Genomic DNA, 56,440 nt, shown 5'->3' on the forward strand with positions numbered 1-56,440 from the left:
ATCGAGCGCTGGCACCAGACGCTGAAGAACCGGATCCTGCTCGAGAACCACTATCTGCCCGGCGCGCTCGAGGCCGCCATCGGCGACTTCATCGATCACTACAACCACCGCCGCGTCCACGAGAGCCTCGGTAACGTCACGCCTGCCGATGCCTACTTCGGCAGGGCGCCGGCCATCCTCGAGGAGAGAAGGAGGATCAAGGACGAAACCATCCGGCAGCGCCGCTTGCTCAACCAGCAGCCCGCAGCCTAACGTCAACCCAATCGAGCCAGACCCTCCAAAGCGTCATGGCCTCCGAAGTCCCGAAATATCTGACGACGGACACTCACGGCTTTCTTCGAGGAACGGCGCGGGCGGCTTTACGGCTTCCGCTTCCGCGACCGGGCGGACTTCAAATCCTGTGCGCCCGGCGCCGCGCCTGGGCCTGAGGACCAGGCAATCGGCACCGGCGACGGGGCGCGGGCGAGCTTCGACCTCGTCAAGACCTACGGGGCGGCGCATCTGCCCTGGACGCGGCGGGTGCACAAGCCGGTGGAGGGCTCCGTGCGCCTCGCCGTCGATGGCGTGGAGCAGGAAGAAGGCGTCGATTTCTTCGCCGACCATGTCGCCGGGCAAGTCACCTTCGTGCCGGGGCGCGAGCCGGCGGCCGGGGCGGGCGTGACGGCCGGCTTTGTCTTCGACGTGCCGGTGCGCTTCGACACCGACAAGCTCGACATCGACCTTGCCGCCTTCGAGGCGGGCGAGGCGCCGAACGTGCCGATCGTGGAGATCCGGCTATGAAGGACTTCTCGCCAGAACTCGCCGACCATCTTGCCGGCCCCATCACCACGCTTTGCGCCTGCTGGAAGATCACCCGCGGCGACGGCGCGGCGCTCGGCTTCACCGACCACGACCGCGAGATCGCCTTCGGCGGGCTCGCCTATCGGCCGCAGGACGGGCTCAGCGCCACGGGCGCCGTCGCAAATGCCGGGATGGAGGTCGGCGGGCTGGAGGTCGCCGGGGCGCTCACCTCCGAGCGGCTTGCCGAGGCCGACCTTGCCGCAGGGCTCTACGACAATGCCCGCGTGGAGATGTGGCTGGTCAATTGGGAAAGCCCCCAGGAACGGCATTTGATGCGCATCGCCGAGATCGGCGAGGTGAAGCGCGAGGGCGAAGCCTTCACGGCCGAATTGCGCAGCCTCTCCCACCGGCTCGACCAACCGCAAGGGCGGCTCTTCTCGCATCTCTGCGACGCCGATCTCGGCGATGCGCGCTGCGGCGTCGCCGTCGCCGGGATGACGCGCGCGGCGAACGTGACGGCGACGGACGGCGCCTCCTTCGTGGAGACGGACGGCCTCGCCGACCCCGCTGGCACCTTCTCGCGCGGGCTTCTCACCTTCACCTCCGGCGACAATGCCGGGCGCAAGATGGAGGTGACGCGGCACGCCCTCGCAGAGGCCGGTACGGGCAGGGCGCGGCTTTCCCTGTGGCAGGCGATGGAGAAGGACATCGCCGTCGGCGACGCCTTCACCGTCGCGCCGGGCTGCGACAAGCGCTTTGCCACCTGCCAGGGCACCTTCGGCAATGCCGCCAATTTCCGCGGTTTCCCGCATATGCCGGGCAACGACTTCGCCTGGGCGACGGCTTTTGGCGGCGGCGGGACGAGCGGCGGCGGCACGGCGCCGAACGCGTGATGGCGCGCCGTTCCGACATCCTCGCCGCGGCGCGCGGCTGGCTCGGCACGCCCTACCGCCACCAGGCCTGCTGCAAGGGCGTCGGCTGCGACTGCCTCGGCCTCGTGCGCGGCGTTTACGCGGAGGTGACGGGAAGGATGCCGGAGGCGCCGCCGCCCTATACGCCGGACTGGGCCGAGGCACACTGTGCCGAGACGCTGGCGGAGGCGGGGCGCCGGCATCTTACCGAGATCGCGCCGGGTCTGGCGGAGCCCGGCGACATCCTCCTGTTTCGCTGGCGGCGCGGCCTGCCGGCCAAGCATGCAGGCATCCTGAGCCAGCCGGGATGGATGATCCACGCCCATGAAGGGGCGGCGGTGGCGGAAGTGCCGCTCGGCATCTGGGCGCGAAAGATCGCCTACGCCTTCGCTTTTCCGGAGGACAACGGGTAATGGCAACGCTTCTTCTGGGCGCGGCCGGGGCGGCTTTCGGCTCGCTCTTCGGCGGCGTCGGCCTCATCGCCGGACGTGCCGCCGGGGCGCTCGCCGGCTACGCCCTCGACCAGGCGCTGTTTTCGACAAGTCGCAAGGTGGAAGGCCCGCGCCTTTCCGACCTCACCGTGCAGGGCTCCACGGAGGGCGCGCCGATACCGCGCGTCTACGGAAAGGTGCGGCTCGCCGGCCAGGTGATCTGGGCGACCGATTTCGAGGAGGTGGTCACCACGACGCGCAGCGGCGGCAAGGGCGGGCCGAAGGTGACGCGCACCGACTACAGCTACTACGCCAATTTCGCGGTCGGCATCTGCGAGGGCGAGATCGCGCGCATCGCCCGCATCTGGGCGGACGGCAAGCCGCTCGATCAAAGCGGTGTCAATCTGCGGGTTCATCGCGGCACGGAAAGCCAGGCGCCGGACCCGCTGATTGTGGCGCGGACGGGCGCGGCGCCCGCCTATCGCGGCCTTGCCTATGTCGTCCTGGAACGCCTGCCGCTCGCGGATTTCGGCAATCGCCTTCCCCAGCTCTCCTTCGAGGTCATCCGCCCGGTCGGCTCCATCGAGGCGCATTTGCGCGCCGTCACCGTCATTCCGAGCGCCGGCGAGTTCACCTACGATACGGCGCCGCGGCTGAAGGTGATGGGGCCGGGCAGCTATGAAGGCGAGAACGTGCATGCGGCGCGCGAGACGGCCGACTGGGACGTTGCCATCGACGAATTGGCGGCGCTCTGCCCCAGGCTTGAATGGGTGACGCTGGTCGTCGCCTGGTTCGGTACGGATCTGCGCGCCGGAGCCTGCGAGATCAGGCCGATGGTCGACGACAAGACCAAGGTGGTGAGCGGCGGCGCCTGGTCCGTCGCCGGGCTGACGCGCGGCACCGCCGAGGAGGTCTCGCGCATCGGGGGCAGGCCCGCCTATGGCGGCACGCCGAACGATGCGGCGGTGGTGGCGGCCATCAAGGACCTCAAGGCTCGCGGCTTCAAGGTGGCGCTGCTGCCCTTCATCCTGATGGATATTCCCGCCGGCAACGGCCTCACCGACCCCTATACGGGCGGGGCGGGCCAGCCGCCCTATCCCTGGCGCGGCCGCATCACCGGGGCGCGGGCGCCAGGCGTGCCAGGCTCGCCGGACAAGACCGCAGCGGCGGCGAGCGAAATCGCCAGCTTCCTCGGCAGCGCCGATACCGGCGATTTCGGCCTTGCGGGAGAGACGGTGAGCTATGCCGGCCCGGACGAATGGCGCTACCGCCGCTTCATCCTGCACCATGCCTTCCTCGCCAAGGCGGCGGGCGGGGTCGATGCCTTCACCATCGGCTCCGAAATGGTCGGGCTGACGCAGCTACGCTCCTCGGCGAGCGTCTATCCCTTCGTCGGCGGCCTGCGCACGCTGCTTGGCGAATGCCGCGCCGTTCTCGGCGGCGGCACGGACATCTCCTACGCCGCCGACTGGTCGGAATATTTCGGCCATCAGCCGCAGGACGGGACGGGCGACGTCTTCTTCCATCTCGACCCTCTCTGGGCGGAGGCCGATTTCGTCGGCATCGACATGTACTGGCCGCTCGCCGATTGGCGCGGCGAGAAGGGCCATGCCGACGAGGTGCCGGGCCGCTCGCTCTACAATCTCAATCATCTGAGGGCGAACCTTGCCGGCGGCGAGGGCTTCGACTGGTACTACGCTTCGCCCGCCGAACGGCGCAGCCAGACGCGCTCCGCCATCACCGACGGGGCGGCGGGCAAGCCCTGGGTCTTCCGCTTCAAGGATATCGAGAGCTGGTGGCGGAACTATCATTACGACCGGCCGGGCGGGGCGGAGGCGGCAAGCCCGACGCCATGGGTGCCGGAGGCAAAGCCGATCTGGCTGACGGAATTCGGCTGCCCGGCCGTCGACAAAGGCGCCAACCAGCCGAACGTCTTCTTTGACCCAAAATCCTCCGAATCGGCGCTGCCGCATTTCTCCACCGGCGAGCGCGACGATCTGATGGCGCGCCGCTATATCGAGGCGGTGCTGACGGCCTACGACCCGGCGCATCCCGATTATGCCGGCTTCAACCGGCCGGCGGCGGTGCCCGGCGGCTACATGGTCGACCCGGCGCATCTCAACGCCTGGACCTGGGACGCCAGGCCCTATCCCTGGTTTCCGGCCCTGGAACACGTCTGGGGCGACGGGCCGAACTGGCGGCTCGGCCATTGGCTGAACGGCAGGCTGGGGGCGCTCGACCTTGCCCATCTCATCAAGGGGGTGCTGGAGGACCACGGCTTCGCCGATTACCGCATCGAGGATGTGCACGGGCTCGTCGAAGGCTTTCTCGTCGGCGAGCGGCTTTCGGCCCGCGATACGCTCGAAGCGCTCCTTGCCGCCTACGGCGTCGACGCGGCCGATGCCGGAGACGCCATCCGCTTTCGCGGCCGCGAGCGCCCGGCCGATGCGGTGATCGCGACGGGCGAGCTCATCGACGAGGCGGAGGCGCCGCTGATGAGCCTGACGCGGGCGCAAGAGAGCGAGCTTGCCTCCGAGGTCGCCATCCGCACGCTCTCGCCCGACAACGATTACCGCATGGCAACGGCGGCGCAGCGCCGCCTCGCCGGGAAGAGCCGGCGCATCCTCACGCTCGACCTTGCCGTCGTCGCCGGCGACGGCGATGCAGAGAAGCTGGCGGAGAACCTTCTCGCCGATATCTGGGAGGGGCGCGAGACGGCGGGCTTCTCGCTGCCGCCGAGCCGGGCGGCTCTGGAGGCGGGCGATGCGGTGGAGCTTGCCGCGGGAAGCCGGACGCGCACGCTCCTCATTCAGCGCATCGCCGACCGGGAGGCGCGTGAGATCGGCGCAAGGCGGGTGGCGCTCGGGCGGCGCGGCACCAGCGCGGCGGCGCCGCGCGAGCAGGGCATCGTTGCCGAGCCGGCCTATGGACCGCCGCTCGTCCGGGTCATGGAGCTGCCGCCGCCCAGCGATGGCAGCGAGGCGGAGAAGACGCGGCTTGCCGCCTTCGCCGAGCCCTGGCCGGGGGCGCTCGCCGTCTATCTGGCGGAGGCGGGCAGCGGCTACCGGCCGCTGTCGACGATGAGCCGGCGGGCGGTGATGGGCGAGCTTGCCGCGTCGCTCGGCGCCGGGCCGGAAGGCGTCTTCGACCTTGGCAACCTTGTCGAGGTGGAGCTTTACGCCGGCGAGCTCTTCTCGCTGCCGGAGACCGACGTTCTCGCCGGCGGCAACCTTGCCGCGGTGATGGCCGAGAACGGCGATTGGGAGGTGCTGCAATTTGCCGAGGCGGAGCTTGTCGGCGACAAACGCTATCGCCTCAGAAAGCTCCTGCGCGCCCAGGGCGGCAGCGAGGCGGCGATGCGGGCCGGCGCCTCGGCCGGCAGCGCCTTCGTGCTCCTGGACAGGGCGGTCTATCCGCTGCCGCTCGGCCTCGACGCTCTGGGGCGGGCGCATCTTTTGCGCATCGGCCCGGTTTCCGACGAGCACGCGGCGGCAAGCTTCGCTGAGATTTCCCTCACGCCCGCCGGGCGCGGGCTGAAGCCCTTCGCGCCGGTGCATCTCAGCGCCCGGCGCGTGGCGGGAAGCGGCAATATCGCCATTACCTTCATCCGGCGCACGCGCTTTGCCGGCGATAGCTGGGAGCTTGCCGAAGTGCCGCTCAACGAGGCGGTCGAAGCCTATCGGCTGGACATCCTGCAAGGCGGGATGCCGGTCCGCAGCGTCGATCTGACCTCGCCGGCCTTCACCTATCAGGCGGGCGAGGAGATCGCCGATTTCGGCGCTCCGCAGACGGAGATCGCGCTTCGTTTGGCGCAGCTTTCCGCCGTCGCCGGGCCTGGCTTCGCCGCCGAGGCGGTGATCGGCCTCTGAAGGCCGGACCCGCATCCAGCCAATCGAAACGGTCAAGGAGCGCCGTCATGATCGCGGTGGAGGAATTGCGCGCCATCGTGGGAAAGGCGGCGCGCGCCGATATTCTCAAGGGCCTTGCCGAAGGGCTTGCCGCCTATGGGGCGCAGTTCGGGCTTCACCGGCCGGAGGCGCTCGCCCAGTTTCTCGCCCAGATCGCCCATGAGAGCGGGCGCTTCCGGCATCTGGAGGAGGTCTGGGGGCCGAGCGCGGCGCAACGGCGCTACGATACCCGCACCGATCTCGGCAATACGGCGGCCCCCGACGGCGACGGCTATCTTTATCGCGGGCGCGGCCTCATCCAACTGACGGGGGCGGGCAATGCCCGCGCCTTCTCCGCCTGGGCAGGCAAGCGCTTTGCCGGCGCGCCGGATTTTCTCGCCGAGCCGCAAAAGCTCGCCGCGTTTCCCTGGGCGCTGCTTTCCGCGCTGTTCTTCTGGGAGGCGAACGGGCTCGGCCGGTTCGCCGTCAAGGGCGACCTTACGGCGATCACAAGCGCCGTCAATGGCGGGCTCAACGGGCTTTCCGAACGGCGGCATCTTTACGTGCGCGCGGCGCTGACCCTCCTCGGCTACCGGCTGGAGAGAGGCGTTCTCGCCCGCTTCCAGAAAGAGCGCGGCCTTGTTGCCGACGACATCGCCGGGCCGGCGACCCGCGCCGCCCTGCATGCCGCGCTTTCAGAACTGCCGGTGCTTAAGCCCGGCGCGGCCGGGGAAGAGGCGGCGAAAGAGGTTCGGCGCATCGTCGGCCTTCCCGCCGAACTCGTCCTCGTCCTGGCCCTTGCCCTCGCCGCGCTCGCCGCGGCGATGTTTCTGCCCGAAGGAGGTTTGCCATGAGAACCGTCAGCCAACCCGACGCCATCCCCACCAACAAGCTTTCCGCCGCCACGCTCACGGCCGCGATCGCGGCGGTGCTCGAAATCGTGGTGACGCGGTATTTTCCGCATTACGCCGACCCCACCATCTGGGCGCCGCTCGGCCCGGTGCTGGCCTTCGTGGTGGGCTACTTCGTCAAGGACCGGCCGAATGTGTGAGAGGGACCAAGCTTCCCGAAAAGCCGCCCCTCGCCGAAAAGATCATCGACCAAATGGACCGCGAAGATGCGCGAGCGAACGCCAGCTATCGGTTCGGCGTCGTGGCCATCGCTCATCCTCATTGCCATGGCTCTCGCCCGGCTGCTCGGCTCGGCGAGGGATTGCGCCGGCCCGCGAGTAATTCGGCGCCTTGTCGTCTTCTCACTTCTCATTCCCTTGCCTGCTGCCTTCTCTCCTGCCATTCAGCCGGCATTCAGCCCGTTGTGCTAGAAGGGCCGCCATGCAACGCGCCGGCCGATTCCTCGCCCTGCTTCTCGCCCTCTCGCCGCTTCTCATCGGCGAGGCGGCGGCGGCGTGCCTGGGCTCCGGCGAGGCGCGCCAGGCGGTGAGCTCGAGCCGGGCGATGCCACTCTCCGCGGCGCTCGCGCGCGCCGGCATTGCCGGCGAGGTCGTCAGCGTGCAGCTCTGCGAGGAGGGCGGGCGCTACGTCTACCGCGCCGCCGTGCTCGGGCCGGACGGGCGCGTCAACCAGGTCAGCGTGCCGGCGAATTAACCTCACAGGAAAGGACAAGGGCGCCATGCGGGTGCTGGTGGTGGAGGACGACGAGGATCTGAACCGGCAGATGGTGGCCGCGCTCAGCGAGCAGGGCTATGCGGTCGACACCGCGCTCGACGGCGAGGAGGGGCACTTCCTCGGCGAGAGCGAACCCTACGACGCCGTCATCCTCGATATCGGCCTGCCGCAGATGGACGGGCTGTCGGTGCTGGAAGCCTGGCGGCGGGAGGGGCGCACCATGCCGGTGCTCATCCTGACGGCGCGCGACCGCTGGTCCGACAAGGTGCAGGGCATCGACGCCGGCGCCGACGATTACGTCGCCAAGCCCTTCCATATGGAGGAGGTGCTGGCGCGCATCCGGGCCCTGGTTCGCCGCGCCGCCGGCCATGCCTCCAACGAGCTCGTCGCAGGCCCGGTGCGGCTCGACCTCAGGGCCAGCCGGGTGACGGTGGCCGGGAACCCGGTCAAGCTCACCTCGCACGAATACAAGGTGCTGGAATACCTCATGCACCACCGTGGCAAGACGATCTCGCGCACGGAGCTCACCGAGCATCTCTACGATCAGGATTTCGACCGCGATTCCAACACCATCGAGGTCTTCGTCGGGCGCCTGAGGAAGAAGCTCGGCACCGACATCATCGAGACGGTCCGCGGGCTCGGCTACCGCATCGACCCCGCGCCCGAGGCTTGAGGGCGGCGATGCAGAAAGCGAGCCCGGCCACGACGCCGGCTTCTCCTTCCCCTCCCGCCAGACGGGCCGGCTCGCTCAGCCTGCGCCTTGCCGTCTTCGCCGCAGCCGGCAGCGCGCTCGCCCTCCTTCTTGCCGGCATCCTCTTCGTCTCCCTCTTCCGCGACAGCGTGCAGCGCAATTTCGACGCCCGCCTCATCGCCATCCACAAGGCGCTGGTCGGCACCGTCGTCGCTTCCGGCGACACGCCCGCGGAGACCGAAATTGCGCTCGGCGAGCCGCGCTTCTCCCTGCCGCAATCAGGCTGGTACTGGCAGATCCGCGCCATGGAGAGCGGCGAGACGGTGACCGCCTCGCCCTCGCTCTTCGGCGACCGGCTCGCCGTCGGCGATCTGCCCGATGCGAGCGGGCGGCCGCGGGTGCTGACCTTCACCGGTCCCGGCGGACGCGACCTCAGAGCCGTGGAGCGGCAGATCACCCGCGCCGACGGTACCCGGCTCGCGGTGCTCGTCGCCGGCGACGCCAGAGCGGTTTTTCGCGACATCTCCCGTTTTGCCACCATCGTCGTCGTGACGCTCGGCCTCTTCGGCGTGCTTCTCGCCGTCGGGACGGCCTGGCTGGTGCGCTTCGGGCTGAGGCCGCTGCGCGACATGCGCGCCGCGCTGCAGGCGGTCAGGAACGGCGAGCGCACCAGCCTCGGCGGCGCCTGGCCTGACGAGATCGCGCCGCTGGCGGAGGATCTGGACGCGCTGATTGCCTCCAATCGCGAGATCGTGGAGCGCGGAAGACGCCATGTCGGCAATCTCGCCCATGCGCTGAAGACGCCGCTCGCCGTCCTGAAGAACGAGGCGGCGATGGAAGACGGCCCATTGGCGGAGCGGGTGAAGGGCCAGGTCGGGCTGATGCAGGGCCAGATCAGTCATCATCTCGACCGGGCGCGGATCGCCGCGCAGACCAACGTCATCGGCGCGCTGACGCCGGTGGCGCCGGTGGCCGAGGCGCTGGCGCGGGTGATGCAGAAGGTGCATGGGGCCGGGCGCGATCTTTTGATCACCACCGAGTGTCCGCCGGACTTGACCTTCCGGGGGGAGAAGCAGGACCTTGAGGAGATGATCGGCAATCTCCTGGACAATGCCTGCAAATGGGCCAAGGGGCGCGTCTCGCTGACAGTGCAGGCGGCGACCGGGCCGCAGACGCGGCGGGCAAGGCTCGTCATCGCCGATGACGGGCCGGGGCTTTCGCAAGAGGAACGCCGCCAGGTGCTCGCCCGCGGCGCCAGGCTCGACGAGACCAAGCCCGGCTCCGGCCTCGGTCTTTCCATCGTGGAGGAACTCGCCCGGATCTATGGCGGCGCCCTGACGCTGGAGCGCTCGCCATGGGGCGGGCTGGCCGCCGTGCTCGACCTGCCGGTGACGGGGCGAGGCGGATGACCCAATTTTCGCCATCCTGCTCTGAAAGGCATCCGGTCGCGTTCACGTCGGGGGCTGCCCCCGCAAGGGGCTCTTGGGGAAGGGAAGTATCTATGAAAGTCAAAGCGGCGGGTGCTCTTGTCGGCGCCCTCATTCTTGCCGGATGCCAGTCGCAGCCGGGCGCCATGGGCGGACGCGAGGTGATCGGCACGGCCGGCGGAGCGCTCGCGGGTGGCATCATCGGCAGCCAGTTCGGCTCCGGCTCGGGCCAGGTGGCGGCAACCGCCATCGGCGCACTCGCCGGCGGCCTCATCGGCAACCGCGTCGGCGCCAGCCTCGACGAGCAGGCTCGCCAACAGGCGCTTGCGGCAGAGTATCGCGCGCTGGAATACGGCCAGCCGGGCCGCCCCGTGGAATGGCGGGCAACCTCGGGCAACTACTACGGCGAGATCGTGCCGGGCCAAGTCTATCAGGTGAATTCCGTTGACTGCCGCGATTATGCCCATACGATCTATATTGACGGTACGCCGCAGGTGGCGCGCGGCACGGCCTGTCGTCAGGCCGACGGTACCTGGCGCCCGGTGAGCTGAGGCTTTGACCGGTTGCGGGGCGCATGCCGTGGAACGAATATCGGGGGGATAGCCTGCGGGGCGCGTCGTTTCGGCGCGGCAGGCAGGCTCGCACATTGCCGACAGGCTTTGGGACCCATACATCTCCCCGTGGGTTAAGGGCTTGAAGGCGCATGCTTCTCTGGTTGGCAATTGCAGTACTCACCGCCGTGGCGATCCTGGCGGTACTCGTTCCGTTGTCCCGGGAGGCCAAGACGGTCGCTCCCGGTGCCGCCGAGGATGCGGCCGTCTATCGCCGTCAACTCACCGAGCTTGAACGCGAGCGCGAGGCCGGCCGCATCGGCAAGGAAGAGGCGGAGGCGGCGCGCGCGGAAATCGCACGCCGGCTGCTGGCCGCGGAGCGGGAGGCGGAGCCCGCGGCCGACCGCAAGGGCGGGCTGTGGCGCCGCCGCGCCACCGCGATCGTGGCGCTCACCGGCATCCCCGCCGTCGCGCTTGCGTTTTATATGGCGCAGGGCTCGCCCGGCATGCCCGATCAGCCCTTGCAGGCGCGGCTCGGCACGCCGAGCGGGGAGAACATCTCGCTGCTGGTCGCGCGCACGGAAGAATATCTTTCCCGCAACCCCGATGACGGCCAAGGCTGGGAAATCCTCGCCCCGGTCTATATGCGTCTCGGCCGGCCGCGGGACGCGGCCCGCGCCTATGAGAACGCCATCCGGGTCTTGGGCTCCAGCACCGAACGCCAGACCAATCTCGGCGACGCGCTGGTGATGGCGGCCGGCGGGGTCGTCACGGAGGAGGCGCGCGGCGCCTTCCAGGCGGCCATCGAGGCGGCGAAAGCGAGCGAGGAGGGTGCGCCGGAGGCGCGTTTCTATCTGGCGCTCGCCAAGCAACAGGAAGGCGACGTGGCCGCCGCCGTGAAGGAACTGCGGGAGCTGCTGGAAGGCGCGCCCGCCGACGCGCCGTGGCGCGAGGCCGTGCAGGAGACGATTGCCCGGTTGGCGGGAGCCCAGAACGAGGCGGCGGCGGCGCTGTTCCAGAGCCCGGAGCCGCAGGTCGGCCCGGTGGCGCGCAGCTTGCCGGAGACGCATCCTGAGGTCGGCTCCCCCGCCCCCGCCCCCGCCCCCGCCGCCGGCGGCCCGAGCGAGGAGGAAGTCGCCGCGGCCGCGGAAATGGCGCCTGAAGATCGCATGGCGATGATCGAAGGCATGGTGGAGAATCTGGCGAGCCGGCTTGAGGAACAGCCGGACGACGCTGAAGGCTGGCTGAAGCTGGTGCGCTCCTATGCGGTGCTGGGGCGCAAGCAGGACGCGGTGGAGGCGGTTCGCTCGGCGCTGTCGTCGGTCTCCGATCAGGGCGGACGCCGCGAAATCGCTCAACTTGCCACCGATCTTGGTCTGCCGGGGATGGAGGAACTTTCGCAATGACACGCAAACAGCGTCGCCTGTCGCTGATCGGCGGAGCCGGCCTGGTTCTGGCGTTCGCCTTCGGCCTCGTCACCTACGCCCTCAACGACCAGATCGTCTTCTTCTACGCTCCGAGCGACGTGAAGGAGAAGGGCGTGGAGCCCGGCTCGCGCATCCGCCTCGGCGGGCTGGTGGAGGAAGGCTCCCTGAAGCGCGAAAGAGACGGCGCCGTGTTCTTCTCCATCACCGATACGGCCAATGTCGTGCCGGTCCAGTATACGGGCATCCTGCCGGACCTCTTCCGCGAGGGGCAGGGCGTCGTCGCGGAGGGACGCTTCGATGCGAGCGGCGCCTTCACCGCCGACAACGTGCTTGCCAAGCATGACGAGAACTACATGCCGCCGGAGGTCGCCGACGCGCTGAAGAAGCAGGGCGTGTGGCAGCACGGCGAGGAGAGCAGTCTGCAGGAAGGCATGGTCCAGTGAGCGGCTTCTTCTCCATCGCCGAACTCGGCCATTACGCTCTCGTCCTTGCGCTCGCCCTCTCCCTCATCCAGTCGACCGTGCCTTTGTGGGGCGCGGCGGCACGCGATTCGCGCCTCATCCGCGTCGGCTCGGCGACCTCCATCACCACGCTCTTCTTCGTCGGCCTGTCCTTCGCGGCGCTCGTCTACGCCTATGTGATCTCCGACTTCTCGGTGGAGAATGTGTGGGCGAATTCGCATTCGGCCAAGCCGATGCTCTACAAAGTGACCGGGGTTTGGGGGAACCACGAAGGCTCCATGCTCCTATGGGTCCTGATCCTCGCCCTTTTCGGCGGCCTCGTCGCCATGTTCGGCGGCAATCTGCCGGAGACGCTGAAAGCGCGCGTCCTGGCCGTGCAGGCCTGGGTCGCCTCCGCCTTCCTGCTGTTCATCCTTTTCACGTCCAACCCGTTCATCCGGCTGGATCCGACGCCGGGGGAGGGCCAGGACCTCAACCCGATCCTGCAGGATATCGGTCTGGCCGTGCATCCGCCGCTCCTCTATCTCGGCTATGTCGGCTTCTCCATCGCCTTCTCCTTCGCCGTCGCGGCGCTGATAGAGGGCCGGGTCGACGCCGCCTGGGCGCGTTGGGTGCGGCCGTGGACGCTGACGGCCTGGCTGTTCCTGACGCTCGGCATCTCCATGGGCTCCTACTGGGCCTATTACGAGCTCGGCTGGGGCGGCTGGTGGTTCTGGGACCCGGTGGAGAACGCCTCCTTCATGCCCTGGTTGTCGGGCACGGCGCTTCTGCATTCGGCCATCGTCATGGAAAAGCGCGGCGCGCTGAAAATCTGGACGGTGCTCCTGGCCATCCTCACCTTCTCCCTGTCGCTGCTCGGCACCTTCCTGGTGCGCTCCGGCGTGCTGACGTCGGTCCACGCCTTCGCCACCGATCCGACGCGCGGCGTTTTCATCCTGATGATCCTGGTCCTGTTCATCGGCGGCTCGCTGGCGCTCTTCGCCTGGCGGGCGCCGAGCCTGAAACAGGGCGGGCTGTTCGCGCCGATCAGCCGCGAAGGGGCGCTGTTGTTCAACAACCTCTTCCTGGTGGCGGCGACGGCGACGGTGTTCGTCGGCACGCTCTATCCGCTGGCGCTGGAGGCGGTGACGGAGGAGAAGATCACCGTCGGCGCGCCCTTCTACAATCTCACCTTCGTGCCGCTGATGATCCCTCTCCTTCTGGCGGTGCCCTACGGGCCGATGCTGGCCTGGAAGCGCGGCGACCTCATCGGCGCTTCGCAGCGGCTGGGCGTGGCGATGGGCGTCACGCTTCTGGCGGTGGTGGTGACGCTGGTCTTCACCGGCACGGAAGGCGTCCTGCCGGCGCTCGGCATCGGCCTCGGCATCTGGCTGATCGTCGGCGCGCTCAACGAGCTCGCCGACCGCTCCGGCCTGACGCGCGGCGCCGGGCGGCACGCCCTGTCGCGCTTCATGGGGCTGCCGCGCAGCGCCTTCGCCACGGCGATCGCCCATGCCGGCCTCGGCGTGACGGTGATCGGCATCGTCTCCACAACCTCCTACCAGATCGAGACGATCCGCTCTCTGGAGACGGGAGAATCGCTGCAGGCGGGCGCCTATACCATCACCTATCAGGATTTCATCCCGCAGACCGGGCCGAATTACCGCGAGGACGTCTTCCGCCTCCAAGTATCCAAGGATGGCGAGGATCTGATGACCGTGGCGCCGACCAAGCGCTTCTACGACGCCAGACAGATGGCGACCACGGAGGCGGCGATTGAGACCTTCTGGTTCTCGCAGCTCTACCTGTCGATCGGCGAGCCGCAAGAGGATGGCGGGGTGACGGTGCGTGCCTATTACAAGCCGCTGGTGACGCTGATCTGGATCGGCTCGCTGTTCATGGCGGCGGGCGGCCTTGTCTCGCTCACCGACCGGCGCTTCCGGGTCGGCGCGGCCAAGCCGGCCAAGGTACGCTTGGCGAAGAAACCCCGCACGGCGGAGGCAGGGGCATGAAGCGGCTGTGGATCCCCTTCCTTCTGGCGCTCGGGCTTGTCGCCTTCGCGCCGGCCGGTCAGCTCGCCGGCGTGTCCACCCCGGCGCATGCCGTGGAGCCGGACGAGATGCTCGACGACCCGAAGCTTGAGGCGCGGGCGCGCGAGATCTCGGCGGGGCTGCGCTGCCTTGTCTGCCAGAACCAGTCGATCGACGATTCCAACGCCGAGCTCGCCAAGGATCTGCGCGTTCTGGTGCGCGAGAGGCTGGTGGAGGGCGACAGCAACGCGGAGGTGCGGCAATATCTCGTCGACCGCTACGGCGAGTTCGTGCTCTTGCGCCCGGTCCTCGATGCGGAAAACCTGCTTCTTTGGGTGACGCCGGTGCTGGCGCTCCTCGTCGGCGCCTTCATCGTGCGGCGGCGTTTCCGCCAGAACGCGAGCGCAACGGAGCCGCGGCTTTCGCCCGAAGAGGAAGCAGAGCTTGCAAGCGTTCTGAAGAAAGACCCGGCCGAATAGACAGTTTTTCCGAGCAGTCGGACAAAATTACCAACATTTAATTCCCAAGCCACTGCGCGGTAAGCTGACGCTACCTATTTGTTGGGATGCAGCAGGAAGCTCCCCGTTGCCCCCTATGCGCCTGCTGCGACCTCCAGTCCGCTCCGCGACCCCCCGCGGGGCGGACTTAAGCGAATGCCTGGAGAGAGAGAACAGCATGACGAATAGTAGTAACGGTCGTACCAGGACCAAGAGGTTCCGCAATGCGCTCCTTGCGAGCGCCCTCACCCTGGGAGCCGTCGGCGCGGCAGCCTCTGGCGCCATCCTCAGCGACACCAAGCCCGTCCTTGCCCAGCAAGTGGAAGTGGAGGTGCAAGGCCCGCGCGATTTCACCCAGCTGGTGCAGCGGGTGAAGCCGGCCGTCGTCTCGGTGCGCGTCAAGTCGAAGGTCGATCCGGTCGATTTCCGCGGTCACGGCTTCGACATGCCGAACCTGCCGGACGACAATCCCCTCAACGAATTCTTCAAGCGCTTCGGTCCGCGCTTCGACGATGACGGCGACCGCCCGCGGCGCAGCCCGCATCCGCGCTTCGGCATGAGCCAGGGCTCCGGCTTCTTCATCTCCGAGGACGGCTACATCGTCACCAACGACCATGTCGTCGACGACGCCTCGGAAGTGACCGTGGTGATGGAAGGCGGCAAGGAACTGACCGCCAAAGTCGTGGGCGTCGACGACCGTACGGATCTTGCCCTGCTTAAGGTGGAGGGCGACGGCTACACCTATGTGCCGCTCGCCAACGAGAAACCGCTGATCGGCCAGTGGGTGGTCGCGGTCGGAAATCCCTTCGGCCTCGGCGGCACGGTGACGGCCGGCATCGTCTCGGCCGACGGCCGCGACATCGGCGCCGGCCCCTATGACGATTTCATCCAGATCGACGCGCCGGTGAACCGCGGCAATTCCGGCGGCCCGACCTTCAACATGAAGGGCGAGGTCGTGGGCGTGAACACGGCGATCTTCTCGCCGTCGGGCGGCAATATCGGCATCGCCTTCGCCATCCCCGCCACGGTGGTCTCCGATGTCGTCGCCGAACTGCGCGAGGACGGCACGGTGACCCGCGGCTGGCTCGGCGTGCAGATCCAGCCGGTGACGGAGGACATCGCCGAGGGCCTTGGCATCTCTTCCACGGAGGGCGCCCTCGTCGCCGATCCGCAGGAAGGCGGCCCGGCGAGGGCCGCCGGCATCAAGGCCGGCGACATCATCACCGAGGTCGACGGCAATGCCGTGGACGGCCCGCGCCAGCTCGCGCGCATGATCGCCGCCTACGATCCGGATACGGAAGTGGAGCTGACGGTCCTGCGGGGCGGTGAGGAAGAGAAGCTTACCGTCACGCTCGGCAAGCTCGGCAAGCAGGTGGCTTCCCTCGACAACCAGGGCGGCGAGGATGCCGACGCAACGAGCCTTGCCGGGCTCGGCCTGTCGGTGGAGCCGAACCAGGGCGGCGAGGGCGTCGTCGTGGTCGATGTCAAGCCGGGAAGCGCCGCCGACCAGAAGGGCATCGCCGCAGGCGATGTCATCCTCTCCGCCGGCGGCGAAGAGGTGCGCAGCGGCGGCGAACTGGAAGACCGGATCGCCAAGGTCAAGGGCGCCGGCCGCAAGGCCGTGCTGATGCAGGTGGAGCGTAACGGCAATCCGCGCTTCGTCGCCGTGCCGACCGACCGCAGCTAAGCTCGCAGCGGGGCCGCCAACGCGAAAGATGCGGCCGCCCCGCCTTCAGTATCGGCGCCCGGCCGGTTAAAGTCGCCCCCACCGCCGGCGTCGAGGAGCGGCGGATCGCCCCGCGGTCCGCCGCTTTGCGTTTGAAGAAGGCCTCGGCAAGGGGCGGGGGCAGGTGAAGGATGTTCGTATGCGTATCCTGGTGATCGAGGACGATCAGGAGACAGCCGCCTATCTCGTCAAGGCGCTGAAAGAGGCCGGCCATATCGCCGATCTTGCCCGCGACGGCGAGGCGGGCTTCGCCATGGCGTCGTCGGAGAGCTACGACGTTCTCGTCGTCGACCGCATGCTGCCCAAGCGCGACGGGCTGTCGGTGATCTCGGAGCTGCGGGGCAACGGCGATCGCACACCGGTTCTCATCCTTTCCGCCCTCGGCCAGGTGGACGACCGGGTGAAGGGATTGCGCTCGGGCGGCGACGATTATCTGGCCAAGCCCTATGCCTTCTCCGAGCTTCTGGCCCGCATCGAGGTGCTGGCGCGGCGCAATACGCCGGCGGAGGCCGATACGCGCTACCGCGTCGGCGATTTGGAACTCGACCGGCTGTCGCGCCACGTCTCCCGCGACGGCGAAACCATCTTCCTGCAGCCGCGCGAATTCCGCCTTCTGGAATATCTGATGAAGAACGCCGGCACGGTGGTGACGCGCACCATGCTCCTGGAGAATGTCTGGGACTACCATTTCGACCCCCAGACCAACGTCATCGACGTGCATATCTCGCGGCTGCGGGGCAAGATCGACAAGAATTTCGACCGGCAGCTCCTCCATACGGTGCGCGGGGCGGGATACGTCATTCGCGACGATGCCTAAATCAGGCGCGAGGCCGGCACGTCTCAGGCTGCTACGCACAACCGCCTTCAAGCTGGCGGCGGTGTATCTCGCCGTCTTCGCCGTTTTCGCCGCCTTCCTCATCTTCTACATCGCTAAGAACACCACGCAGCTCATCACCGCGCAGGTCGCGGAGGCAGTCGACGAGGAAGTCAAGGATCTGGCGCGCCATTTCGATGTCGGCGGCATCGGCCGGCTGGCGCGGGTCATCGACCGGCGCAGCCGCCAGCCGGGGGCGAGCCTTTACGTCGTCGTCACGCCCGCTGGCGACATCCTCGTCGGCAATGTCGCCGCCGTGCCGCCGGAAGTGCTGGAAAGCCAGAGTTCGGCGTTGAGGCCCATTCCCTATAGCCGGCTCGATGAAGAGGGTGAGGCCGGCGAGCATGTGGCGCTGGCGCGGGTCTTCGCCATGCCGGGCGGCTTCCGCCTGCTGGTCGGGCGCGATATCGGCGAGCGCCAGCACTTCGTCGCCGTCATCCGCCAGGCGCTGTTCCTCACCGTCGGGCTGATGGTGGTGCTCGGCCTGGCGAGCTGGATCTTCGTCTCGCGCCGCGTCCTGAAGCGGATCGACTCCATCTCCGCGACGAGCCGCCAGATCATGAGCGGCGACCTTTCGGGACGGCTGGAAGTCACCGGAACGGCCGACGAATTCGACCGGCTGGCCGTCAGCCTCAACGCCATGCTGGCGCGCATCGAAGCGCTGATGGCGGGGCTGAAACAAGTCTCCGACAACATCGCCCACGACCTGAAGACGCCGCTGACGCGCATGCGCAGCCGTGTGGAGCAGGCGCTGGCGCGGGCGGAGGATGTGGAGCAATGCAAGGACACGCTGGCGGCGACGCTGGAGGACGCCGACCAGCTTATCCGGACCTTCGACGCGCTGTTGATGATCGCGCGCACGGAAGCCGGCTCTTCCGGGCTCGCCTTCGCCAAGACGGATGCGGCGGCCATCGTCGCCGACATGGTGGAGCTCTACGAGCCGGTGGCGGAGGAGGCCGGCGTGACGCTCGCCGCCGAGCCGCAAGAGGGACCGGTCGCCTTCATCGGCAACCGCGAGCTCGTCAGCCAGGCCATCGCCAATCTGGTCGACAACGCCATCAAGCATGCCAGCGAGGTGGAGGAGCCGCGCGTGACGATCAGCCTCTGCCGCGTCGAGGGCGCGCTGGAAGTGGCCGTCAGCGATAACGGGCCGGGCATTCCCGAAGCCGACCGCGCCCGTGTCGTGGAGCGCTTCGTGCGCCTCGACGAGAGCCGCAGCCGGCCCGGCTTCGGCCTCGGCCTGTCGCTGGTGGCGGCCGTCGCCAAGCTGCATGAGGGGCATTTGCGGTTGGAAGACGCCGCGCCGGGCCTTAGAGCTGTGCTGGTTTTACCGGAGCAGGAAGAGCCCGAGAATGAGCCAGACGCCGCTCAGGGAAAGACTGACGCCGCTGCCGCGCTCGCCTGAGGGCGAAAAGGCGCTGGAGCAGCTTGCGCATGCCGCCCGGCGTCAGGGGAAGGAGACGGAGCTGGAGGCGCTTCTCGCCGAGGAGGCGGTGAAGGACTTCCTCGCCGCCGCGCTCGGCGACTGCCCCTATCTCCTGGACCTCGCCGCCAAGGATATCGACCGTCTTGCCGCCATCCTCGCCGAGGCGCCGGAAGCGACCGTCGCGAAGGCGATCGCGGCGCTGAAGGCGCTGGAGGATCCTGACGAGAAGAGCCTGATGGGGGATCTGCGCCGCGCCAAGCAGAAGGTGGCGCTGACGCTGGGGCTCGCCGATCTTGCCGGCGCCATCGACCTGGAAGGCGTGGTGCGTCCGCTTTCCGATTTCGCCGATGCGGCGCTCGATGCGACGCTCTCCCATCTCCTCTGCGAGGCGCGGCGCCAGGGCAAATGGCAGGGGGGCGGACCGGAAGTGTGCGGCCTTACCATCCTCGCCATGGGCAAGCACGGGGCGCGCGAGCTCAACTATTCCTCCGACATCGACCTCATCGTGCTCTTCGACCCGGAGCGGCCGGGGCTTGCCGAGGGCGTGGAAGCGCAGCCCTTCTGGGTGCGCGTCGTGCGCCGCATCGTGCATATCCTGCAAGAGCGCACGGCGGACGGCTACGTCTTTCGCGTCGATCTCAGGCTGCGCCCCGATCCGGGCGCCACGCCGGTCGCCATCTCCGTGCCCGGGGCGCTCTCCTACTATGAGAGCATGGGGCAGAACTGGGAGCGGGCGGCGCTCATCAAGGCGCGGCCGGCGGCGGGCGAGAAGGCCTGCGGGCGCGCCTTCCTCGACGAGCTCGCCCCCTATATCTGGCGCAAATATCTCGATTTCGCGGCCATCGCCGACATCCATTCCATCAAACGGCAGGTGCATGCCCATCGCGGCCACGCCAAGGTGCGCGCGGCCGGGCACGACCTGAAGCGCGGGCGCGGCGGCATTCGCGACATCGAGCTTTTCGCCCAGACGCAGCAGCTCATCGGCGGCGGGCGCGACGCCGATCTGCGCTGCCTCAGGACCCGCGACACCCTCAAGGAGCTGGCGGAGAAGAACTGGATCGAGGCATCGGAGGCGGCGACCCTGGACGCCGCCTATGTGTTTCTGCGCCAGATCGAGCACCGGCTGCAGATGGTGCGCGACGAGCAGACCCACACCATGCCGCAGGAGGCGGAGGGCGTTGCCCGCATTGCGCGTCTTGCCGGCTACGACAGCCCCGGCGCCTTCGAGGCGGAGCTTTTGAAGCATCTTCACGCCGTGGCGGAGAGCTATCAGGCGCTTTTTGAGGAAGCGCCCTCGCTTTCCGACGAACTCGGCAATCTCGTCTTCACCGGCGGCGAGGATGATCCGGAGACGCTGAAGACGCTCTCCGGCCTCGGCTACAAACAGCCGGAGAACGTCACGGAGGCGATCCGCGCCTGGCATTTCGGCCGCTATCAGGCGACCCGCTCCACCAAAGCGCGCGAGCGGCTGACGGAGTTCACCCCGGCGCTTCTGGCGGCGCTGGCGGAGACGAGCGACCCCGACCACGCCTTCCGCGCCTTCGATTCGCTGGTGCGCAAGCTGCCGGCGGGCGTGCCGCTGTTCTCGCTTCTCGCCGCCAATCCGACGCTTCTGGAGCTCATCGCCCTCATCCTCGGCGCTTCGCCGCTGCTGGCCGATACGGTGGCGGAGCGCCCGCATGTCATCGACCTTCTGACGGAGCCGGACCTTCTCGCCGAGCCGCTCAGCCGGGAGGGCCTGGCCGAGCAGCTCGCCGCCAGCTTCCGCGACGCCAAGGGCTACGAGGACAAGCTCGACCGGGCGCGGGCGTTTGCGCGCGAGATGCGCTTTCTCATCGCCGTCAAGGTGCTCGCCGGAGCGATGGACGCCGCTTCCACCGGCGGCGCCTATGCCGATCTCGCCGAGGTGGTGATTAAGGGCCTGTTTGCCGCGGTGCTGGAGGAATTCGCCCGCCGCCATGGCAAGGTGCCGGGCGGAGAGGTGGCGCTCTTAGCGCTCGGCCGGCTTGGCAGCCGGGAGATGACGGCGACCTCCGATCTCGATCTCATCGTCGTCTACGACTATCCGGAGGAAAGCGGCGAATCGGACGGCGAGCGGCCGCTCGCGCCGAGCCAGTATTACACCAGGCTGACGCAGCGCTTCGTCACGGCGCTTTCGGCGCCGACGGCGGAAGGGGCCGCCTATGAGGTGGATTTGCGCCTCAGGCCGTCCGGCCGCGCGGGCCCGCTCGCCACGCGGCTCTCCGCCTTCTCCCGCTATCAGCGCGAGGAGGCCTGGACCTGGGAGCATATGGCGCTGTGCCGGGCCAGACCGATCCTCGGCGATGCGGCGCTCGCCAACGAGGTCGCGGCGGTCGTCAAAGAGGTGCTGTCGCGCAGGCGTGAGGACGGCAAGCTGAAAGCCGATATCGTCTCCATGTACGAGCGGCTGCAGGCGGAGAAGGGCGGCACGGATCCGTGGCAGCTGAAGACGGTGCGGGGCGGGCTCATCGATCTGGAGTTCCTTGCCCAATATCTCGTGCTTTGCGGCGCCGTGGCGCCGGAGCCGGCGCCGCCGGCGCGCATCTTCGCGGCCGCCAAGGCGGCGGGGATGGCGGGTGAGTGGGACAGCTTGATCGGCTCCGCGCGGCTGCAGGCGGCGCTCTTGCAGGGGATACGCCTCATCGGCCTGGAGGCGGCGCGCGCACCCGCGGAGACGGCGGAGGGCACCAGGCGGCTGCTGCTCAAGCTGGCCGGCGCGGCGCTGGGCGAGGAGGGCGAGAGGACCTTCTCCTCCTTCCCGGCCTTGGTGGAGCGCCTGACGAAGACGCAGGAGGAGACGCACCGCCTCTTCGCCGCCATGCTGGAGGCGGCCGGACCCGCACCCGGCAAGGAGGAAGCTGCCGGCGCTGCCGGAGCCGCCGCCGGCCCTTTCAACGGGAAATGAGCCTATCCATGAGCCAAAAGACCGCCGGGGCGTGTCTGTGCGGAACCGTCCGATTTGAAATCGACGGCGCGTTCGAGAGCTTCTTCCTGTGCCATTGCCGGCGCTGTCGCAAGGATACCGGCTCGGCGCATGCGGCCAATCTGTTCTCCACGGTGGCGAGGATCACCTGGCTGTCGGGGCGCGAGAGCATCAAGAGCTACCGCGTTCCAGCGAGCCGCCACGAAAAGAGCTTCTGCGAAAGATGCGGGTCCGCGCTTCCGCGCGTGCAAGCGGGGGGCGCCTCGCTGGTGGTGCCGGCAGGAAGCCTCGATGGCCCGGTCGGCATCCGACCGAGCGCGCATATCTGCTTCGCGGAGCGGGCGGAATGGGATGAGCGCCTGGAAGACATTTCCAGGATCGACGGGCTTCCGGACTGATCGGGTCGGCCCTATCGGCGAGCGCAAGATGAAACGGGCCGGCGCATCGGCATTGCGGCAGGAGCTGCAACGGCCGCGGATGCAGATTGCGCGCCGAAGACGGTTTGCCGAAGCGGCCTCGTCGTATTAAGTCCTCCATATCTATTGGGACGGCGACGCCCGGGGGCAATCCGCCGACGAGCCGACAACGCGATGACAGGCGGTCGCCCGCGATTGCCGAGGGGAGAGCACGCCTCGTGGCATTTCAGAACGCCATCCTCTTCCTCGCCGAGCTCGCCATCTATTTCGTCGTCATGGCCGGTCTGTTCCGCCTCCGGCATCAACTCGGCATCGGCATCTTTTTCTGCGCCCTCGGCGCGATGCATTTCCTGGAAACCTATCTGGCGGCGATCCTCTACATTCCCTTCATCCTGGAGACGGCGATCTCTCCAGGCTCCACCATCCTTTTCACCGGCAAGCTGGTGATGCTGCTCCTCGTCTATATCCGCGAGGATGCCCAGACGGTGCGCCAGCCGATCTACGGGCTGCTCATCGGCAACGCGCTCACCGTGACGCTGGTGTTCCTGTTGCGCAGCCACGAAGTGGCGCCGACGGCGGGCCGCACTCCCGATTTCACCTTCATGAACGAGATGGGCTGGCTGATGGTCTGGGGCACGGTGCTGCTCTTCGTCGACAGCATCCTGCTCATTCTGCTCTACGAGCGGCTGGGGCGCTGGCTGCGCCGCTTTCAGGCGCTGCGCCTGTCGCTCAGCGCGGCGGCGGTCCTCACCCTGGACCAAATCGGTTTCTGGCTGGCGCTGCATCTCCTCGTCGGGGCGCCGGCAAGCGTGCTCGTTGGCGGCTGGATCGCCAAGATGATCACCGCCTGCATCTACGGCGTCCTGGTGTGGGCATATCTGCGCTATGTGGAAAGCAGCCCGGTCCTGGTGCCGCGGCCGCAGCGCATCGCCGACATCTTCGATCTTCTGACCTACCGCGAGCGCTACGAGCATCTTCTGGAAACGGTGGGGCGCGACAAGCTCACCGGCGCCTACGACCGTAGCCGACTGCCGCTGGAGGAAAAGCGCAGCGCCGAGATGTTTCGACGCCAACGCATCTCGTTCTCCGTTCTCGTCGTCGATATCGACCGCTTCAAGCCGATCAACGACGAGTTCGGCCATGCCGCCGGCGACCGGGTGCTGCGCGACATCGCCGCCGGGATGCAAGCCTCGCTGCGCAAGGAGGACCGGTTGATCCGCTACGGCGGCGACGAATTCGTCATCTGCTGCAACGGCCTCGATGCGCGCAAGGTGGAGGCGCTGTCGAAGCGGATCGAGGCCCGCATCGCCGGGCTCAGTCATGAAGGGATCGACCGGCGCGTCACCGTCAGCATCGGTTGCGCGACGGCGCCCGACGACGGGACGAGCTTCGACGATCTGTTCTCGCGCGCCGATCGCCGGCTCTACGCGGTGAAGAAATTGCGGCATGCGGGCGAGACGGCGCGCGGAGCTGGAAAGAGCGGCGGCGAGGGCCAGGAGACGACGCCCGCCTGAGGCTTCCGGTGCGGATCCTCGCTTGCCTCAGAGCCTATCCGCCTCGCGATCACGCCGTTCCGACGCCGCAGGCGGCAAGGCCAGGCGGCAGTCTGAACATCACATCCATGCGAGTGGGAAAAGGTGCCGGGCGGCGGGGGGATGCCGCCCGGCGTGCTGCGGCCTACCAGATCGCTGGGAGGCCGCGGTGGGAACCGGCGATGATGTTGGCGGTGTAGAAGGGGTTCGCCCCCGCTCGTGTTCCATGGCCGGCCGCTGCGATATCGGCACAGGTTTCAAGCACCGCCGCCGTCTCGGGCGTCTCGGCCCTGGCAAATCCCGCTATCGCGGCCAAGGTGAGGCCGCTTGCCGTCAGTAGCTTCACGAACATCTATGTCTCCAGCTGAGTTCAAGGTTCAGTGGGAAGAGCGAAGACCGCGCCTTGCGGCGCGACCCTCAATGATAGGTGCGCGCCGGCGCCTCCAAAAGGCCGCGCAGCACCTCGCACGGAACCGGCATCAGCCGCTGTCCGCGCGCATCCAGAACGGAGGCGAAGCTGAGCGCCGCCTCCAGAGGCTCCTTGCGGTCGGCGAAGCCGCAGAAACGCTCAAGGCAGTAGTCGAGGCAGGCGCCGTCGCGGTTCTGGCAGGCGGCGATCATGGAGACCGCCAGGCATTCGTCGCGGCCGATATGCGGACAGCCGGAGGCGAAGCAACGGATGGGATCGATGCGCCAGTGGAAGACGGCACGCACCCAATGGGCGAGCTGGGAGACGGCATCGCGCGCCTCGTCCTCGCCAAGCCGCTCGGCAAAGAGGTTCCAGGCCTCGTTCCAGCGTTCGATCTCGCCCTCCTGGTAGCCGCCGACCCAGAGGCGAAAGCCGTTGACGACGAGGCTCTCGGCGGGGCGGATGAGATACCCGCAGGCACCCGCGAAAGGGCAGGCGCAGCCGGTCATGCGCGATCCTCAAGCACGAGGCGCACAATGCCGGCGTGGCGACACAGCGGAAAGAGGGGAGCGCTTTGGAGCGAGACGGCAGGCGCACAGACGCCGCACCGGCTCGCCGCGGCGGGCAAGCAAATCTCAGACATGACGTCCTCCAATCGAAAGGGTTCAAGGCCCTGACATCAAAGGATGATGCGGCGCATGCCGCAGCGATGCGGAGCGAAGCAAAAGGCTCCGCCGGCGTCAAATACTATCTTCTGGAGCTATTCCAAGAAGACCCGGCGTCGCAGCCTGCGGCGCGGGCCAGGGCGGCAAGCAGCCAGCGGTGTTAAGATTTCGTTAAGATTAACGGACGTGGTTAATTGGCATGGTTAAGTCCTTCTTAAGCAATCAAGTCTATTTCTCGTGGCGTTGAACGGCCAATCCGCTTTCCGTGTGCCGCAAACGAGATGAGGACGATTATGCTGACCCGTGCGATGATGGCGCTTGCTGCCGGCGTCACGGCCTTCACCGCGGCCCCGGCGGTCCATGCCGCAGACCTTCTTCCGCCGCTCGTGCAGCCCGAGCCGGTGCCGGTGCCCCCGGTCTTCGGCGGCTGGTATCTTCGCGGCGATATCGGCATCACCAATCAGGGTGTGGACGACCTCAACAACGCCGTCGTCCAGACGGCGGCCTCCTGGGAATGGGTGAACGAGCCGAACTTCGACAGCGGCGGGCTCGCCGGCCTCGGCTTCGGCTACCAGTTCAACCAATGGGCCCGCGTCGACATCACCGGCGAGTATCGCGGCAAGACCAGCTTCCACGCCTTCGACCGCTACGACACCAACGGCAATGGCTATCTGCCGGGCGACACCGACAACGGCACCAACCAGTATTCGGGCATGAAGTCGGAATGGCTGTTCCTGGCGAACGCCTATTTCGACCTCGGCTCCTGGAACGGCTTCTCGCCCTATGCCGGTGCCGGTATCGGCGTGTCGCGCAACACCATCCACGGCATCACCGATATCAACGACCGCACGGGCGGTGGCGGCTATGGCGAGGAGAACAGCGAATGGCAACTCGCCTGGGCGCTGCATGCGGGCCTTGCCTATCAGATGACGCCGAACCTCGCCATCGACCTTGGCTACCGCTATGTCAGTCTCGGCGATGCCAGTTCCAAGGACATCCGCGACTTCAACGGCAACAGCGCCATCTACAACCCGGCTGAGTTCGAGGATCTCTACTCGCACGACATCAAGTTGGGCCTGCGCTACACCTTCGGCGCCCCCGCGCCGGTCTATGCAGAGCCGGTCGTCGCTTCCTACTGAGCCGACTGCGAAGCCAAGCCTCCTCTCTCTCTAGCCTCGGGTGGGACGGCGCTGCCGCCCCGCCCTTTTTCGTGCGCGCCTTTTTCGTGCATGGGGGGCAGGGGAAAAGCGGGCGCGGCGCAAACGTCGCAGTTGCGCATCGGCGAGCCTTTCTCTAGAGCGGTTCGTGGGACACCCCTCCCCAACGAGGGGCACCTATCTGAAAGGATAGACGGACATGACCACGTTACCGCAGCCGGCAACGCGCCCGGCCAATCCCCGTTTTTCTTCCGGACCCACGACCAAGCGCCCCGGCTGGACGCTGGAGGCGCTTTCGGACGCCTTCCTCGGCCGCTCCCACCGCGCCAAGGGCGGCAAGGCCAAGCTGAAGCAGGCCATCGAGGAGACCCGCGCGCTCCTTGGCGTGCCGGAAGACTACCAAATCGGCATCGTTCCCGCCTCCGATACCGGCGCCGTGGAAATGGCGCTGTGGTCGATGCTCGGCGCACGCGGCGTCGACGTCCTCGCCTGGGAAAGCTTCGGCGCCGGCTGGGTGACGGATATCGTCAAGCAGCTGAAGCTTGAGGACGTGCGCGTCCTGGAAGCGCCCTATGGCGAGATCGTCGATCTTGCCGACGTCGATTTTTCCCGCGACGTCGTCTTCACCTGGAACGGCACCACCTCCGGCGTGAAGGTGCCCGACGGCGACTGGATCGCGCAGGATCGCGAGGGGCTGACCATCTGCGACGCTACCTCGGCCGCCTTCGCCCAGAAGCTGGCCTTCGACAAGCTCGATGTCGTCACCTTTTCCTGGCAGAAGGTGCTCGGCGGCGAGGCGCAGCACGGCATGCTCATCCTGTCGCCGCGGGCGGTGGAACGGCTGGAAAGCTACAGCCCGGCCTGGCCGCTGCCGAAGATCTTCCGCATGGTGAAGGGCGGCAAGCTCAACGCGGAGATCTTCGAAGGCGCCACCATCAACACGCCGTCGATGCTCGCCGTGGAGGATTATCTCGATGCGCTCGCCTGGGCGCGCAGCATCGGCGGTCTCGAGAAACTGATCGCCCGTGCCGATGCCAACACCGCCGCCATCGCGGCCTGGGTGGAGGCCACGCCCTGGGTCGATTTCCTCGCCAAGGACCCGGCGCTGCGCTCCAACACATCCGTCTGCCTGAAGATCGTCGATCCGGCGGTGACGGCGCTCTCCGAAGCCGAGCAGGCGGCCTTCGCCAAGGCGCTGACGGCAAGGCTGGAGGCGCAAGGCGTCGCCTTCGACATCGGCGCCTATCGCGACGCGCCTCCGGGCCTCAGGATCTGGTGCGGCGGCACGGTGGAGACCTCCGATATCGAGGCGCTGACGCCCTGGCTTGACTGGGCCTTCGCCGAGGAGATGAACGCCGCCAGAAAGGCCGCGTAAAGATGGCTCTCGCCCGCAGGACAGCGCCTGCGGGCGCCGCTTCCCGAAAACTGAAACGTTGAAGCCAGAATCCGGCGCGGCCTTGTCGCGCGCGGCCGGAGCGGCTCATCTTGCAAGGAACTTCTCGATGCAAAAGCCCCGCGTTCTCATTTCCGACGCTCTTTCCGACACGGCGGTGAATATCTTCGCCGACCGCGGCCTGGAGGTCGATTTCCAACCCCAGCTCGGCAAGGACAAGGAGGCGCTTCTCGCCGCCATCGGCGACTATGACGGCCTTGCCATCCGCTCCGCCACCAAGGTGACGGCAAAGCTCCTGGAGGCCGCGCACAAGCTGAAAGTGATCGGGCGTGCCGGCATCGGCGTCGACAATATCGACCTGCCGGCGGCCACGGCCAAGGGCATCATCGTCATGAACACGCCCTTCGGCAATTCCATCACCACGGCCGAGCACGCCATCGCGCTGCTGTTCGCCTGTGCCCGCCAAATCCCGGCGGCCGACGCCTCCACCCAGGCCGGCAAATGGGAGAAGTCGAAATTCATGGGCGTGGAGATCACCGGTAAGACGCTCGGCGTCATCGGCTGCGGCAATATCGGCTCGGTGGTGGCGCGGCGGGCGATCGGGCTTTCCATGAGGGTGGTGGCCTACGACCCGTTCCTGTCGCCTGAACATGCCGCCGATCTCGGCGTGGAGAAGGTGGAGCTCGACGAGCTCTTGCGCCGTGCCGACTTCATCACCCTGCACACCCCTTTGACCGACAGGACGCGCAACATCATCGACGCGGCGGCCATCGCCAAGATGCGCCATGGCGTGCGCATCGTGAACTGCGCCCGCGGCGGGCTCGTCGAGGAGGCGGCGCTGCGCGAGGCCCTGGAGGCCGGCAAGGTCGCGGCGGCCGGCATCGACGTCTTCTCTGAGGAGCCGGCGACGAGCAACGTGCTCTTCGGCGCGCCCAACATCGTCTGCACGCCGCATCTGGGGGCCTCCACCTCCGAGGCGCAGGAGAATGTCGCCCTGCAGGTCGCCGAGCAGATGGCCGACTATCTGACCACCGGCGCCGTCACCAACGCCCTCAACATGCCGTCGATCTCGGCGGAGGAGGCGCCTCGGCTGACGCCGTTCGTCAAACTCGCCGAGCAGCTCGGCTCCTTTGCGGGGCAGCTGACGGAGACCGGCGTCAGCAAAGTCAGGATCGAATACGAGGGCCTTGTCGCCGACATGAACACCAAAGCGATGACGGCGGCGGCGCTGACCGGCTTCCTGCGCCCGCTCCTGCAGACCGTCAACATGGTCTCCGCCCCGGCGGCGGCGAAGGAGCGCGGCATCCAGGTGGAGGAGGTGCGGCGCGAGCAGCGCGGCGCCTACGAGACTTACATCCGGTTCACCGTGCATACGGAGAAGCAGGAGCGCTCCGTCGCCGGCACCGTCTTCGCCGACGGCAAGCCTCGCATCATCCAGATCAAGGGCATCAACATGGAGGCGGAGCTTTCGGAGCTGATGCTCTACATCACCAACTTCGACAAGCCCGGCTTCATCGGCCGCATCGGCACGCTGCTCGGCGAGAACGGCGTCAATATCGCCCGCATGCAGTTCGGCCGCGACTACGAGGGCGGCAACGCCATCGCGCTCGTCTCCATCGATCAGCCGGTTTCGGGCGAGCTGATGGGGGCGATCAACCGCATCGAGAACGTGCAGCAGGTGAAGCCGTTGACGTTCTGAGGCGCCGGCAGAGAAGAAACCGGGCGGGGCGCGGCCCCGCCCGCCGCTTTCTGCGCCCAAGCCTGCGGCTATCTCCATCATCCAGTTGCGCTGGAAAGCCGGGCAGCCAGCTTGCGACAGGCCGGCAAAGCTGCTGCGACAGACTGCCCGCCCCAATGCTCCGCCGCGGCGCGAAGACGAACCGACCTCGAAGGCAGCCTCCGCGGGACAAGGTGTCGTGACCGAACCAACGGTTGACGGCGGGGGGCAAATGAGGGCACTCGCTCTTCGGTTTTCTCAAGCGCCTTCCAGAAAGGCTTTCTCAACATGGCGAATGTGGTGGTCGTCGGCTCGCAATGGGGCGACGAGGGCAAGGGCAAGATCGTCGACTGGCTGTCGGAGCGCGCCGATGTGGTGGTGCGTTTCCAGGGCGGGCACAATGCCGGGCACACGCTCGTCATCGACGGCGTCTCCTACAAGCTGAGCCTGCTTCCCTCGGGCGTGGTGCGCGCCGGCAAGCTCGCCATCATCGGCAATGGCGTGGTGCTCGACCCGCACGCGCTGATTGCCGAAATCGACCGGCTGGCCGAGCAGGGCGTGAAGGTGACGCCCGATAGCCTCAGGATCGCCGACAACGCGGCGCTGATCTTGTCGCTGCACCGGCGTCTCGACGGGCTGCGCGAGAACGCCGCCGCGCCCGGCGCCAAGATCGGCACGACACAGCGCGGTATCGGCCCGGCCTACGAGGACAAGGTGGGACGGCGGGCCATCCGGGTGATGGATCTGGCCGAATGGGAGACGCTGCCCGGCAAGATCGACCGGCTCCTGGTGCACCACAACGCGCTCCTGAAGGGCCTCGGCGAGAAGGAAGTGACGCCGGAGGAAATACTCGCCGAGCTGGAGGACGTCCGCGAGCGGGTGGTTCCCTATTGCGATACGGTCTGGGCGCTCCTGGAGAAGCGCCGACGGGCCGGGGATCGTATTCTCTTCGAAGGCGCGCAGGGCGCGCTCCTCGACATCGATCACGGCACCTATCCCTATGTGACCTCTTCCAACACGGTGGCAGGGCAGGCGGCGACCGGCTCCGGCCTCGGGCCCTCGGCCATCGACTACGTGCTCGGCATCACCAAGGCCTATACGACGCGCGTCGGCGAGGGGCCGTTTCCGACGGAGGACGACGGCGAGGTCGGCAATTTCCTCGGCGAGCGCGGGCGCGAATTCGGCACGGTGACGGGCCGCAAGCGGCGTTGCGGCTGGTTCGATGCGGCGCTGGTGCGCCAGACGGTGAAGGTCTCCGGCATCAACGGCATCGCCCTGACGAAGCTCGACGTCCTCGACGGGCTGAAGGAAATCAAGGTGTGCGTCGGCTACGAGCTCGACGGCGAGCGGCTCTCCTTCCTGCCGGCGGGCGCGGCGGCGCAGACGCGGCTTACACCTGTCTATGAGACGATGCCCGGCTGGGCCGGCTCCACCGCGGGAGCGCGCAGCTGGGCCGAGCTGCCGGCGGAGGCGGTCAAATATGTGCGCCGCATCGAGGAACTCATCGAAGCGCCGGTCGCGATGCTATCGACGAGCCCAGAACGTGTCGATACCATCCTTGTCCGTGACCCATTTCAGGACTAAGCCTTGCCCTTGAGGTCAAGGCCACGTCATTCTTCGAGCCCTATGCCCGATTACGTCGCGATTCTTAGACGCTCTATCGCCAGCCTGCCCGAGGACGGGCCGGAGATCCGGCAGGCCGTCTACGAGCGGGCGCGCTCCGCGCTCGCCCGCCAGCTCACCTCCGTGGAGCCGCCACTGCCGGCGGATGAGATCGAGGCGCATCACCAGGCGCTGGAAGAGGCGATCGAGACGGTCGAGACCGAATTCCTCGCCCAGGAGCCGGAGGCAAAGCCACAGGAGGAGCCACCCGCGGAGGCGGCCAAACCGGCCGCCGCCGAAGCCGAGGCGACGAAGAAAGCGGAGAAAAAGCCGGCGGTGGCGGGCGAGAGCGCCGGCGAGAAAAGGACAGAGGCCGGCAAGGCGAAAGACGCCAAGCCCTCCGAAGCGGAACCCACCGAAGGCAAAGCTTCCGACGCGAAGTCTGGCGATGGGAAGGCTGGCGACGCCAAAACCGGGGCGGCGGCCGCGGCCGGCGGGGCGATAGCGGGCGGCGCAGCCGACATGTCATCCAGAGGCCACGAGGCGCGCGAGCGCCTCGGCAAGGCTTCGGCCGGCAAGGCTCCGGCAGACAAAACCTCAACGGACAAGGGCGCCTCAACGAATAAGGGCGCGGCGGACAAGAGCTCGGCGGGCAAGAGCTCGGCTGAAAAGCCGGGAGCGGTTTCGGGTGCGGGCAAGACAGACAAGCCGAAAGGCCCGCCTCCGCCGCCCATCGGCGAGGAGCCCCCGCCCTATCCCTCGGAGAAGGTGGAGACCTCGCGCGCCCCGACGATGGTGGCGCTCGTCCTCATCTTGTTGATCGTCGCCGGCGTCGGCGCGGTGGTCTACTCGCAATGGGAGACGATCGTCACCGCCTATCACGACATCACCGCGCCGCGGAGCGGGGAGGGCGAGGAAGGGGAGGCGGACATGTCCGCGCCCGCTGACGAGACGGAAATGGCGGGCCGGGAAAGCCCGGCGGGGGAAACCGCCGACGAGGCGCCCGCCTCGCCGCTGACCGGCCAGGTGGAACCCGACCGGGTGGAAGGCAAGGACGAGGACCGGCTGCTTTCCGCCCCGCCGACGTTGCCCTCCACGCCGCAGATCAGCGAGGAGCCGGCAGGGGAAGCGCCCGCGGGCACGCCGGGATCGGAGCTCGCCAGTCCGGCGGGGCCGGAAGCGCAGTCGGAGGACCAGACGCCACCGCTGGTGGGGCAGCGGGCGATCTTCTACGAGCAGGGCGCCGACGGCGCCGCCGGCCAGGCGATCACCGGCGCCGTGGCCTGGGAGGATGTGGAGCGCGACGATGGCACGCCGGCCATCCAGGCGAGCATCGATATCCCCGAGCGCAGCGCCGTTGTGACGATCACCATCTACAAGAACAACGACGTCGCCCTACCGGCGAGCCATCTCATCGAGATCGGCTTTTCCGGCGGATTGGTCGAGGATACGCGCGTGGAGCGTGTTCCCGCCCTGGTCTTGAAGCCGAACGAGCAGGCGCGCGGCCAGCCGCTTGCCGGGGCGGCCGTCAACGTCACGGAGGCGCTCTTCTGGATCGCGCTTGCCGATACGCAGGAGCAGGTGGAGCGCAATCTGGAGCTTCTGAGAAGCGGCTCCTGGTTCGACCTGCCGATCCTCTTCGCCAGCGGCCAGCGGGCGCTGATCACCTTCGAGAAGGGCATTCCCGGCGACAAGGTGTTCGAGAACGTCATGCAGAAATGGGGCTCCTAGGAGCCCCATTCCGGTTCGCGGCGTAGCTCCCTCAGTTCAGCGCCGGGGCGTAGGCGGAAAGCTCCGGCAGCTCCTCAACCAGACCCTGCTCCTTCATGAAGTCGGCGAAGCGCCGGTAGCGCAGCGTGTCGAGCGCCGCCGGGCTCTTGGCAAAGCGCGGCAGGGTGTCGACGAAGGCACGGCGGTTGAGCTCGTCGTCGAGGTCCGGATGGGCCTTCAGGAAGAGCCGCAGCGCTTCGTCGGGATGGTTGGTGAGATAGAGCGTGGCCTTCTCCACCGCCGCCAGGAAGCGCCGCAGGCGCTCGTCGGCGAGCTTGTCGGCATGGGCGAGGTAGATGAGCTCGTCATAGGCCGGCACGCCATGCTCCTCCGGATAGAAGGCAAGGCCTGGCCGTCCCTCGATGTCGAGCTGATTGAGCTCGAAATTGCGGAAGGAGCCGATGACCGCGTCGACGCGGCCGGCAAGCAGCGCCGGCGACAAGGCGAAATTGACGTTGACCAGCTTCACGTCGTCAAGGCTGAGGCCGGCATCGGCGAGCATCATCTTCAACAGCGCGTCCTCAAAGCCGCCGACGGAAAAGCCGACCGTCTTGCCTTCAAGGTCGGCGAGCGAGGTGATCTCGCCGTCCTTGAGGGCCACCAGCGAGTTGAGCGGCGTTGCCACCAGCGTGCCGAAGCGGGCGAGGGGAAGACCCTCGGCGACCTGCAGATAAAGGTTCGGCTGGTAGGAGATGGCGATATCGGCCTCGCCGGCGGCGACGAGGCGGGGCGGGGCGCTCGGATCGGCCGGCGGGATGATTTCCACCTCAAGGCCTTCCTCGGCGAAATAGCCCTTCTCCTCGGCAATGACGAGGGGGGCGTGATCTGGATTGACGAACCAGTCGAGAAGGACGGTGAGGCGCTCGGCAGCGGCGGCCGGGCTCGCCAGGAGCAGAAGCGAGAGAAGACAAGCGAAGAAACGGGCGGTCATGGGGTTCCTTTCTTAAAGGGGGGATCGGGATCAGGCGGAGCGCGTCTCGCCCGGTACCCAGGCGATCAGGCGGGCCAGCAGTAGATCGACGGCAAGGCGCAAGAAGATCGCCATCGCCGCCAAAAGGAAGAGGGCGACGAAGACCTTGTCGGTCTGCATGCGGGCATTGGCCTGCAGCATGACGAAGCCGAGGCCGGCGGAGGCGCCGACCCATTCGCCGACGACAGCGCCGATGGGGGCGACGGAGACGGCCACACGCAGACCGGAGGCAAGCGAGGGCAGGGCGGCGGGAATGCGGATCAGCCGGAAGGTGGCGGCGCGCGAGGCGCGGTTGAGGCGGGCGAGGTCGAGGAGGCCGGGATCGGTGCGTTTCAACCCGTCGGCGAAGGAGGTGGCGACCGGGAAGTAGATGATAAGCCCGGCCATGACGACCTTGGAGGCGATGCCGAACCCGAACCAGATGACCAAAAGCGGTGCGATGGCGAAGACCGGCAGCGCCTGGCTGGCCGCCAGGAGCGGCATGGCAAGACGCTCCAGCGTCGGCGAGGCGACGACGAGGATGGCGGTGGCGGCGCCGAAGGCGGTGCCGACGGCAAGGCCGACGATGATCTCGGCGAGGGTGACGCCGGCTTCGGAGAGGTAGTAGGCCGGCATCGCCAGGAAGGCGGAGAGGAGCGCGCTCGGCGCGGGCAGGATATAGGCTGGCACGCCGCTCGCCCGCACCAGGGCCTCCCACACAAAGAGCGAGAAGAGAAGGAGAAGAAGGCGCAAGCCGAAGATGCCCAGCACGAAGCCCTTTCTGGCATGGACCATGCGGTGCTGGAGAGACGGCCCGTCCCTTCGCCGGCATGACCCGGATCAGGTTCAAAGGGTTCGGCCGAGGTCACGGCCATCTCAGCGCGAACATTCGCGCACCCCTCGGATAGGCCCGTTGTAGCGCGAGAAAAGGGGGCTTGGAAAGGGCGTTCGGCGCATGGGTGCCGGACGGGTGACAAGCTGGCGCAAGACCGCTAGAGGCGAAATGATGTCCGTCCTGGCCGCGCCTTTCCGCTGGATCTTCAATCAGCCCTATCTGCTCCTGACGCTGGCGCCGCTTTTCTGGGCCGGCAACGCGGTGGTCGGCCGCGCGGTGGTGGAGGCCTTCCCGCCGGTGCTCCTGGCGCAGTTTCGCTGGATCGGCGCGGCGCTCCTCATCCTGCCCTTCGCCTGGCGCTACATCCGGGCCGACTTACCGGTCATCCGCCGGCATTTCTGGCCGCTGACGCTCCTGACCCTGAGCGGCATCACCGTCTTCAACACGCTGCTCTACACCGCGCTCGCCTATACGACGGCGCTTAACGTGGTGCTCTTGCAGGCGGCGATCCCGCTGGCCATCGCGCTCATCGTCTTCTTCCTCTACCGCGAGCGGCTGACCGGGGGGCAGCTCGCCGGCATCCTCGTCTCGCTCTTCGGCGTGGCCACCATCGTCTCGGGCGGCGATTGGCGCGTGCTGGCGGAGCTGGAGCTCAATCCGGGCGATGCCATCATGCTCTTCGCCGTCTTCGTCTACGGCCTTTACTCCTCGCTCCTGAAGCGCCGGCCGGCGCTGCACTGGCTGAGCTTTCTCGGCGTCACCGTCACTTGGGGGGCGATTCTCCTCCTGCCGGCGACGGCCTTCAGCCTGGCGCGCGGGGCGGAGGTGACGATAAGCGCCGGCACCTTACTCGCCGGCATCTACGTCATCCTGTTTCCCTCCGTCTTGTCCTATATCTGCTTCAACCGCGGCGTCGATCTCGTCGGCCCGAACCGGGCGGGGCCCTTCTTCCACCTGGTGCCGCTCTTCGGGGCGTTGATGTCGGTCGTGCTTCTCGGCGAGCCCTTCACGCTCGCCCATGCGGTCGGTGCCACCTGCATCCTCGGCGGCGTTTTCGTCGCCAGCCGCAGACGCAGGAATCGGGTGGAGCCGCCCGAGATGACGCCTTAATCCGCGCCAATGACCACCGGGACCATACCACCTGGCCGCCAGAGCGCGGCAGCGCTCTCCCTCGACCTTCAGAGCTGTGCACTGCTCATCCTCCTGTCGCTGCTATGGGGCGGCTCGTTCCTGTTCATGCGCGTCGCGGGCGAGGAGATCCCGGTCCTCACGCTGGTTTTCCTGCGCGTGGCGCTGGCGGCGCTGGCCCTGCATGCGGTGATCATCGCCAGCGGGCGGCGCTATCCGGCGAGCGGGCGGATCTACGGGCGGGCGCTCGTCATGGGCGTCGTCAACAACGCCATCCCCTTCACCCTCATCGTCTTCGCCACGGTGCGCATCGGAGCCGGGGCCGCGGCCATCCTCAACGCCATGACGCCGATCTTCACGGTGCTTCTGGCCCATCTTCTGACCGCCGACGAGAAGATGAACGCGCGCAAGATGACGGGGGTTCTTCTCGGCTTCGCCGGCGTTGCGGTGATGATCGGCCTGCCGGCGCTGCAGGGCCTTTCGCGCGAGCTTATCGCCGCGCTCGCCATGCTGGGGGCGACGACCGCCTACGGGCTTTCGGCCGTCATCGGAAAGGGCTTCCGCGAGGTCGATCCGGTCGTCGCCTCGGCGCTGCAGCTGACCGCCTCCAGCCTCATCATGGCGCCCATCGCTTTCGCCGTGGACGCGCCGCTTTCCCTGCCCATGCCGAGCTGGCCGGCCATTTTCTCAACCCTCGCCTTCGCGCTGTTTTCCACGGCGCTCGCCTATGTGCTGTTCTTCCGCATCCTGGCGCGGGCCGGCGGCACCAACGTGGCGCTGGTGACGCTGCTCGTGCCGGTCAGCGCGGTGGCACTCGGCGCCTTCTTCCTCGGCGAGCGGTTCGGGCTCGGCGAAATCGCCGGCATGGCGCTCATCGGCGCCGGGCTTCTGGCGATGGACGGGCGGGTGCTGGCAGCGCTGGCGCGCCGCAGCGGGCGGCCGGGAACGTGAGGGACTGAGGCTCAGCCCTCGGCTTCGACGAGACGCTGCTGGGCGCCGCGGTCACGCTCCTTGGCGGCGCGGACCATGGCTTTCTGCACCTTCTCGAAGGCCCGCACCTCCAGCTGGCGCACGCGCTCGCGCGAGACGTTGAACTCGCCCGACAGCTCCTCCAGCGTCAGCGGGTCCTCCGACAGGCGGCGGGCCTCGAAGATGCGCCGCTCGCGCTCGTCGAGCACCTCGATGGCCTCGCGCAACATCTCACGGCGCTGCTCCATCTCGTCCTGTTCAATGAGGCTCGCTTCCTGGCTCTGAGCACCTTCGTCGGAGAGCCAGTCCTGCCATTCGCCGCCACCCTCGCCCTCACCGGCGCGGATCGGCGCGTTCAGCGAGGCATCGCCGGAAAGCCGGCGGTTCATGGAGATGACCTCCTCCTCGCTGACCTTCAGCCGCTTGGCGATCTGCGCCACCTGCTCGGGACGCAAGTCGCCCTCCTCCAAGGCGGAGATCTGGCTTTTGGCCTTCCTGAGGTTGAAGAACAGCCGCTTCTGGTTGGCGGTGGTGCCCATCTTCACCAGCGACCAGGAGCGCAGGATGTATTCCTGGATGGCGGCCCTGATCCACCACATGGCATAAGTGGCGAGGCGGAAGCCCTTCTCCGGATCGAAGCGCTTGACCGCCTGCATGAGGCCGACATTGCCCTCCGAGATCACCTCGCCGATCGGCAGGCCGTAGCCGCGATAGCCCATGGCGATCTTGGCCACGAGCCTCAGATGGCTCGTCACCAGCTTGTGTGCGGCCTCGCGGTCGCCATGCTCCTGGTAGCTCTTGGCGAGGATATACTCCTCCTGTGGCTCCAGCATGGGGAACCTGCGAATCTCGTCGAGATAGCGCGACAATCCGCCTTCGGCGGACGACACGACCGGAATGTTGCCTGTGGCCATGATCGCTGCCTGTCAAAAGAATGGGTCAAGAGGATGGCGCGGGCGCTTTTATGCACCCTGCCAACAGCTGCGTCTCACGTTAACGGAAACACGCTGGTTCGCGTATCTCTGTGACATTTGTCACAAACCGGCTTGCGTCAAGCTTTGGTGCGCCGCGATGCAGCCGGCGGAGCGGCCCGCAGCGCCTCCACCAGCGCCGCCATATCGGCCTGCAACGGGCTCTCAAAGCGCATGATCTCGCCGCTTTTCGGATGGGCGAAGACGAGGAGCCTTGCATGTAGCGCCTGACGGCCCAGACGCTGCAGCGCCGCAGCCGCCGGCGCGGCAAGCCGCGCCGTCTTGCTTTGGAAGCCGGCGCCGTAGAGCGGATCGCCGAGAAGCGGATGGCCGATATGGGCCAGATGTACGCGGATCTGATGCGTGCGGCCGGTCTCCAGGCGGCAGGCGAGGAGGCTGACGAGATCGCCGGCAAAGCGCTCCTTCAGGCGATAATGGGTGAGGGCATGGCGCCCGCCGGGACGCACGGCGCGCTTCTCGCGGTTCTTCGGGTCGCGGTCCAAAGGCGCTTCGACGGTGCCGGCGGGGAGGGAAGGCACACCCCAAACGAGCGCGGCGTATTCGCGCTGAAGCGGGCCGGTGCGCCCGTGATCGGCGAATTGCGCGGCGAGCGCCTGGTGGGCGGCGTCGTTCTTGGCGACGACGAGAAGGCCGCTCGTCTCCCTGTCGAGGCGATGGACGATGCCGGGGCGCTTGACGCCGCCGATGCCGGAAAGGCTGCCGGCGCAATGATGAAGAAGGGCGTTGACGAGGGTTCCCTCATAGGCGCCGGGGGCGGGATGCACGACCATGCCGGCCGGCTTGTCGACAACGATGATATCGGCATCCTCATAGACCACGTCGAGGGCAATGGGTTCCGGCGCGGGCACGGCCTCTTCCGGTGCCGGCAGGCGCACCTTGACCGCCTCGTCCGGTTTGACCCGGTAGCCGGGCTCGTCTAGTTTCCGCCCGCCGACGCGCACATGGCCTTCCTTAATGAGCGTCTTGAAGCGGGTGCGCGAGACGCCCTTCTCGCGGCCGGCCAGAAAGGCGTCGAGACGCTGCCCCGTCTCGGCGGCATCGACGGTGTAGTTCAACAGCCTTTCCTGCGGAGACATGCAGCCCAACCGTCCCAACGATCCCCGCCTTGCCCGTGCGGCGCCGCGCCACGAGGCGGAGGAGGAGCCGCTCGACCCGGCGGCCGAGCGTGTGCGCCGGCGCCTGGTGCGTCTCCTGATGATTTCCTTCGGCACCCTTTTCCTCGGCTTTGTCGCCGTGTTCGGGGCGATTGTCTACAAGCTCGGCCTTTTCGGCGGGCCGCAGGAGCAGCCACAGGCGCCGAGCGCGGCTCCCTCGCCGCCGCTGCCGGTCGGCGGGCCGACCAGCGCGTTGATGCCCGTGCCGGAAGGGGCGCGCATTCTCTCCACGGCGATCGACGGGAGCCGCATCCTCCTCCATCTGCAGGGCAGGGATGGGGATGAAGAGCTCCTGGTCGTCGATGCGGCGAGCGGGACGATCGTCAACCGGCTTACTCTGGTGCGGGTGCCCTAGAGAAGTCAGTCCGAGAGCGGCTCGGGCCCTGGCAAGACGAGGGCGTGGCGCGCCATCTGCCTCGCTTTTCGGCTTGACAGATTTGAATCGAATGACGGCGAAATGACTTGCCGACAGGGCCGGCGGGCGGGCTCCAGCACCCCGTCCCCGCAATTCACCGCCATCAACCCGACGCGTTTGCGCCAGCGCGCGCTTTGGAGCATGCTTCAGTCGTCGCAAGGGATCGTCTTCGGAAGGTTCCTTGGAGCCAAGCTGGACCGATTGGGCTGGCGATGACCCGGCCTTCACGGGCGGGGCGGACCCAGCCTGACGGTTCGAGGCGGCACGACATTCGCCGATCTGGCGTTTTCGCGGTGCGGGCTTCAGCCAGCGTCGCAAAAGCGAACGGGCGGCGGATCCGGCGGCAAGCCTTCGGGCGGCTGCCGATAGGGGCCAGAGGCGCGAGCCTCTGGCCCTTGTCTTTTCGCGGCTTTCGACGCCGACCTTTTCCGCGCCTCCGTCTTGTTGCTCTTGTCCGACCCGGCAGTTCCGGCCCGGCGACGGCCAAGAGGTGCAGCCGCCTGCGGCCTGGCACGCCGGCATCGGGCGCCGCCGCCGCAATGTCCGCAAGGCGAACTCTTGGGCTCATCCGCGATCTAGATGTGCGCTTGCAAGAGGCCGAGCAAGGAGGCGCGGCGCGAACCAAGACCAGGCACAAAGATTGTGCCAAGGCGGCTTGCGCCCGCCGGGTCGGAACGCTATATCCGCTGCCGCTGCTCCCTTCGTCTAGCGGTCTAGGACGCCGCCCTCTCACGGCGGAAACAGGGGTTCGAGTCCCCTAGGGAGTACCAGCAATTTCAATAACTTAGCGCCTTTAGCGTCCCTCCCGTATCCAACAAATTTCCAATATTGGACGGACATGAGGGCAACGATTCCGCGCGGGGCGATCGCCCGCATGGACTTCCGATCCGTGCCCTTTCCCGAGTGTGGATAGCGTTCCGGCCTTAACGCGCGGCCAGGGCATGCAGGCATGCGGATGTAACCTCGCTGGTGAACGCTCGAATTCCCCCACCCGCGACCTATCAGACCTCCCATGGTGGAGGAGCCCCGCTCTCATAACGCATAGAATTTGCACTAATTCGACGAGTTGAATACCGTCCCTCCCTGAGAGGGAGAGCGGATATGACACACGATAGAGAATATTCCGACGGTTATGGCTTGGATGGCCAAAAAACACGTGATTTCAATAGTCTTCTTGTTTCCCAAGAACTCGACCTTCGCCGTGTGCTAGTACTGCGCCATAGCTCTTCCGATTCCAGCCTAAAGAATAGTCTACCTTACCTCGCAGGCAAAAAGCCAATTGCGTGCCACGCGCTACCTATGAGCGAATGCAAGCGCGAAGCCGTCAGCGGCCTATCCGTCAAACGGGCAGCGCGGGCCAGAACGAGCGTGGCAACCTCATCTTGGGCGTCTGGCGGCGTGCGCAGCAAGGCCGCGTCCAGAACGTTGCGCAGATCGTCGGGAAACTGGATTTCGGGCATGGAGTCACCTCAATGAAAAAGCGGGGCGAAAGCGCCTTATGAACGCTGCCGCCCCGAATTTGCGCACCCCCGTCAGGAGATGAAAAACGTAGTGCGCTGCCAGCCGTTCTTGCGGACACCTGCTGGCCGGTCCGGCCGGCTTCATGACCCGGTGCCGACAACCGGCCTGCGCCAGCCGAAAGAAGGCGCAGGGACCGCCCGGCGAGCGGAGAAGAAACACTCGCCGGGAATTCACTCACAAAGCCTGGAAAGCAGCGAAAGCTTCGGGGTCCTCACGCCGCGCTCGACGCATCGCCTCGGTACGCGAGCATTTGTCGCGGTCGGCAATAGCGCCGACCAGAATATCCCAGTTGCGAGCTGCCTGTGGCATAGCGCCCGCCTTCCGCGCCTCATCAACCCGCTTGGCGATTTGCTCTTCACCTTCGCGCTGGAACGAATCGTACAAGTCTGGGTGGCGCGCTGCCGCTTTCGACATCGCTTTGTGCCGGGGACAGCTTTCGGCCTTCGCGATGGCAGCGACGGCGTCGTCGAAGGTGTCGAAGGACGCAATTTTGGTAAGATTCATATCTGGCTCCTCATGATCGTCGGCGCGCTTCATGATGACCATCTTGGCGTGCGCCTGAGCTGGAACATCCACGGCCGAGATTTCCTCGATCTGAAAATCCCGCATGATCTTGCGTTTGATGGTCATCGTCAGCTCCATACACTCAATCCGTAGCCGAGAAGGGATGCGCGCCAGCCCGCCTCATATTCAGCGATCTGGCGGGCTCTGAGCGAATCCACGCGCTTGCGGCGGGCCTCGCGACGGTCGCCGGTCGCGTCGAGTTTTATGGATTGCTGCCAAAATGAGTCCGCGATTTCGAGGGCCCGCTGACGGATATACGCTCGGTCTCCTCTTGAAATTTCACCCCCACCCCCGTCGGTCATGATCGGGCCAACGGCGAGGTCCTCTTGCAGCATCAGCCTGAGTTCGGCGAGCTGGCGCTTTTCTGCCCGCAACTCCTGCGCCTGATAGCTCGCATTCCCTGCCGCTTTGAATTTGCGAGCTACGTCTTCCGCATGATGGTCGAGAGCCGCGATTTCGGCCTGAACGGTTTTCCGGTGGCGGCGGGCGTCTTCATCAGCTTCCTTCGCCTTCGCCGCGAGTTCGGCTTTGGTCGGCTCTCGGGTGGGCAAACGCATGCCCTCGCTAGGGCCGACAGCGACCACTCCGGCAAGCTTCCTGCCGATCCAACGGCGGCGGATGGAGCCGGTTTCTGGGTGGCAGTATTCCGCCTCCAAGCGCTCCATCTGCTGGGGTGAAAGGGTCATCTAGTTCTCCTTCTATGGGACGCGGCGTCATCTCGACGCTGCTTTTGTGTACGGGCCTCAGTCGGCCTCCGGGTTGTCTGGGATTAGCCACGGCGGCCGAACGAAAATGGGCCGCTCCGGCGTGATGGAGCCGTGCCCGTCGAAGGCTCTCGGCCCGACATAGGCTTGAGGTCGGCTCAGAGGCTGCGTGACGGACTTTTCACGCTTGGGCTCTGCCACCCTATCAGCCGCTCCGTTCGACTCCTCAGCGGCCGTCTCAGCGGGCTGAGGGCGCAGGCGGCGGATCGGGCGCTTGGTTGGCTTCACCGGTGCGGCGCCTTCCCGTTCACAGCTAGGCCGCCAGCCCTGCGCTCGGAGATGGGATTCATACCTGCCAGGGTTGGCGTTAGCGCGCAGCTGCTCGGCTTCGCGGCGGCGCTGCTCAGTCGCTTCGGCCTTCACGGAGGCGAGCAATTTCGGGATATCAATACGCGACCCGCCCGGAACGCCTTCGAGCGAATGGACCAAAACGCGATGTTCGATTTCGTCAAGGTCCGCGAGCAACCCGACCGCCGCCATCGTCCGGCGACGTGCCACCTGTTGAAGGATCGTGGATGCGGTCAGAACTGGCATGTTCAGGCGGCTTCCTCGCCCCGTAGCGGTGAAGACAGATTCGAAGACAGCGACGCTCTACGTCCGCCCGGAGCGAATACGGAGAACCTTTCAGCCCGAAAACGGACCGACTTTCAACGCGCGGGTGACGGACGTCGTCTTCAAGGGAACGTATGCAAACTTGTTCCTGGAAGCTGGCCGGGGCGAGAAGCTTCGCATGGTCGATATTCCGGAATCTCACCGGCTCACGCCACGTGTTGGCGATTCTCTTAACCTGACCGTCGACGAAGACGCTTGTTTGGTGTTCTGAGTGTTTGATCCCGGTATTTGATGGAGTGGATCGAGCGTGAACCGTTGGGGCTCGATTGCCCATTGCTTTCAGATTGACCTGCTCGCCGATTTGTCCGCGTTCATAAGTTAGCTCTGTTCACGTTGTGGTCCGTTCTGGGCCGGGTTGCAAATTGGTGCGGTGCGCGCCCCGGCGAGGTCGCGGCGGTCGTAGAGCCATCTGAGCTCCTGCAGGCAGTCGTCGTCGGCCTTGCGCGGCAGGTGGTCGGGCGCGTTTCTCAAAAAGTGCACGCAGCAACGCTGATAGGCGACACCTGCAAGAACCTCCCGGATCGCCGCGCGCAGGCCCGCATGGTCGTCGGCGACAACGAACTCCACGCCGTTGAGGCGGCGGCTCTTCAGGGCGAGCAGGAAGTCCTTCCAGGCTGGGCTGCTCTCGAGGTTGGCCATCTCCACGGCGAGCGCCATGGCCGCCCTCGTCAGGCGAGCCAGCGCCTCAGCGCATCGATCGTCACCATCGGCTCGCCGTCGCCTTTGCCGGCAAGGTGGTGGTAAGGCGCTTCGGCCTCTCCCAGGTCGCTGGTGACCGCCAGGGCGCCGCCGAAATCGTCCTGCCTGGTGTAGAGGCTCGGTGTCACCACTGTGGCGATGCCGGCGGCGCGTGCGGCGGCAAGGCCGTTGTGCGAATCCTCAAGGGCAACGCAGTCTTCTGCCCGCAGACCCAGACGATGGAGGACATAGGCGTAGATGTCAGGCGCGGGCTTCTTGGCCGGCACGACATCGCCCGCCCCGATCGCTGCGAAGGCGGTCGCCGCGTCACCGCCCAGCGTCGCTTCCAGCAACGCCTCGACATTCTCCAGGCTGGTGGTCGTGGCGATGGCGACCGGAACGCCCGCCTCGGTCGCGTCGCGCAGCAGGCGGGCGACGCCAGGCCGTAAGCTTGCTTGGCCGTCTGCGACCATCGCCGCATAGCGTTGCGTCTTCGCCGCGTGCAGGGCGGCGATGTCGACCTTGCCGGGATTGAGCGGCGCATGCGCCGCGAGGAAGTGCGAAAGCCGCTCCTTGCCGCCGGCGACGGCGAGCAGCTCGCCATAGAGCGAACGGTTCCAGCGCCACGGCAATCCGGCCGCGGCGAAAGTCTCGTTGAACGCGTTTCGGTGAAGCTCCTCCGTTTCCGACAAGGTACCATCGACGTCAAAAATCAACGCGGCCAGCATCGCCCCTCCTGCAACCTCGCTCGCGGCCTTGAGAATCGGCCTGTCCCCTTCCTTTATGCCCAGCCTTTTACACGGGCGAGGCATGCGCATCATCACCTGCGGCGCGGCTAGGCCTCGCCGGTCTGTTTCGCCGCACCCCGGGAGCTGACGCTCGGTGCCGTCGTCCACTTCCTCCCGTCTCTCCGGCAATGTTGTCTCGCCCACAATCCGCTACGCCGCCGCAGGTCTCGTCGAAGGCAAATGGGCGGGCCGGCACAATGAGCCATACGGGGTGCGCCCGCCTTCGACGCTGTGCATCTGTGCTCTTGCGGAGCCCAAAGAGCCTGAACTTCCGGGCGATGAGGGGTGGGCAGCTCTTGAACGCCGGCAATCGGCCTTGGATGGAGAAACCCGAGCTCTTCCGTCAGATGGTCCAACAGGTTCGGGCGGGCAAGAACATTGCGTACATACGAGCGACGCCAGGCGGCCGAAAGATCGCGAAAATCCGTAGTCGTTTTAGAGCCTAGGGAGCTCATGGGGTTCTCGTCCTCCGGAAAGTGCCATTCTGCGCCCAGGTCACGCTCGCCCGCCGCGTCGCCAAGCCTCGCCGGCGCTCAGTCGCCGGCAATGTCGACGACGACCTTGCCGATCCTGTCGGGATGCTCCAGCCGCGCCAGGGCGTCCTCGATGCGATCGAGGGGAAAGACGCTGTCGATACGCGGCGTGAGCGCGCCGGTCTGAAAGGCGGCGAGGAGCCGACGCAGCTCCTCCACGCTGCCGAGCGTGGAGCCATGCACGGATAGCTGGCGCACGAACAGGCGCTGAATCTCGGCGGAGGGATGGCCGCCCGTGGTGGCGCCGCAGGTGACGAGATGACCGCCGCGGCGCAGGCTGCGCAGCGACTGGCTCCAGCTCGCCTCCCCGGAATTGTCGATCACGACGTCGGCGCCCTCGCCGCCGGTCAGCGCCGCAACGGCCTTGACGACATTCTCGCTGCGGTAGTCGACGACCTCAATGCCGAGGCTGCGAAAATGCGCCGACTTGGCCTCGCCCCCGGTGGTGGCGATCACCCTGGCACCTGCCATCAGAGCAAGTTGGATGGCGGCGTAGGATACGCCCCCGGCCGCCCCCTGCACGAGCACCGTCGCGCCGGGATGGACCGGTGCCTTGCCGAAAACCATCCGCCAGGCGGTGAGATAGGCGACGCCGAGCGCGGCGGCCGCATAGATGTCGGCCGTGGCGGCCAGGGGCAGGAGCGAGGTCTGCGGGACCGCCAAGTACTGCGCAAAGGTGCCGTCGCGGTGCTCGCCGAAGATGCTGGCGCGCAGGCAAAGCGGCTGCTCTCCCGCCAGGCAGTGACGACAGCTTCCGCAGAAGACATACGGGTAGATGATGGCGCGCTCGCCTTTGCGAAAATGCGAATCGGCGTCGCATTCCAGCACCTCGCCGATCCCGTCGACGCCCATCGTCTGAGGCAGGCTATGGCTGATCCCGGCGCCGCTGTCGCGCATGTAGAGGTCGACGCGGTTGACCGAGGCGGCGATCATGCGCAGGAGAACGAAGCCCTGCGGCCTTTCCGGCTCTGGAATATCTACGACCCGAACGCCGCCGCGCCCCCGCTCCATCAGCCTGACAGCCTGCATCGCCCGCTCCCTTGTTATGGCTTATACGTAAATATATTTGCTCAATTGGTGCAAGGGGCGGGTGCGATAGCCGATCCTCTGACCTTTCGTTCTTCGCAGCCTCCTATTGAGCTGCCGAAAAGGTAAACGGATGCCGCGAGCGAACGAATCCCGAACCGGATCCTGCCTTGCCAATAACGACAATATATTGTCATATATCGCATGCTTTGGCGGGAGGATTCCATGGCTCTGGACCAGGAGACGCGCGCGCAGCTGATCGCCGCGATCCGACGTTTTGTGAAAGAGCGGCTGATGCCGAACGAAGCGCGCGTCGCGCAAGAGGACGCGATCCCGCAGGAGATTCTGACGGAGATGCGCGAGCTCGGCCTTTTCGGCATCTCCATCGGCGAGGAATATGGTGGCCTTGGTCTCAACATGGAGGAGGAGGCGCTGCTGATGTTCGAGCTCGGCCGGGCCGCGCCGGCCTTTCGCTCCGCCTTTGCGACCAATGTCGGCATCGGCTCGCAGGGCATCGCCCTCGACGGTACGGAAGAGCAGAAGGCGCGCTACCTGCCGCGCCTTGCTTCGGGAGAGCTGATCGGTTCCTTCGCTCTGACCGAACCGGATGTCGGCTCCGATGCCGCCAGCGTGCGCGCCACCGCCCGGCGCGAGGGCGATCACTACCTGCTCAACGGCACCAAGCGCTTCATTACCAACGCGCCGCAGGCGGGTCTGTTCACGGTGATGGCCCGCACCGATCCGCAGCGCCCCGGCGCGGCCGGCGTCTCAGCCTTTGCCGTGGAGGCCGGGGCGCCCGGCCTGACGACCGGGACGCCGGAGCGCAAAATGGGCCAGCAGGGCGCCCATATCTGCGACGTCATCTTCGAGGATTGCCGCGTCCCTGCGGAGGCCCTGATCGGCGGCGTGGAGGGCCGGGGCTTCAAGACGGCGATGAAGGTGCTCGACAAAGGGCGGTTACACATTGCCGCCTCCTGTGTCGGCCTCGCCGAGCGGATGATCGACGACATGCTCGCCTATGCGGTGGAGCGCCGGCAGTTCGGTCGCCCGATCGCCGAGTTCCAGCTTCTGCAGGCGATGTTCGCCGATTCGCGCGCGGAGGCCCTTGCGGCCCGCGCCATGGTGCTTGAGACCTCGCGCCGACGCGACGCTGGCGAGGACGTCGGCGTGGAGGCAGCCTGCGCCAAGATGTTCGCCTCAGAGATGGTCGGCCGCGTCGCCGACCGCAATGTGCAGGTGCATGGCGGTGCGGGCTATATCCGCGAATACCGGGCCGAGCAGCTCTTCCGCGATGCGCGGCTCTTCCGCATCTACGAGGGAACGACGCAGATTCAGCAGGTCATTATCGCCAAGGCGATGGTGGTCGAAGCGCGCGAGCGCGCCGGCTTGCTATAGGTGCGGCTCCGGATCGAGTGTCTTGAAGTTTTGCAAGAGCTTGTGAAGGTAATGCGTCATGTGGATGCGATCGGTAGTGGAGAACCCCTCCAGCGCGTCGCTGTAGAACTGGGATATCCGTGTCCGCAACTCGTTCTCCCACAGCATCTTTCCCTTGCGAGTCATGTGGATCAGGCGGCTGCGGCTGTCGCTGGGTGAGACGCTGCGCTCGATCAGGCCCTGGGCTTCCATGCGCGACAGGACACCGGTCAGGTTCTGCCGGCTGACAAGAAGGAACTTGGCCAGATCGCTGACGGCGATGCCGGCCTCGTAGCCTTCTCGCGACAAGGCGCCGAGCACCGCCCATTGCTGCGTGGTGACGCTGAAGTCGTCCAGCGCCTTGGTGCCGGTTTTATGCAACATATTTGCGCATTGGTAGAGCCGGAAGAAAAGCCGATTGCTCAGCTCGTCGAGGCGCGGCGCGGATTGTTCCGTGATTTCCATCATTTGGCCAATATCTGCCTGCTTGCGCCGTCCGTCAACTCTCGGATGGTCTAGTTCATATGAGTAAATATCTTGACATAAAATACTGCGGCGCGCTAGGTTTGCGAACGAGGGGCAAGGCGCGGAGAAGCGGCCGGTCCCCGCTGCGGGGCGAACAAGAACAGGGCTCTGTCAGCGCAAGAGATCACCGCGCGCGGAACGGGGAGCGAGTTGTTGAGGGGATTAGAAGGTAAAGTTGTTGTCGTAACCGGCGGCGCCGGCGGCATCGGCAGCGAGACGTGCCGGCGTTTCGCCGAGGCGGGGGCGGCGGTCGCCGTGCTCGACCGCGACGAGGCTGCGGCTCGCACGCTTGCCGAGCGTATCGCCGGTACCGGCGCAAGCGGTGTGGCGGTCGGCGTCGATCTCACGGATTTGCCTGCCACGCAGGCGGCCGTGGCGGAGGTGGAGGAGGCGCTCGGGCCGATCGACGTCCTCATCAACAATGCCGGCTGGGATGTCTTCACGCCGTTTCTGAAGAGCGAGCCCGATTTCTGGGCCAAGATTATCGACATCAACCTGCGCGGCGTGCTCAACGTCACCCATCCGGTGCTTAGCCGCATGGCTGAGCGCGGCTCGGGCCGGATCGTGTCGATCGCCTCCGACGCGGCCAGGGTCGGCTCTTCCGGGGAATCGGTCTATGCCGCCTGCAAGGCCGGGCTGATCGCGCTTTCCAAGACGCTCGCCCGCGAGCATGCGCGTCAAGGCATCACCTTCAACGTCGTCTGTCCGGGGGTGACGGCGACGGACATGCTGGAAGTCTTCCTGGAGGGCGCCGGCGACAAGGAGAAGCTGCGCACCGCCTTCACCCGCGCCGTGCCTATGGGCCGCCTCGGCCGGCCAGAGGATGTTCCCGGCGCGATCCTCTTCTTCGCCAGCGACGACGCGGCCTTTATCACCGGACAGGTGATATCCGTCTCCGGCGGCTTGACGATGCATGGCTGAGGGCGGGGACATGGAATATCAGGACATTCTTTACAGCGTGCAGGACGGGGTGGCGTACGTCACCATCAACCGCCCGGACAAATACAACGCCTTTCGCGGCAAGACCTGCGAAGAGCTGATCGCCGCCTTCAACACGGCCGGCTGGGACAAATCGGTCGGCGTCATCGTGCTCGCGGGCGCCGGCGACAAGGCGTTCTGTACCGGCGGCGACCAATCCGCCCATGAAGGCCAGTATGACGGACGCGGCACGATCGGGCTGCCGATAGAGGAGCTGCATTCCATCATCCGCGACGTGCCGAAGCCGGTGATCGCCAAGGTGCAGGGCTTCGCCATCGGCGGCGGCAACGTCCTGTGCACGATCTGCGACTTCACTATCGCGGGCCAGAAGGCCGTTTTCGGCCAGGTCGGCCCGAAGGTCGGCTCGGTCGATCCGGGCTTCGGCACTGCCTTTCTGGCGCGTGTCGTCGGCGAGAAGAAGGCCAGGGAAATGTGGTACCTGTGCCGGCGCTACTCGGCCGAGGAGGCACTGGCGATGGGGCTGGTGAACGCCGTCGTGCCGAACGAAGAGCTCGATGCGGAAGTCGGGCGCTGGTGCGCCGACATCCTGGAGAAGAGCCCGACAGCGATCGCCATCGCCAAGCGCTCTTTCAACATGGACAGCGAGCATATCCGCGGCATCGCCGGAATGGGGATGTACGCGCTCAGCCTCTACTACGACACCGAAGAAAGCAAAGAGGGCGGCAAAGCGTTCAAAGAGAAGCGCAAGCCCGATTTCCGCAAATTCACCAAGCAATAAACCGTTCATGACAGCGGAGGGAGGAAGTAATGTTGATGAAGAAGGTTGCAGCTAGGATTGTGTTGGCGGCGGCGGCGGCCGGGGTCGCCGGCGCGGCCTGGGCCGAGGACGGGCCGATCAAGGTCGGCTTTGTCGGCGGGCTCACAGGGGCCTGCGCGGCGCTGGTGGAAGACGAGCTGAATGCCGTGCGCATGGGCGTGGACGAGCTCAATGCGGCGGGCGGCATTCTCGGCCGGCAGGTGGAACTCGTCGTTCGCGATAGCCAAACCAAACCCGACGAGGGTGCCAAACAGTCCCGCGAACTCATCGTCGGGGAGGACATCGACCTACTCACCGGCGTGTGCTCGTCCTCTGTCATGCTGGCGATGACGGCCGTCTCCAAAGAGCTGAAGGTGCCGTTCTACTCCGCTATCGGCTCCACGCAGAAGGCCAATGTGGAAGCCTACCAGCCCTATTTCTGGCAGGTTCAGGCCAACGCCACCATGGAAGCCGTCGCGGCGGCCGAATATGTCGCGAAGAAACCTGAGTGGCGACGCATCGTCCCGATGGGCTTCGACTACGAATGGGGTCACAGCTCGGTCGACGCCTTCACGACGCATCTGAAGAAGCTGCGTCCTGAGATCGAGATCACCGATCCGATCTTTCCGAAGGTCGGCGAGGCCAACATGGCCCCCTACATTACCGCCGCCCTGGCCAAGCAACCCGATGCGATCTTCGCCGCGGTGTTCGGCGGCGGATTGGCGAGCCTCATCAAGCAGGGCCAGGGCTATGGCATGTTCGAGCGCTCCAACCTCGTCACCCTGCTGACGGTGGACGCCCTGCAGTCCATGGGCGACGCCATGCCCAAGGAGCGCGTCTTCGGCGTGGCGCGTGCGCCCTTCTTCGCCATCGAGGACAGCGAGGACGCCCGCGCCTTCATCGCGCATTATCGCAGCAAGTACGGCGAGTATCCGACCGACTGGTCCATCAACGGCTATGACGGCCTAATGTTCTACGCCGCAGCAGCGGAGGCGGCCGGAAGCGTGGAGCCGGATGCGCTGATGAAGGCGGTGCACGAAATCACCTTTGACGGGCTGCGCGGCAACGCGCTCAAGGTGCGCGCCTTCGACGGCCAGATGAACGCCCCGTCCTATGTCGGCGAGGTGAGCTTTGAGGACGGCTACGACTTCGCGATCATGAAGAACGTGGAGGTCTATGCGGGCGAGGCGCTGATGTGGCCGGAGGAGACCATCCAGGCCGCGCGCGACGCCGCCAAGTAGAACCGTCAAGACATCGCCCTCCGGCTGTCGGGCTCCGACGCCGGAGGGCAACGGTAACGTTCATGATCCTTGTCCAACTCGTCAACGGGCTGATGGAAGGCATGATGCTCTTCCTCATCGCCTCGGGCCTGACACTGATCTTCGGTGTCTCGCGCATCATCAACTTCGCGCACGGCTCGCTCTACATGCTGGGTGCCTTCCTCACCTGGCAATTGGTGCCGCTGCTGGCACCTGGAACGGTCGCGGGCTTTTTTGGCGCCGTGCTCCTCTCGGCGGTCCTCGTGGCCGTGATAGGGACCATCTTCGAGATGCTGATCCTGCGCCGCATCTACGGCGCGGACACCCTGATGCAGCTCATCATCACCATCGCGCTCGTCTTCATTCTGCGCGATGCGGTGCGAACCATCTGGGGCCCCAACAGCCTCTCCGTACCGATGCCGGACGCCATGATGGGCGCCCTGGTCATCGGCGACAACTTCTTCCCGATCTTCCCCTTCGTCATCTTCGGCGCCGGCCTGGTCGTGGTGCTGGCGATGATCCTCGTCATCCACTTCACGCGCGCCGGCATCCTCCTGCGCGCCGCGACCGACGATCGAGGCATGGCCAGCCTTCTGGGCGTCAACGAGAAGCTGGTTTTCACGCTGGTCTTCGCGGCCGGCTGCTTCCTGGCCGGCCTCGCCGGCGGCATGGCCGCGCCCTACGGCGACGTGAACTATCTCCTCGATACGACGGTGATCGTCTCCGCCTTCATCGTTTGCGTCATCGGCGGCCTGGGCAATCTCTACGGCGCGCTGGCAGGTGCCATGGTCGTGGGAGTCACCAAGGCGATGGGGGTGATGTTCTTCCCGCGCCTGGCCATGGTGCTGATCTTCCTGATCATGGCCGCGGTCCTGGTCGCCCGCTCGCTCGGCCGCCAGGCAGGGCCAGCGCGATGATGGCGCGTCTTGCGCGCGCGGAGATGCCGCGCCTCCGCCAGATGCTCTTCGTCGCGGGCGCCGTTGCCGCGCTGGAGGCGGTGAACCGGCTCACCGGGGTCAGCGGCTCGCTGCTGGTGGCGGAGATCATCATCATGATGGTGTTCGCCTCCAGCCTGAACCTGCTCATGAGCTTCGGCCACATGGTCTCCTTCGGTCATGCCGCCTATTTCGGGCTGGGCTCCTACGGCTTTGCGCTGGCGATCACACGCTTCGACGTGCCGGCCGAGGCGGCGCTTGTCTTCGGCCCGCTCCTGGCCGGGATCGGCGGCCTCGTCTTCGGGGCGCTCTGCGTGCGCCTTACCGAGATCTATTTCGCCATGCTGACCCTGGCCTGCGCCCAGATCACCTATACCGTGCTCTTTCAATGGTACGATTTTACCGGCGGCGATACCGGGCTCACCGGCTTCATGACGCCGCGCTTCGGGCTGAGCGAGGCGAACTTCGCCTCGGCCGCCATGGTGCTGGCGCTCGTGTGCCTCTACGTCTTGTGGCGTGTCGTCCATTCACCCCTCGGCCTTGCCATCCGCTCGGTTGGCCAAGACCGCTATCGCGCCGAGGCGCTCGGCCTCAGCCCGCGCCGGGTGCAACTGGTGGCCTTCGTGATCTCGGCTTTCTTCGCCGGCGTCGCCGGCACCCTGTTCGCGGTGTTTCACGGCAATGCGTTCCCGGACTACGCCGGGCTCGGCTTCACCCTGGACGCGCTCATCATGGTCGTGCTCGGCGGCCTCAACAGCTTCCTCGGCGGGGTTTGGGGAGCGCTCGTCTACACGCTCCTGAAGAACTTTGTGCCGCTGATGACCGCGCATTGGGAGCTCATTCTCGGCCTTATCCTGCTGGCGATCGTCCTCGTCATGCCGCACGGGCTCGCCGGTGGCGTCAAACGCCTCGCCGGGATGCTGGGGTGGGGGGCGCTGCGATGACGCAACTGCGTTCAGACCTGATCCTGACGGCGCGCGGCCTGCGCAAGACCTACGGTCAGTTCGTGGCGCTCAACGACGTGAATTTTGATCTGAGGGGCGGCGAGAAACACGCTCTGATCGGACCGAACGGGGCCGGCAAGTCGACGTTCATCAGCTGTGTCGCCGGGCAGCTGCCGGGCGTTGAAGGGGCGGTCCTGTTCCGAGGCCGGGATATCGGCTCGCTGCGCCCGCACCAGCTTGCGCATCGCGGCATCGGCCGGACCTTCCAGATCAGCCGGACCTTCCTGCAGATGACGGTCCTGGAAAACATGACCGCGGCCTATGTGATCGCCGCCGACAGTTGGACGAGCCTGCGCCGTCGCGTATTGGCGCGCCAGCAGGACAAGGCCGCCAACATGCTGCGCATCATCGGCCTGTCGCAGCGCGCCCACGAGCGCGTCCTGGATCTGCCCCTCGGCGAGCGCAAGCGGTTGGAGTTCGGAATGGCGTTGGCCGGCGATCCCGACCTGTTGCTGCTCGACGAGCCCACCGCCGGCATGAGCATCAAGGAGCGCCATCACCTGATGGACTTCGTGGCGGAGCGCATCGACGCGACGGGCAAGACGCTGCTCTTCGTGGAGCACGACATCGACGTGGTGCTGAAGATCGCCAGCCGCGTCACGGTGATGGTGCGCGGCGGCATCTTGGTGGAGGGAACGCCCGCCGAGATCGCCGCCAACAAGGAGGTGCAGGCCGTCTATCTCGGGGAGGCGCATTGATGCTGCGCCTGGAGAACGTTCACGCCTCCTACGACAAGAGCGAAGCGTTGCGCGGCATCGATCTCAGTGTGACGCCGGGCGAGGTGGTCTGCCTCATCGGACGAAACGGCGTCGGCAAGACCTCCACCATGCGCGCCATCGTGCAGGACCAGATCACCGTCACGCAGGGGCGGGTGAGCTTCGAAGACAGCGACCTTGTCGGGCTGAGGCCCTACCAGATCGTCCGTCGCGGGGTCGGCTATGTCCCGGAGGACCGGCGCGTCTTCCAGTCGCTTTCCGTCCTTGAGAACCTGCGCGTGCCAAGCGCGAAAGCTGCGGGACGCCGACAATGGTCGCTCGACGACGTCTTCGCGCTGTTCCCCCAGCTGTACGAGTACCGCAGGCGTACCGCCGGCGTGATGAGCGGCGGCGAGCAGCAGATGCTGTCGATCGCTCGCTCGCTGCTCACCAATCCGCGGCTGTTGCTTCTCGACGAGCCGCATGAGGGCCTCGCTCCCAAGGTCGCTGAGGAGGTGGTCGGGGCCATCATCGAACTGAAGGCCGAAGGTGTGGCCATGCTCGTCTCCGAGCAGGCGCTGCACACCATCCGCCGCTGCGCCGACCGCGTCTATGTCGTCGATCGCGGGCAAACCGTCTGGGATGGCACGGTGGAGGAATTCTATGCCCATCCCGAGATCACCGAGAAATACCTGATGGTCCAGTAGCCGCAGGGAAGCGACGAGAGCATGCACAGCATCTATGAGACCGACGAGCTCTCGGCCATTCGCGAAGTGGCGCGCAAATTCGGCATGGAGCGGTTGCGGCCGGGCTATCGGGCGCGCGAAAGCGCCGGCAAGTTCGAGCCGGAGCTCATTCGCGAGCTGGGCGAGCTCGGGCTGATCGCTCCGGAGCTGCCGGAGGCATTCGGCGGCTCCGGCGCCGGCGCGATCTGCTCGGGCGTCGTTTGCGAGGAGTTGGCGCGCGCCGATTTCAGCTTCGGCTATATCCCCCTTCTGGCCTCGCTCAACGGACAAATCCTCGCCGCCCATGCGCGCCCGGAAGTCGCCCGGCAATGGCTGCCCAGGGTGACGGCGGGCGAGATCGTGATTGCCCTGGCGCTCACCGAGCCGAAGGGCGGCTCCGACGCTGCCGCTCTGGCGCTGCGCATGGAGCGGCAGGGCGAGGAATATGTCCTCAACGGGGAGAAGACCTCCATCTCCGCCGCCGATCAGGCCGCCGCGGCGATCGTTTTCGCGCGCACCGGCAGATCGGAGGACAAGGCGCGCGGCATCTCCGCCATCCTCGTGCCGATGGATCTGCCGGGCATCAGCACGACACGCTTTCAATGCATGGGCCAGCGCGCCATCGGCCGCGGTTCGATCTTCTTCGACAATGTACGCGTGCCAGCGCAGAACCTGCTCGGCAGCGAGAATGCCGGCTTCGTGCAGGTCATGCAGGGCTTTGACTTCTCGCGCGCCCTCATCGGCCTGCAATGCATCGGTGTCGCCCAGCAGAGCCTCGAGGAGACCTGGGCCCATGTCGGCGAGCATCGGGCCTTCGGCCAGCCGCTCGCCGCCTTCCAGGGCGTCTCCCACCAACTGGCCGCCTTCGACACAAAGGTCCAGGCGGCGCGCCTGCTGTGTCTGCATGCGCTGTGGCTGAGGGACAACGGCGCCGCGCATACCGCCGAAGCCGCCATGAGCAAGTGGTGGCCGCCGCTTTTGGCCTACGAGACCGTTCATTGCTGTCTGCTGATGCACGGCCATTACGGCTATTCGGGCGAGCTGCCCTTCGAGCAGAGGTTGCGCGACGTGCTGGGCCTGCAGATCGGCGATGGCACCGCCAACATCATGAAGACGATCCTCGCGCGTCAGCGCGCCGGCCGCCAAGCGGTCGGCGCCTGAATTGCGGAAAACCAACTGGGGGGAAGAATGGAATTCGACGCCATCCTGATCGAGCCACGCCGCAAGGACATGACAGAGCGCGGCCTCTGGCACGACAAGACGGTCGACGACTATCTGGACGCTTGCCTGTCGGAGTTTCCCGACAAGCTGGCGTTCACCTGCGTCGTCGTGGAGACGGGCGAGCGCATCGATCTGACCTACCGCGAGCTCGACGCCCTGACGCGGCGGATTGCGGTCGGCCTGTCGCGTCTGGGCATCGGCAGGAACGACGTTGTCGCCTGCCAGCTTCCCAATAACTGGCAATTCGTCGCCACCTATCTGGCCTGCGCACGCCTCGGCGCGGTGTTCAATCCGTTGATGCACATCTTCCGCGAACGCGAGCTCCTGTTCATGCTGCGGCACGGCGGGGCCAAGGCCTTCGTGACGCCTCGCCTCTTCCGCAGCTTCGACCACGAGGAGATGGCCGAGGGCATGCGCTCCGAGCTGCCCGATCTTGAGCATGTCATTGTGCTCGGCGGTGAAGGCGAGAACAGCTTCGAGCGGCTGCTGCTCGACCCCGCCTTCGACGCGGAGCCGCTGACGGAGCACCGCGCCGGCCCCAACGAGGTGTGCCAGCTCATCTTCACCTCCGGCACGACAGGCGAGCCCAAAGGCGCCATGCACACGGCCAACACCCTGTTCTCCAACCTGGTTCCTTTCGCCGATAGGCTGCGCCTCGGGGCCGAGGACGTGGTGTTGATGGCCTCGCCGATGGCGCATCAGACCGGGTTCATGTACGGCCTGCTCATGCCCATCCAACTGAAGGCGGGCGCCGTCCTGATGGATGGCTGGGACAAGGCTCTGGCGGCCAAGCTGGTGGAGGAGATGCGCTGCACCTTCACCATGGCCTCGACGCCCTTCCTGATGGATTTGTCGGTCGCCGTCGAGGAAGGGAGCGGCGACAGCTCCAGCCTGCGCAACTTTGTGTGTGCCGGAACCTCCATACCCGGCCCCGTCGTGGAACGGGCGCGCAAGGCACTCGGCGCCAATATCGTCTCGGCCTGGGGCATGACGGAGAACGGCGCCGTCACGATGATCAATCCGGACGATCCGCCGGAGCGGCCGGTCACCAGCGACGGTTACGCCCTGCCGGGGATGGAGGTGCAGATCCGCGGAGCCGACGGCGCCCCGGTCGGCCCCGGCGTGGAAGGCGATCTCTTCGTGCGCGGCTGCTCCAATTTCGGCGGCTACCTCAAGCGCCCGCATCTCAACAATGTCGACAAGGAAGGCTGGTTCGATACCGGAGACCGGGCGCGCCAGGACGAGGCGGGCTATATCCGCATCTGCGGCCGTTCCAAGGACATCATCATCCGCGGCGCCGAGAACATCCCGGTCGTGGAGGTGGAGGCTCTGCTCTTCAAGCATCCGGCAGTCGCCAGCGTTGCCGTCGTCGGCTATCCTGACGAGCGCCTTGGCGAACGCGCTTGTGCCTTCGTCACGCTGAAGCCGGGGGCGAGCTTCTCCTTCGAGGAGATGGTGGCCTTCCTGGAGGAGCAGCGCCTGGCAAAGCAGTACCGTCCGGAGAGGTTGGAAATCCGCGAGGCACTGCCGGCCACGGCCTCGGGCAAGGTCCAGAAATTCGCCTTGCGCCAGATGCTGCGCGAAGAACTCGACCAATGAGCCGGCTCGCCGGAAGCATTGCGGCCGTCACCGGCGGCGGCGGGCCGATGGGCTTTGCCGTGGCCGGGCGCCT

Annotated in this window: 52 protein-coding genes, 1 tRNA gene, 2 pseudogenes and 1 riboswitch (1 of these 56 cut by a window edge); of the genes and pseudogenes, 42 read left to right on the plus strand and 13 right to left on the minus strand. The window is 66.8% G+C overall.

Annotated features, from left to right (window positions below; all coding sequences use genetic code 11):
- The 21 genes and pseudogenes from Q331_RS0110125 to Q331_RS21030 form a co-directional block, all read left to right on the plus strand.
- The coding region (locus Q331_RS0110125; protein WP_026380587.1) for an integrase core domain-containing protein at positions 1-252 on the plus strand (252 nt) is incomplete at its 5' end.
- Positions 253-330: 78 nt separating this feature from the next.
- Positions 331-780 (plus strand): annotated as a pseudogene (locus tag Q331_RS23430) (phage distal tail protein, Rcc01695 family); the annotation flags it as partial.
- Positions 777-1,673 (plus strand): DUF2163 domain-containing protein, encoded by an 897-nt coding sequence (locus Q331_RS0110135; protein ID WP_026380588.1) that lies wholly within the window; start codon positions 777-779, stop codon positions 1,671-1,673. The pseudogene Q331_RS23430 and the gene Q331_RS0110135, both read left to right, overlap by 4 nt.
- Positions 1,673-2,104 (plus strand): NlpC/P60 family protein, encoded by a 432-nt coding sequence (locus Q331_RS0110140; protein WP_026380589.1) that lies wholly within the window; start codon positions 1,673-1,675, stop codon positions 2,102-2,104. Before Q331_RS0110135 ends, Q331_RS0110140 begins: the two co-directional genes overlap by 1 nt.
- Entirely contained in the window at positions 2,104-5,991 is a 3,888-nt protein-coding gene (locus tag Q331_RS0110145; RefSeq protein ID WP_026380590.1) for a baseplate multidomain protein megatron, read from the plus strand. Before Q331_RS0110140 ends, Q331_RS0110145 begins: the two co-directional genes overlap by 1 nt.
- Before the next feature lie 47 nt (positions 5,992-6,038).
- The gene (locus tag Q331_RS21015; RefSeq protein WP_051630990.1) at positions 6,039-6,863 is read left to right on the plus strand and encodes a glycoside hydrolase family 19 protein; all 825 of its coding nucleotides are present in this window, start codon (positions 6,039-6,041) and stop codon (positions 6,861-6,863) included.
- Complete coding sequence (locus Q331_RS0110155) at positions 6,860-7,060, plus strand: hypothetical protein (RefSeq protein WP_026380591.1); 201 nt, start codon at positions 6,860-6,862, stop codon at positions 7,058-7,060. The genes Q331_RS21015 and Q331_RS0110155 overlap by 4 nt, the downstream gene beginning before the upstream one ends.
- A 280-nt stretch (positions 7,061-7,340) precedes the next feature.
- Positions 7,341-7,613, plus strand: a complete 273-nt coding sequence (locus Q331_RS0110160) for a PepSY domain-containing protein (protein WP_026380592.1) — start codon at positions 7,341-7,343, stop codon at positions 7,611-7,613.
- A 25-nt stretch (positions 7,614-7,638) separates the two neighbouring features.
- Positions 7,639-8,307: a response regulator gene (locus Q331_RS0110165; protein WP_026380593.1), complete on the plus strand. Its 669-nt coding sequence runs from the start codon at positions 7,639-7,641 to the stop codon at positions 8,305-8,307.
- A gap of 8 nt (positions 8,308-8,315) precedes the next feature.
- Positions 8,316-9,734: an ATP-binding protein gene (locus Q331_RS0110170; protein WP_026380594.1), complete on the plus strand. Its 1,419-nt coding sequence runs from the start codon at positions 8,316-8,318 to the stop codon at positions 9,732-9,734.
- Between the two features lie 92 nt (positions 9,735-9,826).
- Positions 9,827-10,303 (plus strand): glycine zipper 2TM domain-containing protein, encoded by a 477-nt coding sequence (locus Q331_RS0110175; protein WP_026380595.1) that lies wholly within the window; start codon positions 9,827-9,829, stop codon positions 10,301-10,303.
- 164 nt (positions 10,304-10,467) lie between these two features.
- Positions 10,468-11,709, plus strand: a complete 1,242-nt coding sequence (gene ccmI, locus Q331_RS0110180; protein WP_210164936.1) for a c-type cytochrome biogenesis protein CcmI — start codon at positions 10,468-10,470, stop codon at positions 11,707-11,709.
- On the plus strand, positions 11,706-12,173 hold the full coding sequence (ccmE, locus tag Q331_RS0110185) for a cytochrome c maturation protein CcmE (protein ID WP_026380597.1): 468 nt from the start codon (positions 11,706-11,708) through the stop codon (positions 12,171-12,173). The genes ccmI and ccmE overlap by 4 nt, the downstream gene beginning before the upstream one ends.
- Before the next feature lie 14 nt (positions 12,174-12,187).
- The gene (locus tag Q331_RS0110190) at positions 12,188-14,182 is read left to right on the plus strand and encodes a heme lyase CcmF/NrfE family subunit (protein WP_026380598.1); all 1,995 of its coding nucleotides are present in this window, start codon (positions 12,188-12,190) and stop codon (positions 14,180-14,182) included.
- Entirely contained in the window at positions 14,179-14,679 is a 501-nt protein-coding gene (locus Q331_RS0110195) for a cytochrome c-type biogenesis protein (protein WP_026380599.1), read from the plus strand. Before Q331_RS0110190 ends, Q331_RS0110195 begins: the two co-directional genes overlap by 4 nt.
- A 196-nt stretch (positions 14,680-14,875) precedes the next feature.
- Entirely contained in the window at positions 14,876-16,384 is a 1,509-nt protein-coding gene (locus tag Q331_RS0110200; RefSeq protein WP_026380600.1) for a Do family serine endopeptidase, read from the plus strand.
- Between the two features lie 178 nt (positions 16,385-16,562).
- Entirely contained in the window at positions 16,563-17,240 is a 678-nt protein-coding gene (locus Q331_RS0110205) for a response regulator transcription factor (protein WP_034491792.1), read from the plus strand.
- A 61-nt stretch (positions 17,241-17,301) separates the two neighbouring features.
- Entirely contained in the window at positions 17,302-18,702 is a 1,401-nt protein-coding gene (locus Q331_RS21020) for a sensor histidine kinase (protein WP_322786498.1), read from the plus strand.
- Complete coding sequence (locus Q331_RS21025) at positions 18,650-21,649, plus strand: bifunctional [glutamine synthetase] adenylyltransferase/[glutamine synthetase]-adenylyl-L-tyrosine phosphorylase (protein WP_051630992.1); 3,000 nt, start codon at positions 18,650-18,652, stop codon at positions 21,647-21,649. The genes Q331_RS21020 and Q331_RS21025 overlap by 53 nt, the downstream gene beginning before the upstream one ends.
- Before the next feature lie 8 nt (positions 21,650-21,657).
- On the plus strand, positions 21,658-22,065 hold the full coding sequence (locus tag Q331_RS0110220; RefSeq protein ID WP_026380602.1) for a GFA family protein: 408 nt from the start codon (positions 21,658-21,660) through the stop codon (positions 22,063-22,065).
- A gap of 236 nt (positions 22,066-22,301) precedes the next feature.
- On the plus strand, positions 22,302-23,597 hold the full coding sequence (locus Q331_RS21030) for a GGDEF domain-containing protein (protein WP_034491795.1): 1,296 nt from the start codon (positions 22,302-22,304) through the stop codon (positions 23,595-23,597).
- Between the two features lie 163 nt (positions 23,598-23,760).
- On the opposite strand, the gene Q331_RS0110230 is transcribed toward Q331_RS21030, so the two are convergent.
- Positions 23,761-23,967, minus strand: coding sequence for a hypothetical protein (locus Q331_RS0110230; RefSeq protein ID WP_026380603.1), 207 nt, complete (start codon positions 23,965-23,967; stop codon positions 23,761-23,763).
- Positions 23,968-24,032: 65 nt separating this feature from the next.
- A complete protein-coding gene (locus tag Q331_RS21035) occupies positions 24,033-24,533 on the minus strand; it encodes a hypothetical protein (protein ID WP_051630996.1) in 501 nt (166 codons plus the stop codon).
- A gap of 449 nt (positions 24,534-24,982) precedes the next feature.
- Here Q331_RS21035 and Q331_RS0110240 point away from each other — a divergent pair, with 449 nt between their 5' ends.
- The 5 genes from Q331_RS0110240 (at position 24,983) to Q331_RS0110260 (ending at position 32,289) form a co-directional block, all read left to right on the plus strand.
- The gene (locus Q331_RS0110240) at positions 24,983-25,828 is read left to right on the plus strand and encodes an outer membrane protein (RefSeq protein ID WP_156953314.1); all 846 of its coding nucleotides are present in this window, start codon (positions 24,983-24,985) and stop codon (positions 25,826-25,828) included.
- Between the two features lie 217 nt (positions 25,829-26,045).
- Positions 26,046-27,221 carry a phosphoserine transaminase gene (locus Q331_RS0110245; protein WP_026380605.1) on the plus strand — a complete coding sequence of 392 codons (1,176 nt, stop codon included), beginning with the start codon at positions 26,046-26,048 and terminating at the stop codon, positions 27,219-27,221.
- 127 nt (positions 27,222-27,348) lie between these two features.
- A complete protein-coding gene (gene serA, locus Q331_RS0110250) occupies positions 27,349-28,938 on the plus strand; it encodes a phosphoglycerate dehydrogenase (RefSeq protein ID WP_026380606.1) in 1,590 nt (529 codons plus the stop codon).
- Between the two features lie 306 nt (positions 28,939-29,244).
- Positions 29,245-30,540 (plus strand): adenylosuccinate synthase, encoded by a 1,296-nt coding sequence (locus tag Q331_RS0110255; protein ID WP_026380607.1) that lies wholly within the window; start codon positions 29,245-29,247, stop codon positions 30,538-30,540.
- A gap of 42 nt (positions 30,541-30,582) precedes the next feature.
- Positions 30,583-32,289, plus strand: coding sequence for a hypothetical protein (locus Q331_RS0110260; RefSeq protein WP_026380608.1), 1,707 nt, complete (start codon positions 30,583-30,585; stop codon positions 32,287-32,289).
- Between the two features lie 31 nt (positions 32,290-32,320).
- Here Q331_RS0110260 and Q331_RS0110265 read toward each other — a convergent pair whose 3' ends face one another.
- Both Q331_RS0110265 and Q331_RS0110270 read right to left on the minus strand, forming a co-directional pair.
- Positions 32,321-33,259 carry an ABC transporter substrate-binding protein gene (locus Q331_RS0110265; RefSeq protein WP_026380609.1) on the minus strand — a complete coding sequence of 313 codons (939 nt, stop codon included), beginning with the start codon at positions 33,257-33,259 and terminating at the stop codon, positions 32,321-32,323.
- A gap of 30 nt (positions 33,260-33,289) precedes the next feature.
- Positions 33,290-34,072: an ABC transporter permease gene (locus Q331_RS0110270; RefSeq protein WP_051630998.1), complete on the minus strand. Its 783-nt coding sequence runs from the start codon at positions 34,070-34,072 to the stop codon at positions 33,290-33,292.
- Positions 34,073-34,077: 5 nt separating this feature from the next.
- Positions 34,078-34,188: riboswitch (TPP riboswitch) on the minus strand.
- 95 nt (positions 34,189-34,283) lie between these two features.
- Between Q331_RS0110270 and Q331_RS0110275 the strand changes: the two genes are divergently transcribed.
- The gene (locus tag Q331_RS0110275) at positions 34,284-35,222 is read left to right on the plus strand and encodes a DMT family transporter (protein WP_156953315.1); all 939 of its coding nucleotides are present in this window, start codon (positions 34,284-34,286) and stop codon (positions 35,220-35,222) included.
- A gap of 9 nt (positions 35,223-35,231) precedes the next feature.
- Positions 35,232-36,191, plus strand: a complete 960-nt coding sequence (locus tag Q331_RS0110280; RefSeq protein ID WP_051630999.1) for a DMT family transporter — start codon at positions 35,232-35,234, stop codon at positions 36,189-36,191.
- Between the two features lie 11 nt (positions 36,192-36,202).
- Here the strand turns inward: Q331_RS0110280 and rpoH are convergent, their stop codons facing one another.
- Positions 36,203-37,123, minus strand: a complete 921-nt coding sequence (gene rpoH / locus Q331_RS0110285; protein WP_026380613.1) for an RNA polymerase sigma factor RpoH — start codon at positions 37,121-37,123, stop codon at positions 36,203-36,205.
- 137 nt (positions 37,124-37,260) lie between these two features.
- Positions 37,261-38,277 (minus strand): RluA family pseudouridine synthase, encoded by a 1,017-nt coding sequence (locus Q331_RS0110290; RefSeq protein ID WP_026380614.1) that lies wholly within the window; start codon positions 38,275-38,277, stop codon positions 37,261-37,263.
- Between Q331_RS0110290 and Q331_RS21040 the strand changes: the two genes are divergently transcribed.
- Both Q331_RS21040 and Q331_RS0110300 read left to right on the plus strand, forming a co-directional pair.
- Positions 38,276-38,710: a hypothetical protein gene (locus tag Q331_RS21040; RefSeq protein WP_051631002.1), complete on the plus strand. Its 435-nt coding sequence runs from the start codon at positions 38,276-38,278 to the stop codon at positions 38,708-38,710. The genes Q331_RS0110290 and Q331_RS21040 overlap by 2 nt on opposite strands.
- Positions 38,711-39,464: 754 nt before the next feature.
- A tRNA-Glu gene (locus tag Q331_RS0110300) sits at positions 39,465-39,540 on the plus strand.
- A 925-nt stretch (positions 39,541-40,465) separates the two neighbouring features.
- Here Q331_RS0110300 and Q331_RS0110310 read toward each other — a convergent pair.
- From Q331_RS0110310 to Q331_RS0110320, 3 genes are read right to left on the minus strand one after another with little or no spacing between them, the layout of a single operon-like run.
- Positions 40,466-40,921, minus strand: coding sequence for a hypothetical protein (locus Q331_RS0110310; RefSeq protein ID WP_156953316.1), 456 nt, complete (start codon positions 40,919-40,921; stop codon positions 40,466-40,468).
- Between the two features lie 2 nt (positions 40,922-40,923).
- Complete coding sequence (locus Q331_RS0110315) at positions 40,924-41,541, minus strand: hypothetical protein (RefSeq protein WP_034491797.1); 618 nt, start codon at positions 41,539-41,541, stop codon at positions 40,924-40,926.
- A 57-nt stretch (positions 41,542-41,598) separates the two neighbouring features.
- Positions 41,599-42,153, minus strand: coding sequence for a hypothetical protein (locus tag Q331_RS0110320; protein WP_026380618.1), 555 nt, complete (start codon positions 42,151-42,153; stop codon positions 41,599-41,601).
- Between Q331_RS0110320 and Q331_RS24400 the strand changes: the two genes are divergently transcribed.
- Positions 42,152-42,442, plus strand: coding sequence for a TOBE domain-containing protein (locus Q331_RS24400; protein WP_034491799.1), 291 nt, complete (start codon positions 42,152-42,154; stop codon positions 42,440-42,442). The two genes, Q331_RS0110320 and Q331_RS24400, sit on opposite strands and share 2 nt — an antisense overlap.
- A 161-nt stretch (positions 42,443-42,603) precedes the next feature.
- On the opposite strand, the pseudogene Q331_RS0110330 reads toward Q331_RS24400, so the two are convergent.
- The 3 genes and pseudogenes from Q331_RS0110330 to Q331_RS0110340 form a co-directional block, all read right to left on the minus strand.
- A pseudogene (locus tag Q331_RS0110330) lies at positions 42,604-42,882 on the minus strand (transposase); the annotation flags it as partial.
- Positions 42,883-42,899: 17 nt separating this feature from the next.
- Positions 42,900-43,637 carry an HAD-IA family hydrolase gene (locus tag Q331_RS0110335; RefSeq protein ID WP_026380620.1) on the minus strand — a complete coding sequence of 246 codons (738 nt, stop codon included), beginning with the start codon at positions 43,635-43,637 and terminating at the stop codon, positions 42,900-42,902.
- A gap of 593 nt (positions 43,638-44,230) precedes the next feature.
- Positions 44,231-45,259 carry a zinc-binding dehydrogenase gene (locus tag Q331_RS0110340; RefSeq protein WP_026380621.1) on the minus strand — a complete coding sequence of 343 codons (1,029 nt, stop codon included), beginning with the start codon at positions 45,257-45,259 and terminating at the stop codon, positions 44,231-44,233.
- A 222-nt stretch (positions 45,260-45,481) separates the two neighbouring features.
- On the opposite strand from Q331_RS0110340, the gene Q331_RS0110345 reads away from it, so the two are divergent.
- Positions 45,482-46,651, plus strand: a complete 1,170-nt coding sequence (locus Q331_RS0110345) for an acyl-CoA dehydrogenase family protein (protein WP_026380622.1) — start codon at positions 45,482-45,484, stop codon at positions 46,649-46,651.
- Here the strand turns inward: Q331_RS0110345 and Q331_RS0110350 are convergent.
- The gene (locus Q331_RS0110350) at positions 46,646-47,137 is read right to left on the minus strand and encodes a MarR family winged helix-turn-helix transcriptional regulator (protein ID WP_051631004.1); all 492 of its coding nucleotides are present in this window, start codon (positions 47,135-47,137) and stop codon (positions 46,646-46,648) included. The genes Q331_RS0110345 and Q331_RS0110350 overlap by 6 nt on opposite strands.
- A gap of 210 nt (positions 47,138-47,347) precedes the next feature.
- Here Q331_RS0110350 and Q331_RS0110355 point away from each other — a divergent pair, with 210 nt between their 5' ends.
- The 10 genes from Q331_RS0110355 to Q331_RS0110395 form a co-directional block, all read left to right on the plus strand.
- Entirely contained in the window at positions 47,348-48,115 is a 768-nt protein-coding gene (locus Q331_RS0110355; protein ID WP_026380624.1) for an SDR family NAD(P)-dependent oxidoreductase, read from the plus strand.
- 10 nt (positions 48,116-48,125) lie between these two features.
- Positions 48,126-48,911: a 2-ketocyclohexanecarboxyl-CoA hydrolase gene (gene badI / locus Q331_RS0110360; RefSeq protein ID WP_026380625.1), complete on the plus strand. Its 786-nt coding sequence runs from the start codon at positions 48,126-48,128 to the stop codon at positions 48,909-48,911.
- 29 nt (positions 48,912-48,940) lie between these two features.
- Positions 48,941-50,170: an ABC transporter substrate-binding protein gene (locus Q331_RS0110365; protein WP_084174977.1), complete on the plus strand. Its 1,230-nt coding sequence runs from the start codon at positions 48,941-48,943 to the stop codon at positions 50,168-50,170.
- Between the two features lie 62 nt (positions 50,171-50,232).
- Positions 50,233-51,105, plus strand: coding sequence for a branched-chain amino acid ABC transporter permease (locus Q331_RS23035; RefSeq protein WP_051631006.1), 873 nt, complete (start codon positions 50,233-50,235; stop codon positions 51,103-51,105).
- Positions 51,102-52,067, plus strand: a complete 966-nt coding sequence (locus Q331_RS23040; protein ID WP_051631007.1) for a branched-chain amino acid ABC transporter permease — start codon at positions 51,102-51,104, stop codon at positions 52,065-52,067. The genes Q331_RS23035 and Q331_RS23040 overlap by 4 nt, the downstream gene beginning before the upstream one ends.
- On the plus strand, positions 52,064-52,825 hold the full coding sequence (locus Q331_RS0110375; protein ID WP_034491800.1) for an ABC transporter ATP-binding protein: 762 nt from the start codon (positions 52,064-52,066) through the stop codon (positions 52,823-52,825). The genes Q331_RS23040 and Q331_RS0110375 overlap by 4 nt, the downstream gene beginning before the upstream one ends.
- Positions 52,825-53,529 (plus strand): ABC transporter ATP-binding protein, encoded by a 705-nt coding sequence (locus Q331_RS0110380; RefSeq protein ID WP_026380628.1) that lies wholly within the window; start codon positions 52,825-52,827, stop codon positions 53,527-53,529. Before Q331_RS0110375 ends, Q331_RS0110380 begins: the two co-directional genes overlap by 1 nt.
- Positions 53,530-53,550: 21 nt before the next feature.
- Positions 53,551-54,708 carry a cyclohexanecarboxyl-CoA dehydrogenase gene (aliB, locus tag Q331_RS0110385; RefSeq protein WP_026380629.1) on the plus strand — a complete coding sequence of 386 codons (1,158 nt, stop codon included), beginning with the start codon at positions 53,551-53,553 and terminating at the stop codon, positions 54,706-54,708.
- Positions 54,709-54,735: 27 nt separating this feature from the next.
- Complete coding sequence (aliA, locus tag Q331_RS0110390; protein WP_026380630.1) at positions 54,736-56,367, plus strand: cyclohexanecarboxylate-CoA ligase; 1,632 nt, start codon at positions 54,736-54,738, stop codon at positions 56,365-56,367.
- Positions 56,364-56,440: the 5' portion of an SDR family NAD(P)-dependent oxidoreductase gene (locus Q331_RS0110395; protein ID WP_026380631.1), read on the plus strand. 688 nt of this gene lie beyond the right edge of the window; the window shows 77 of its 765 coding nt (coding positions 1-77); its start codon is at positions 56,364-56,366; its stop codon lies beyond the right edge, outside the window. Before aliA ends, Q331_RS0110395 begins: the two co-directional genes overlap by 4 nt.

It is taken from the genome of Afifella pfennigii DSM 17143, from assembly GCF_000688515.1.
GTDB classification, from domain to species: Bacteria; Pseudomonadota; Alphaproteobacteria; order Rhizobiales; family Afifellaceae; genus Afifella; species Afifella pfennigii.

Bases quoted from the DNA above. Each gene is read 5' to 3' on its own strand.
- Q331_RS0110240 (WP_156953314.1), top strand. From the start codon at position 24,983: ATGCTGACCCGTGCGATGATGGCGCTTGCTGCCGGCGTCACGGCCTTC.
- Q331_RS0110350 (WP_051631004.1), bottom strand. From the start codon at position 47,137: ATGATGGAAATCACGGAACAATCCGCGCCGCGCCTCGACGAGCTGAGC.
- Q331_RS0110335 (WP_026380620.1), bottom strand. From the start codon at position 43,637: ATGCTGGCCGCGTTGATTTTTGACGTCGATGGTACCTTGTCGGAAACG.
- Q331_RS0110135 (WP_026380588.1), top strand. From the start codon at position 777: ATGAAGGACTTCTCGCCAGAACTCGCCGACCATCTTGCCGGCCCCATC.
- Q331_RS0110205 (WP_034491792.1), top strand. From the start codon at position 16,563: ATGCGTATCCTGGTGATCGAGGACGATCAGGAGACAGCCGCCTATCTC.
- Q331_RS0110255 (WP_026380607.1), top strand. From the start codon at position 29,245: ATGGCGAATGTGGTGGTCGTCGGCTCGCAATGGGGCGACGAGGGCAAG.
- Q331_RS0110310 (WP_156953316.1), bottom strand. From the start codon at position 40,921: ATGACCATCAAACGCAAGATCATGCGGGATTTTCAGATCGAGGAAATC.
- badI (WP_026380625.1), top strand. From the start codon at position 48,126: ATGGAATATCAGGACATTCTTTACAGCGTGCAGGACGGGGTGGCGTAC.
- Q331_RS21015 (WP_051630990.1), top strand. From the start codon at position 6,039: ATGATCGCGGTGGAGGAATTGCGCGCCATCGTGGGAAAGGCGGCGCGC.
- Q331_RS0110160 (WP_026380592.1), top strand. From the start codon at position 7,341: ATGCAACGCGCCGGCCGATTCCTCGCCCTGCTTCTCGCCCTCTCGCCG.
- Q331_RS23035 (WP_051631006.1), top strand. From the start codon at position 50,233: ATGATCCTTGTCCAACTCGTCAACGGGCTGATGGAAGGCATGATGCTC.
- Q331_RS0110260 (WP_026380608.1), top strand. From the start codon at position 30,583: ATGCCCGATTACGTCGCGATTCTTAGACGCTCTATCGCCAGCCTGCCC.
- Q331_RS24400 (WP_034491799.1), top strand. From the start codon at position 42,152: ATGTTCAGGCGGCTTCCTCGCCCCGTAGCGGTGAAGACAGATTCGAAG.
- Q331_RS0110315 (WP_034491797.1), bottom strand. From the start codon at position 41,541: ATGACCCTTTCACCCCAGCAGATGGAGCGCTTGGAGGCGGAATACTGC.
- ccmE (WP_026380597.1), top strand. From the start codon at position 11,706: ATGACACGCAAACAGCGTCGCCTGTCGCTGATCGGCGGAGCCGGCCTG.
- serA (WP_026380606.1), top strand. From the start codon at position 27,349: ATGCAAAAGCCCCGCGTTCTCATTTCCGACGCTCTTTCCGACACGGCG.
- aliA (WP_026380630.1), top strand. From the start codon at position 54,736: ATGGAATTCGACGCCATCCTGATCGAGCCACGCCGCAAGGACATGACA.
- rpoH (WP_026380613.1), bottom strand. From the start codon at position 37,123: ATGGCCACAGGCAACATTCCGGTCGTGTCGTCCGCCGAAGGCGGATTG.
- Q331_RS0110245 (WP_026380605.1), top strand. From the start codon at position 26,046: ATGACCACGTTACCGCAGCCGGCAACGCGCCCGGCCAATCCCCGTTTT.
- Q331_RS21040 (WP_051631002.1), top strand. From the start codon at position 38,276: ATGCAGCCCAACCGTCCCAACGATCCCCGCCTTGCCCGTGCGGCGCCG.
- Q331_RS0110230 (WP_026380603.1), bottom strand. From the start codon at position 23,967: ATGTTCGTGAAGCTACTGACGGCAAGCGGCCTCACCTTGGCCGCGATA.
- Q331_RS0110365 (WP_084174977.1), top strand. From the start codon at position 48,941: ATGTTGATGAAGAAGGTTGCAGCTAGGATTGTGTTGGCGGCGGCGGCG.
- Q331_RS21025 (WP_051630992.1), top strand. From the start codon at position 18,650: ATGAGCCAGACGCCGCTCAGGGAAAGACTGACGCCGCTGCCGCGCTCG.
- Q331_RS0110275 (WP_156953315.1), top strand. From the start codon at position 34,284: ATGTCCGTCCTGGCCGCGCCTTTCCGCTGGATCTTCAATCAGCCCTAT.
- Q331_RS0110155 (WP_026380591.1), top strand. From the start codon at position 6,860: ATGAGAACCGTCAGCCAACCCGACGCCATCCCCACCAACAAGCTTTCC.
- Q331_RS0110380 (WP_026380628.1), top strand. From the start codon at position 52,825: ATGCTGCGCCTGGAGAACGTTCACGCCTCCTACGACAAGAGCGAAGCG.
- Q331_RS0110200 (WP_026380600.1), top strand. From the start codon at position 14,876: ATGACGAATAGTAGTAACGGTCGTACCAGGACCAAGAGGTTCCGCAAT.
- Q331_RS0110340 (WP_026380621.1), bottom strand. From the start codon at position 45,259: ATGCAGGCTGTCAGGCTGATGGAGCGGGGGCGCGGCGGCGTTCGGGTC.
- Q331_RS0110165 (WP_026380593.1), top strand. From the start codon at position 7,639: ATGCGGGTGCTGGTGGTGGAGGACGACGAGGATCTGAACCGGCAGATG.
- aliB (WP_026380629.1), top strand. From the start codon at position 53,551: ATGCACAGCATCTATGAGACCGACGAGCTCTCGGCCATTCGCGAAGTG.
- Q331_RS0110375 (WP_034491800.1), top strand. From the start codon at position 52,064: ATGACGCAACTGCGTTCAGACCTGATCCTGACGGCGCGCGGCCTGCGC.
- Q331_RS0110270 (WP_051630998.1), bottom strand. From the start codon at position 34,072: ATGGTCCATGCCAGAAAGGGCTTCGTGCTGGGCATCTTCGGCTTGCGC.
- Q331_RS0110345 (WP_026380622.1), top strand. From the start codon at position 45,482: ATGGCTCTGGACCAGGAGACGCGCGCGCAGCTGATCGCCGCGATCCGA.
- Q331_RS21035 (WP_051630996.1), bottom strand. From the start codon at position 24,533: ATGACCGGCTGCGCCTGCCCTTTCGCGGGTGCCTGCGGGTATCTCATC.
- Q331_RS0110195 (WP_026380599.1), top strand. From the start codon at position 14,179: ATGAAGCGGCTGTGGATCCCCTTCCTTCTGGCGCTCGGGCTTGTCGCC.
- Q331_RS0110290 (WP_026380614.1), bottom strand. From the start codon at position 38,277: ATGTCTCCGCAGGAAAGGCTGTTGAACTACACCGTCGATGCCGCCGAG.
- Q331_RS0110320 (WP_026380618.1), bottom strand. From the start codon at position 42,153: ATGCCAGTTCTGACCGCATCCACGATCCTTCAACAGGTGGCACGTCGC.
- Q331_RS0110280 (WP_051630999.1), top strand. From the start codon at position 35,232: ATGACCACCGGGACCATACCACCTGGCCGCCAGAGCGCGGCAGCGCTC.
- Q331_RS0110175 (WP_026380595.1), top strand. From the start codon at position 9,827: ATGAAAGTCAAAGCGGCGGGTGCTCTTGTCGGCGCCCTCATTCTTGCC.
- Q331_RS0110265 (WP_026380609.1), bottom strand. From the start codon at position 33,259: ATGACCGCCCGTTTCTTCGCTTGTCTTCTCTCGCTTCTGCTCCTGGCG.
- Q331_RS0110170 (WP_026380594.1), top strand. From the start codon at position 8,316: ATGCAGAAAGCGAGCCCGGCCACGACGCCGGCTTCTCCTTCCCCTCCC.
- Q331_RS23040 (WP_051631007.1), top strand. From the start codon at position 51,102: ATGATGGCGCGTCTTGCGCGCGCGGAGATGCCGCGCCTCCGCCAGATG.
- Q331_RS0110145 (WP_026380590.1), top strand. From the start codon at position 2,104: ATGGCAACGCTTCTTCTGGGCGCGGCCGGGGCGGCTTTCGGCTCGCTC.
- Q331_RS0110220 (WP_026380602.1), top strand. From the start codon at position 21,658: ATGAGCCAAAAGACCGCCGGGGCGTGTCTGTGCGGAACCGTCCGATTT.
- Q331_RS0110140 (WP_026380589.1), top strand. From the start codon at position 1,673: ATGGCGCGCCGTTCCGACATCCTCGCCGCGGCGCGCGGCTGGCTCGGC.